The organism is Burkholderia sp. Bp8963, from assembly GCF_003854275.1.
Classification (GTDB): domain Bacteria; phylum Pseudomonadota; class Gammaproteobacteria; order Burkholderiales; family Burkholderiaceae; genus Burkholderia.
The window spans coordinates 55508-113178 of the sequence record NZ_QTQP01000022.1 but is presented as its reverse complement, the minus strand read 5'-3'; the positions used below and the strand labels follow the sequence as shown (position 1 = coordinate 113178).

The 57671-nt window shown below is 67.4% G+C and carries 49 protein-coding genes (1 of these 49 cut by a window edge); 31 read left to right on the top strand and 18 right to left on the bottom strand.

The window, feature by feature from the left end; genetic code table 11:
- The first annotated feature begins 62 nt into the window (after positions 1-62).
- The 5 genes from DID96_RS19890 (at position 63) to DID96_RS19870 (ending at position 5886) form a co-directional block, all read left to right on the top strand.
- Positions 63-1550 carry a sigma-54-dependent Fis family transcriptional regulator gene (locus DID96_RS19890; protein ID WP_124600973.1) on the top strand — a complete coding sequence of 496 codons (1488 nt, stop codon included), beginning with the start codon at positions 63-65 and terminating at the stop codon, positions 1548-1550.
- A 40-nt stretch (positions 1551-1590) separates the two neighbouring features.
- Positions 1591-2118 (top strand): BON domain-containing protein, encoded by a 528-nt coding sequence (locus DID96_RS19885; RefSeq protein WP_124600972.1) that lies wholly within the window; start codon positions 1591-1593, stop codon positions 2116-2118.
- A 61-nt stretch (positions 2119-2179) separates the two neighbouring features.
- Positions 2180-2467 carry a hypothetical protein gene (locus DID96_RS38970; protein WP_260463951.1) on the top strand — a complete coding sequence of 96 codons (288 nt, stop codon included), beginning with the start codon at positions 2180-2182 and terminating at the stop codon, positions 2465-2467.
- Positions 2468-2569: 102 nt separating this feature from the next.
- On the top strand, positions 2570-2860 hold the full coding sequence (locus DID96_RS19875) for an H-NS family nucleoid-associated regulatory protein (RefSeq protein WP_124600971.1): 291 nt from the start codon (positions 2570-2572) through the stop codon (positions 2858-2860).
- Positions 2861-3522: 662 nt separating this feature from the next.
- Positions 3523-5886: a GNAT family N-acetyltransferase gene (locus tag DID96_RS19870; protein WP_124600970.1), complete on the top strand. Its 2364-nt coding sequence runs from the start codon at positions 3523-3525 to the stop codon at positions 5884-5886.
- 603 nt (positions 5887-6489) lie between these two features.
- On the opposite strand, the gene DID96_RS19865 is transcribed toward DID96_RS19870, so the two are convergent.
- Positions 6490-7041 (bottom strand): hypothetical protein, encoded by a 552-nt coding sequence (locus DID96_RS19865; protein WP_124600969.1) that lies wholly within the window; start codon positions 7039-7041, stop codon positions 6490-6492.
- A 74-nt stretch (positions 7042-7115) separates the two neighbouring features.
- The gene (locus DID96_RS19860; RefSeq protein ID WP_124600968.1) at positions 7116-7937 is read right to left on the bottom strand and encodes an IclR family transcriptional regulator; all 822 of its coding nucleotides are present in this window, start codon (positions 7935-7937) and stop codon (positions 7116-7118) included.
- A gap of 574 nt (positions 7938-8511) precedes the next feature.
- On the opposite strand from DID96_RS19860, the gene DID96_RS19855 reads away from it, so the two are divergent.
- Entirely contained in the window at positions 8512-9360 is an 849-nt protein-coding gene (locus tag DID96_RS19855) for an ureidoglycolate lyase (RefSeq protein WP_124600967.1), read from the top strand.
- Between the two features lie 204 nt (positions 9361-9564).
- On the opposite strand, the gene DID96_RS19850 is transcribed toward DID96_RS19855, so the two are convergent.
- Positions 9565-9948: a VOC family protein gene (locus DID96_RS19850; protein ID WP_124600966.1), complete on the bottom strand. Its 384-nt coding sequence runs from the start codon at positions 9946-9948 to the stop codon at positions 9565-9567.
- Positions 9949-10078: 130 nt separating this feature from the next.
- On the opposite strand from DID96_RS19850, the gene DID96_RS19845 reads away from it, so the two are divergent.
- The gene (locus tag DID96_RS19845; protein WP_409333792.1) at positions 10079-10696 is read left to right on the top strand and encodes a CGNR zinc finger domain-containing protein; all 618 of its coding nucleotides are present in this window, start codon (positions 10079-10081) and stop codon (positions 10694-10696) included.
- Between the two features lie 72 nt (positions 10697-10768).
- Here DID96_RS19845 and prpR read toward each other — a convergent pair whose 3' ends face one another.
- The gene (gene prpR, locus DID96_RS19840) at positions 10769-12751 is read right to left on the bottom strand and encodes a propionate catabolism operon regulatory protein PrpR (protein WP_124600964.1); all 1983 of its coding nucleotides are present in this window, start codon (positions 12749-12751) and stop codon (positions 10769-10771) included.
- Positions 12752-12923: 172 nt separating this feature from the next.
- Between prpR and prpB the strand changes: the two genes are divergently transcribed.
- The 5 genes from prpB to DID96_RS19815 all read left to right on the top strand — a co-directional run bounded on the left by prpB (position 12924) and on the right by DID96_RS19815 (position 20151).
- Entirely contained in the window at positions 12924-13817 is an 894-nt protein-coding gene (prpB, locus tag DID96_RS19835; protein ID WP_124600963.1) for a methylisocitrate lyase, read from the top strand.
- A 49-nt stretch (positions 13818-13866) separates the two neighbouring features.
- Positions 13867-15039, top strand: coding sequence for a 2-methylcitrate synthase (prpC, locus tag DID96_RS19830; protein ID WP_124600962.1), 1173 nt, complete (start codon positions 13867-13869; stop codon positions 15037-15039).
- Between the two features lie 80 nt (positions 15040-15119).
- Positions 15120-17714, top strand: coding sequence for a Fe/S-dependent 2-methylisocitrate dehydratase AcnD (gene acnD / locus DID96_RS19825; RefSeq protein WP_124600993.1), 2595 nt, complete (start codon positions 15120-15122; stop codon positions 17712-17714).
- A gap of 62 nt (positions 17715-17776) precedes the next feature.
- Entirely contained in the window at positions 17777-18967 is a 1191-nt protein-coding gene (prpF, locus tag DID96_RS19820) for a 2-methylaconitate cis-trans isomerase PrpF (protein WP_124600961.1), read from the top strand.
- A gap of 131 nt (positions 18968-19098) precedes the next feature.
- Positions 19099-20151, top strand: a complete 1053-nt coding sequence (locus tag DID96_RS19815; RefSeq protein WP_124600960.1) for a CaiB/BaiF CoA-transferase family protein — start codon at positions 19099-19101, stop codon at positions 20149-20151.
- 51 nt (positions 20152-20202) lie between these two features.
- Here the strand turns inward: DID96_RS19815 and DID96_RS19810 are convergent, their stop codons facing one another.
- Positions 20203-20646, bottom strand: coding sequence for a PaaI family thioesterase (locus DID96_RS19810; protein ID WP_124600959.1), 444 nt, complete (start codon positions 20644-20646; stop codon positions 20203-20205).
- Between the two features lie 235 nt (positions 20647-20881).
- On the opposite strand from DID96_RS19810, the gene DID96_RS19805 reads away from it, so the two are divergent.
- Positions 20882-22501, top strand: a complete 1620-nt coding sequence (locus tag DID96_RS19805; RefSeq protein WP_124600958.1) for a methyl-accepting chemotaxis protein — start codon at positions 20882-20884, stop codon at positions 22499-22501.
- Here DID96_RS19805 and DID96_RS19800 read toward each other — a convergent pair.
- Positions 22474-23583, bottom strand: a complete 1110-nt coding sequence (locus DID96_RS19800) for an AGE family epimerase/isomerase (protein ID WP_124600957.1) — start codon at positions 23581-23583, stop codon at positions 22474-22476. The genes DID96_RS19805 and DID96_RS19800 overlap by 28 nt on opposite strands.
- A gap of 110 nt (positions 23584-23693) precedes the next feature.
- Between DID96_RS19800 and DID96_RS19795 the strand changes: the two genes are divergently transcribed.
- The 4 genes from DID96_RS19795 to DID96_RS19785 all read left to right on the top strand — a co-directional run bounded on the left by DID96_RS19795 (position 23694) and on the right by DID96_RS19785 (position 26685).
- Entirely contained in the window at positions 23694-24389 is a 696-nt protein-coding gene (locus tag DID96_RS19795) for an MgtC/SapB family protein (RefSeq protein ID WP_124600956.1), read from the top strand.
- A 75-nt stretch (positions 24390-24464) separates the two neighbouring features.
- Positions 24465-25712, top strand: coding sequence for a flagellar hook-length control protein FliK (locus DID96_RS38370; protein WP_260463950.1), 1248 nt, complete (start codon positions 24465-24467; stop codon positions 25710-25712).
- A 173-nt stretch (positions 25713-25885) separates the two neighbouring features.
- On the top strand, positions 25886-26041 hold the full coding sequence (locus DID96_RS38365) for a hypothetical protein (RefSeq protein WP_167389833.1): 156 nt from the start codon (positions 25886-25888) through the stop codon (positions 26039-26041).
- 164 nt (positions 26042-26205) lie between these two features.
- Positions 26206-26685 carry a GNAT family N-acetyltransferase gene (locus tag DID96_RS19785; RefSeq protein ID WP_124600955.1) on the top strand — a complete coding sequence of 160 codons (480 nt, stop codon included), beginning with the start codon at positions 26206-26208 and terminating at the stop codon, positions 26683-26685.
- Positions 26686-26882: 197 nt separating this feature from the next.
- On the opposite strand, the gene DID96_RS19780 is transcribed toward DID96_RS19785, so the two are convergent.
- Positions 26883-29816 carry a heavy metal translocating P-type ATPase gene (locus tag DID96_RS19780; RefSeq protein ID WP_124600954.1) on the bottom strand — a complete coding sequence of 978 codons (2934 nt, stop codon included), beginning with the start codon at positions 29814-29816 and terminating at the stop codon, positions 26883-26885.
- Positions 29813-30121: a hypothetical protein gene (locus tag DID96_RS19775; RefSeq protein WP_124600953.1), complete on the bottom strand. Its 309-nt coding sequence runs from the start codon at positions 30119-30121 to the stop codon at positions 29813-29815. Before DID96_RS19775 ends, DID96_RS19780 begins: the two co-directional genes overlap by 4 nt.
- 140 nt (positions 30122-30261) lie before the next feature.
- Here DID96_RS19775 and DID96_RS19770 point away from each other — a divergent pair, with 140 nt between their 5' ends.
- The 7 genes from DID96_RS19770 (at position 30262) to DID96_RS19740 (ending at position 38144) form a co-directional block, all read left to right on the top strand.
- Complete coding sequence (locus DID96_RS19770; RefSeq protein WP_124600952.1) at positions 30262-30651, top strand: hypothetical protein; 390 nt, start codon at positions 30262-30264, stop codon at positions 30649-30651.
- 96 nt (positions 30652-30747) lie between these two features.
- Complete coding sequence (locus tag DID96_RS19765) at positions 30748-30945, top strand: hypothetical protein (RefSeq protein WP_124600951.1); 198 nt, start codon at positions 30748-30750, stop codon at positions 30943-30945.
- Between the two features lie 150 nt (positions 30946-31095).
- Positions 31096-31650 (top strand): TIGR01841 family phasin, encoded by a 555-nt coding sequence (phaP, locus tag DID96_RS19760; RefSeq protein WP_124600991.1) that lies wholly within the window; start codon positions 31096-31098, stop codon positions 31648-31650.
- 107 nt (positions 31651-31757) lie between these two features.
- Positions 31758-32054, top strand: coding sequence for a hypothetical protein (locus DID96_RS19755; protein ID WP_185732304.1), 297 nt, complete (start codon positions 31758-31760; stop codon positions 32052-32054).
- Between the two features lie 71 nt (positions 32055-32125).
- Complete coding sequence (locus DID96_RS19750) at positions 32126-32446, top strand: hypothetical protein (RefSeq protein WP_260463949.1); 321 nt, start codon at positions 32126-32128, stop codon at positions 32444-32446.
- 252 nt (positions 32447-32698) lie between these two features.
- Positions 32699-34153, top strand: a complete 1455-nt coding sequence (locus DID96_RS19745) for a DUF1254 domain-containing protein (RefSeq protein WP_124600950.1) — start codon at positions 32699-32701, stop codon at positions 34151-34153.
- A 148-nt stretch (positions 34154-34301) separates the two neighbouring features.
- The gene (locus DID96_RS19740) at positions 34302-38144 is read left to right on the top strand and encodes a DUF748 domain-containing protein (protein ID WP_124600949.1); all 3843 of its coding nucleotides are present in this window, start codon (positions 34302-34304) and stop codon (positions 38142-38144) included.
- Positions 38145-38210: 66 nt separating this feature from the next.
- Here DID96_RS19740 and DID96_RS19735 read toward each other — a convergent pair whose 3' ends face one another.
- Positions 38211-38438 (bottom strand): hypothetical protein, encoded by a 228-nt coding sequence (locus tag DID96_RS19735; RefSeq protein WP_185732303.1) that lies wholly within the window; start codon positions 38436-38438, stop codon positions 38211-38213.
- A gap of 279 nt (positions 38439-38717) precedes the next feature.
- On the opposite strand from DID96_RS19735, the gene DID96_RS19730 reads away from it, so the two are divergent.
- Both DID96_RS19730 and DID96_RS19725 read left to right on the top strand, forming a co-directional pair.
- Complete coding sequence (locus DID96_RS19730; protein ID WP_124600948.1) at positions 38718-40406, top strand: alkaline phosphatase family protein; 1689 nt, start codon at positions 38718-38720, stop codon at positions 40404-40406.
- Positions 40407-40633: 227 nt separating this feature from the next.
- A complete protein-coding gene (locus DID96_RS19725) occupies positions 40634-40828 on the top strand; it encodes a YqaE/Pmp3 family membrane protein (RefSeq protein WP_124600947.1) in 195 nt (64 codons plus the stop codon).
- Positions 40829-41076: 248 nt separating this feature from the next.
- On the opposite strand, the gene DID96_RS19720 is transcribed toward DID96_RS19725, so the two are convergent.
- The 3 genes from DID96_RS19720 to DID96_RS19710 are packed head-to-tail and all read right to left on the bottom strand — an operon-like array spanning position 41077 to position 43668.
- Positions 41077-41244, bottom strand: coding sequence for a hypothetical protein (locus DID96_RS19720; RefSeq protein WP_124600946.1), 168 nt, complete (start codon positions 41242-41244; stop codon positions 41077-41079).
- A complete protein-coding gene (gene cydB / locus DID96_RS19715) occupies positions 41216-42223 on the bottom strand; it encodes a cytochrome d ubiquinol oxidase subunit II (protein WP_124600945.1) in 1008 nt (335 codons plus the stop codon). Before cydB ends, DID96_RS19720 begins: the two co-directional genes overlap by 29 nt.
- A 32-nt stretch (positions 42224-42255) precedes the next feature.
- Positions 42256-43668 (bottom strand): cytochrome ubiquinol oxidase subunit I, encoded by a 1413-nt coding sequence (locus tag DID96_RS19710; RefSeq protein ID WP_124600944.1) that lies wholly within the window; start codon positions 43666-43668, stop codon positions 42256-42258.
- A 389-nt stretch (positions 43669-44057) separates the two neighbouring features.
- On the opposite strand from DID96_RS19710, the gene ltaE reads away from it, so the two are divergent.
- Positions 44058-45071 carry a low-specificity L-threonine aldolase gene (gene ltaE / locus DID96_RS19705; RefSeq protein WP_124600943.1) on the top strand — a complete coding sequence of 338 codons (1014 nt, stop codon included), beginning with the start codon at positions 44058-44060 and terminating at the stop codon, positions 45069-45071.
- A 29-nt stretch (positions 45072-45100) separates the two neighbouring features.
- Here the strand turns inward: ltaE and DID96_RS19700 are convergent, their stop codons facing one another.
- Entirely contained in the window at positions 45101-46009 is a 909-nt protein-coding gene (locus tag DID96_RS19700; RefSeq protein ID WP_124600942.1) for an HTH-type transcriptional regulator ArgP, read from the bottom strand.
- Positions 46010-46253: 244 nt separating this feature from the next.
- Between DID96_RS19700 and DID96_RS19695 the strand changes: the two genes are divergently transcribed.
- Positions 46254-47333: a tartrate dehydrogenase gene (locus DID96_RS19695; RefSeq protein ID WP_124600941.1), complete on the top strand. Its 1080-nt coding sequence runs from the start codon at positions 46254-46256 to the stop codon at positions 47331-47333.
- A 121-nt stretch (positions 47334-47454) separates the two neighbouring features.
- On the opposite strand, the gene DID96_RS19690 is transcribed toward DID96_RS19695, so the two are convergent.
- The 4 genes from DID96_RS19690 to DID96_RS19675 all read right to left on the bottom strand — a co-directional run bounded on the left by DID96_RS19690 (position 47455) and on the right by DID96_RS19675 (position 52432).
- Positions 47455-48525, bottom strand: a complete 1071-nt coding sequence (locus DID96_RS19690) for a PAS domain-containing protein (RefSeq protein ID WP_124600940.1) — start codon at positions 48523-48525, stop codon at positions 47455-47457.
- A 162-nt stretch (positions 48526-48687) separates the two neighbouring features.
- On the bottom strand, positions 48688-49653 hold the full coding sequence (locus tag DID96_RS19685; protein ID WP_124600939.1) for a PDR/VanB family oxidoreductase: 966 nt from the start codon (positions 49651-49653) through the stop codon (positions 48688-48690).
- Positions 49654-49786: 133 nt separating this feature from the next.
- Positions 49787-51247, bottom strand: a complete 1461-nt coding sequence (locus DID96_RS19680) for an NAD-dependent succinate-semialdehyde dehydrogenase (RefSeq protein WP_124600938.1) — start codon at positions 51245-51247, stop codon at positions 49787-49789.
- Between the two features lie 27 nt (positions 51248-51274).
- Entirely contained in the window at positions 51275-52432 is a 1158-nt protein-coding gene (locus DID96_RS19675) for a Rieske 2Fe-2S domain-containing protein (RefSeq protein WP_124600937.1), read from the bottom strand.
- A 367-nt stretch (positions 52433-52799) separates the two neighbouring features.
- On the opposite strand from DID96_RS19675, the gene DID96_RS19670 reads away from it, so the two are divergent.
- The 3 genes from DID96_RS19670 to DID96_RS19660 are packed head-to-tail and all read left to right on the top strand — an operon-like array spanning position 52800 to position 56370.
- The gene (locus DID96_RS19670) at positions 52800-54245 is read left to right on the top strand and encodes a cytosine permease (protein WP_124600936.1); all 1446 of its coding nucleotides are present in this window, start codon (positions 52800-52802) and stop codon (positions 54243-54245) included.
- A gap of 28 nt (positions 54246-54273) precedes the next feature.
- Positions 54274-55416: a porin gene (locus DID96_RS19665; protein WP_311767756.1), complete on the top strand. Its 1143-nt coding sequence runs from the start codon at positions 54274-54276 to the stop codon at positions 55414-55416.
- A 12-nt stretch (positions 55417-55428) separates the two neighbouring features.
- Positions 55429-56370, top strand: coding sequence for a LysR substrate-binding domain-containing protein (locus tag DID96_RS19660; protein ID WP_124600935.1), 942 nt, complete (start codon positions 55429-55431; stop codon positions 56368-56370).
- Between the two features lie 113 nt (positions 56371-56483).
- Here DID96_RS19660 and DID96_RS19655 read toward each other — a convergent pair whose 3' ends face one another.
- Positions 56484-57671, bottom strand: the 3' portion of a protein-coding gene (locus DID96_RS19655) for a hypothetical protein (protein ID WP_260463948.1). Its footprint extends 978 nt past the window's final position; only the last 1188 of its 2166 coding nucleotides appear in the window; its start codon lies beyond the right edge, outside the window; the stop codon is at positions 56484-56486.

Sequence of the window (57671 nt, the reverse complement as noted above, 5' to 3'; positions counted from 1 at the left end):
GAATGAGATAATTCGTCTCGTTCTGGAGACAGCCGATAACGATACATGGAGACGACGACACGATGATGAACGACTGGGCCCGAATGCCCGTCGATTACGGCGACCTGCTGCGGCGCGGCGCCGAATCGCTGTTCCGGACCTTCGAAGGGTCGAGCGCGGGCACGCTGATCGTCGATCGCGACGCGCGGATCGTGTGGATCAACGAGCGCTATGCGGCGCGCTTCGGGTTCGCTGATCCGCAGCAGGCGGTCGGCCTCGATTGCGAGGCGGTGATTCCGCACAGCCTGATGCGCGAAGTCGTGTCGACCGGGCAGCCGATCCTGCTCGACATCATGGAGACGAGCCGCGAGCCGCTCGTCGTGACCCGTCTGCCTCTGAAGAACGACGCCGGCGAGACGGTCGGCGCAATCGGCTTCGCGCTGTTCGACGAACTGAAGACGCTCACGCCGATCTTTTCCCGTTACGTGCAGCTTCAGCAGCAGCTGATCGCGACACAGCGCTCGCTCGCGCAGGCGCGCCGCGCGAAATACACGTTCGCGAGCTTCGTCGGCACGAGTGCGGCGAGCCTCGAGACCAAGCGCCAGGCGCGCCGCGCCGCGCAGGTCGATTCGCCGGTGCTGCTGCTCGGCGAGACCGGTACCGGCAAGGAGCTGCTCGCGCATGCGATCCACGCGGCGTCGGCGCGCGCACTCCAGCCGCTCGTGACCGTCAACGTCGCCGCGATTCCCGACACGCTGCTCGAGACCGAATTCTTCGGTGCGGCCCCCGGCGCCTATACCGGTGCCGATCGCAAGGGGCGGGTCGGCAAGTTCGAGCTGGCCGACCGCGGCACGCTGTTCCTCGACGAGATCGGCGACATGCCGCTACCGCTACAGGGCAAGCTGCTGCGCGTGCTGCAGGACAAGGAATTCGAGCCGGTCGGCTCGAACCGCATCGTGCGTTCCGACGTGCGGATCATCGCAGCGACTTCGGCCGATTTGCCGGCGCTCGTCGCCGCCGGGCGCTTTCGCGCCGATCTCTATTACCGGCTCAATGTGCTGACGATTCACGCGCCGCCGCTGCGCGAGCGCGCGGCCGACATCGCGGCGCTCGTCTACGCAACGCTCGAGGAGCTTGCTGCCCAGCATGGGCGCGCCGCGCACTGCGAGCTGACCGACGATGCGCTGCGGATGTTGTGCGCGCACCCGTGGCCCGGCAACGTCCGCGAACTGCGCAACACGCTCGAACGCGCGTTGATGCTGTCGGACCGATCGGTGATCGACGCCCGGGCGCTTGCACCGTTCCTCGGGCCGTCGCGCGCGGCGCCCGACGCAATGCCGCCGGCACATCCGGCGCACCCTTCGGCGGCGCTGCAGAAGACGCTCGATGCGGGGGCGCCGCCCGCTGCGCATGCGAAGTCGTATGCGGATGCGTTGGCAACATGGGAGCGTCAATTCCTGACCGATGCGCTCGCTGCGTGCAACGGCAAGGTGGTGGACGCGGCTGCGCGCATCGGCATCGGCCGCGCGACGTTTTACAAGAAGCTGGCGGCGTTGGGTATCGAACTGTAGCGTCGTGTGCGCCGGCGCTGCCGAACGCAAGGAGGCGACGATGAAGCGAACCTGGATCGCGTGGTGGCTGGCCGCGATGCTCGCGGCTCCCGCGCTCGCGCAAACCGATGCGGCCGGCGAACCGCAGGCGCGGCGCAATTGGTACAACGATCCGTTCGTTGCGTTGTCGCAGGATTTCGCCGGATGCCCGCTGCCGCTCGGGCCGTGGATGACGAAGGCCGAAATGGAGGACGACGCGCACTATCGCGTCGAGCGTGGCACGACGTGCTGGCTGGCCCACCGTTGCACGAAGCCTAACTCGTACCTGTACGACGCACCGATTGCCGATGCGGCGAAAGCGCATTTCACCGGCAGCGCGCGACTGGAAGGCACGAGTCTCTGGATCACGGTGCAGCGGCGTTTCATCTATGTCGAAGGATGCGCGAACGCGTCGTTCGATCGCGCGGCATTGGCGCGCGCACTGGAGGCACTGCCCGACGTCGAGCAGGTGTTCGTTCGCATCACCGACGATCCGCGCCGGAGCCTGCCGTACAAGACCCGCGCGCGGCCGGACCGCGTGCCGGATTGACGCGAATGCTTGGGCGCATGGCATACTCGCGGCATTCAAAAAAGGGTTGACGGAAAGAACAATGAAACACATGCTTGCGTCGGTCTGTCGGCGGCCTGGATCGTGGTGGAGGCCGGCCGGGGCGATTGCTCTGTTGGCGGCGCTCGGAGGGTGCGGCGGCAGTGCCCCGCTGTTCACGTCGGATGGGCGCCCGACCACGCTCGTGCAATGCACGAGCGGGAGTGGGTGGAGCAATTGCACCGACAACGCGCGTGCCACCTGCAATGGTGAATTCGACGTGCTCAAGCAGTCGGATGATGGTGGCGTGCGGAGTCTGCTCTTCGCATGCAAGAAGAAAAGTCCGTATTGATCCCGTAATCGCAGCCGAGAAAACCCCGAATCGGAACGGGCACTTTTCTATTTGCTTCGTGTCACCTATTTTTATAGATAACATTCTGGGAATCCCAATCATATGGCGACCTACAGGCAGCTGACAGCGCAACTCGAAAAACTCCAGCAGAAGATCGATAAGGAACGCGAAAAGGCGATTGCCGACGCGATCGCATTGATCCGCGCGAAGATCGAGGAATTCGACATCACGCCGGAGGAGCTCGGTTTCCGTCCGGTGGGTGTCGCAGTCAAGACCAAACGTCCGCTGCCGGCGAAGTATCACAATCCGAAGACCGGCGACACCTGGAGCGGCCGCGGCCGTGCGCCGGCATGGCTCGGCAAGAACCGGGCGCGTTTCCTGATCAAGGACTGATTCCCGAAAAATCTCACCTTTCGTGCGCTGACTGACGGTGCGAACGGCCATGCGGCCGTCGCACCGTTTTGTTTTGGCGCGACGGTGGATCGTATCGTGCCGTCGAACCGCCGTGCGACATCGCGTGACCGGCACAGGCCACTCCGCCCAATCGCCGCGATTTATCGGCGTATCCCGTCGATTTCCGGTAAACAGCGGCGCAATTGCGCGCGTGATGTGCATGCCCTTCCGCGATTCGAAGGGTGCGTGCGAATTGGATGCCTTCATCACTCTTTGCCTTTTCGCGCACTCCCGCGCGCAATTCCCGAACGTTCTCACCTTTGCTCCTGTAAATCCTCACCTTTGCCGGTCGCACCGGATCGTTGCGAGCGCCGTTGTTGTTGTCGTCACCTCGTTGTCGTCACCGTCGGGACCGTGACCGAGACCGTGACCGAGACCGTGACTGAGATCGGGACGATCGGATTCATGCGTCGGTGCCGGCACGATGCGGCGCGCTGCGAGCGATTGCATGTTGCGGCGTTTGATTCGTGTCGGGTAGCTATCCGTTCGGCATATAGGCAGCCGCAGGCGCTTCGCCTATGCTTGGAATTCGCGTCGCCCGGCGCGCTGCTTGCCGGGCCCGGTTCGAATTTCGCCACGTTTCGTTACCGTATGGAGCCGATGTGACCGTTCGCCATCTCGATGCACTGTTTCAGCCGAAGTCCGTCGCAGTCGTTGGCGCGTCGCCGCGCGCAGGCAGCATTGGCGCGATGGTGTGGTCGCGCGTGCTCGATGGCGCGTTCCAGGGCCCCGTGTGGCCCGTCAATCCGAAGTACGACTCGCTCGACGGGCACAAGGTCGTGCCGGACGTCGACCGGTTGCCCGCGCCGCCGTCGGTCGCGGTGATCTGCACGCCGCCCGCGACGTGGCCCGGCATCGTGCACAAGCTCGGCAGCCTCGGCGCGCGCGTTGCGGTGATCGTCGGCGGAGCGCGCACGGCCACGGATCGCATGGCGCTCGAGCGCACGCTGAAAGCCGCGAAGCCGTTCGTCCTCCGTATCGTCGGGCCGGGCAGCCTCGGCGTGCTGTCGCCGGCGCGCCACGCGCATTTCGGTGCGCCGGCCTATACGGTCGGCTCGGGCGGCGTCGCATGGGTATCGCAGTCGAATGCGCTGACGAATGCCGCGCTCGGCTGGGCGCACGCTCGCGGGCTCGGCTTCTCGCATGTGGTCGCGCTCGGTGACGAAGCCGACGTCGATGCCGGCGACGTGCTCGATTACCTCGCGAGCGATCCCGGCACCCGCGCGATCCTGCTCGAACTCGATACCGTGAGCGCCGCACGCAAGTTCATGTCGGCGGCGCGCGCGGCCGCGCGCAACAAGCCGGTGCTCGCGCTGCGCACCGGCCGCGCGGATCCGGGCGATGCGTTGTATACGGCCGCGTTCCAGCGTGCGGGGATGGTGCGTGTCGACGCGCTCGACGATCTGCTCGACGAGATCGAGACGCTTGGCGTCGGACGCGTGACGGCGCGCGGTGCCGCGACGCTCGTGACGAGCGACGCGGGTGTCGCGAAACTTGCGGTCGACGCGGTAGCGGAGGTGCGCGACGTGCTGGCCGACTGGTCGCCGGCGGCAACGGCTGCGGTTTCGAACGCGCTGCCACATCTCGATGCACCGGGCAATCCGCTGACGCTCGGCGACGACGCGCGTCCCGAACACTTCGGTGCGGTGATCCGGGCGCTCGCGCCGTTTCCTCAAACCGGCACGCTGTTCGTCGTGCATTCGACGTCGCACAGTGCACCCGCCGACGAGGTGGCGCGTGCGCTGATCGAGTCGCGCCAGCACGCCCATCGCGGCATCCTCGCGTGCTTTTTCGGTGCGGTCGATGCGGCCACACGCGACGCGCTGCATGCGAACGGCATTCCGGTGCACACGACACCGCAGCGGCTCGCGCGCGCGTACGCGCGTCTCGTCGACTACAACCTCGGCCGCGAGCTGCTGATGCAGACGCCCGAAGGCACGCCACAGCAGCCGGCGGCCTGCGTCGCGTCCGCTCAGGCACAGGCGCGGCGGTTGCTGGACGAGGGGCAGCATGAACTGACCGGCTTGCCCGCCACGCAGTGGTTGGCCCATTTCGGTCTTGAAGGGGAAAGAGGTGCCGGCGAACCGGCCGAGACGGCGATCGTCGACGTGACTGTCGACATGCACGACGACCCGAACTTCGGTCCGGTATTCCGTTATGCCGTGCCGCCAGCAGACGGCGTATCGGCGCCGTTCGTCATCTACGGGCTTCCGCCGCTGAACTCCGTGCTTGCGCGTGCGGTGATGGCGCGCTCGCCGTACGCGCGCCGCGCAGCGGTCGAGCCCGCGCTCGATGCGTTCACGGCGCTGTCGCAGGTGGTGTGCGACGTGCGTGAGGTGGTCGCGATGTCGGTCACCTTGCGCATCCTGGCCGACCGGGTGCGGGTGCTCGCGCCGCGGATCACGCTGGCGGCCGGGCGCGGCCGGCTGGCGATCATGCCTTATCCACGCCATCTCGAGCAAACGCTCGCATGGCACGGCGAGACGATGACGCTCAGGCCGATCCGTCCGGAGGACGAAGCGGCCCATAATGCATTGCTCGGGGCGATGACGCCGGAGGATTTGCGGATGCGTTTCTTCGGCGCGGTACGCGGCTTCGATCATTCGCAACTGGCGCGCATGACGCAGATCGACTACGACCGCGAGATGGCGTTCATCGCGTCGGTGGGCGACGGAACCGGCAACGCGCAGACGCTCGCGGCGGTACGCGCGGTCACCGATCCCGACAACGAGACGACCGAGTTCGCGATCGCCGTCCGGCCCGATCAGAAGGGCAAGGGGCTCGGGCACCTGCTGATGGCGCGCATCATCGAATACGCGCGGTCACGCGGCACCAGTTGGATGGTCGGCGAAGCGCTGCGCGAGAATACCGCGATGATTTCGCTGGCAAAAGCATGCGGCTTCGCGATCACGTCGACGGAGGAACCCAGTGTCGTCGGCTTCCGGATGAAGTTGCAGCAGACCTGATGCGCGGACGCGAACGAACATGCCGCGATGCCGCAGTCGCGTCGAAGGTGAGCTTTTTCGGGGCACGAAAGTGAGACTTTCCGGGAATGCAGGGGTGAGCTGTTCCGGGAGCTCGTGGTGAGTGTTCCCGGGAGTAGTGGGTGAGAGTCTTCGGGAGACCTCAGTGAGTCTTTTCGGGAGGCTTTGGTGAGCCTTTGCGGGGAGTGCTGGTGAGCTTTTGCGGGAAGCGCCGGTGAGCCTTTGCGGGGCGTGCTGGTGAGCCTTTGCGGGAGGCTTTGGTGAGCCTTTGCGGGGAGTGCTGGTGAGCTTTTGCGGGAAGCGCCGGTGAGTCTTTGAAGGGGGGCTGGTGAGCCTTTACGGGAAGCGCCAGTGAGCCTTTACGGGAAGCACCAGTGAGACTTTGCGAGAACCACCGGTAAGTCTCTGCGGGAGGCACCGGTGAGCATGTCCGGGGGCCCGAGGTGAGCGTTTGCGGGGCACGCCGATGAGCCGATACGGACGTTGAGGTGAGGGTTTTCGGGAACCCGTGTTCGCGCGGCTCCCGATGGGTACGACGCCGGCCTGCGCGCGCCGCACGCAGGCCGGCCAGGCGAGACGATGCCGTCAGGTGGCCAGTTTGGCCGCTGCGTCGTTCACCAGTTCGCGCGAGATCGAGAGTTCGGCCAGGTGCGCGTCCGCGTAGACGCCACCCGTTTCGCGCTCGAGGCGGGCGATCGTCAGCGCGCAGCGGGCCGCATCCTTCGGCATCGCGATGAAGCGCTTGACGGATTCGCCGGACGTGAACGCGTCGAACAACGCGCCGCGGACGTCGTCCGGAAGCGTCTTGGTCCATTGATGCGGCTTGCCGTTGAAGGTGATCGTCGGCGGGAGCGTGCGTTCCTTCTTCGTCGCGGTGATCAGGCCGTACGTGCGGGCCGCGTCGCCGATCTGGTCGGGCGAGAAGAGCTCGTCGGGCGTGATGCCGAATTGCTCGATGTAGTTTTCGATCGCCTGCATCGCGGCAGCGCGGTCGTCGCGCTTCTTTTGCGCGCGCGCGACGATGTCGCGCAGTTCGTCCGCCTCTTCGGGCGTGATCGTGAAGCTTGCCTGCTTCTGCTGAAGTTCGGAGAAACGCTGGAATTCGAGATCGCTCAGAAGTTTGGCCATGACATCCATCGGGTACGACGGCCGGCCGGCCCGGCCGTCGCAGTGTTTGAAAGGGCCGCTATTTTAGCGTAGCGCCGCGCGTGTCAGTCCGCGTCGACGCGGCACATCGACAGCGTGTCGGCCGTGTGTTGCAGGTGCTCGACCACCGCATCGGCGGACGGCGCCGCATGCGCATCGATGCGGCGCATGAACGGGCAAGTCAGGACTGCGATCGCATGGCCGGACGGGCCGAGAATCGGTGCGCTGAGATCGGTCACGCCATAGGCCTGGCGGCTGTCCTGGCGCAGGAACCCGGTCTGGCGGATCGACTGGCACGCGTGCGCGAGTTCCTGTTCGTTCAGCGGGGCTTCGCCCTTGACCTTGCGATGTTCGGACAGCATGTGTGCGCGCTGGTCAGACGGCTGGAACGAGAGCATCACGCGTCCCGACGCGGTATCGACGAGCCCGACGCGCGAGCCGAGCCGGACCGACACGCCCCACGGGCCGGGCCCGTCGACCTGCGCGATCACGAGCAGATTGCCGCGATCGTAGACGGTCAGGTGGCACGATTGCTCGGCCGCATCGGCGAAACGCTGCATTTGCGGCAACGCCTCGCCGACGAGCCGGTTCATCGGTGGATGGCGGTGTGCGAGTGCGAACAGCTTGAGACTGAGCGTATAGCGGTCGCCGCCCGTCGAGCGCATCACGTAGCGGCGCGCAACCAGCCGTTCGAGCATCCGGTAGATTTCGCTCGCATTGCGGCCGAGTTCCTTCGTGATTTCGGTGCGGGTGAGGCCTTCTTTCTGTTCCGCCAGCAGCTCGAGAATGTCGAGCCCCTTGTCGAGCGCGGGCGCGCGGTAGCGGTCGATTCCGGCTTGGTCTCCCTGGGCGTCGTTGCCGGAGAACCGGGCATGTGTCGTGTGCATTGTGTTGGTATCGTTGGTCGGTGAAATGCAGTCGATCTGTCGACAACGCACGCTTGCCGACTTTGCAACGCCCAACTGTAAAGCCCGTACGTGTCGGTAAATACGACTCGGTCGAGCTTAACAACAAACGATGAGTGCGCAATGCGGCGTCTTCTTACAGATCGTTACCAAACAGGAACGGATGAGACCCCACTTCCGATGACAAACGTTTGCGAAAGATGTGTGATTCATGCCTGATTTGACGGTGTTTCAGGGCCGGTTTGGTGAGCGTGAAGTGAATGTCACGCACCGGTGACGCGTGCCGGATAGCCGGTGTGCCCGACCAGACCCGACCCGACCCGCAGCGCGCGCGTCGTCGGCACTGCTGCACTGCAAGGCCAGCATGCGCTGCAATAGTCGGTATCCGTCGAGCGCCATTTCACGGCGTGCCGCCGATGGTACAAAGACTGGCCGGCAAGCGGCGACGCGGCCGCGCTATCGACGATCGACGATCGACGATTGAGTCCGGCGCGCGGCTGCGGGAAGCAGCATTGCGCCGGTATCCTGTCACATTCGATATGAGAGGTTGAGCTCGATGAAACTGCTTCGCTATGGCCCGTCCGGCCAGGAAAAACCCGGCATTCTCGACGCGGACGGCCGGATTCGCGACCTGTCGGCGCACGTGCCGGATCTCGCCGGCGATGCGCTGTCCGATGCCGGTCTTGCGCGGCTGCGCGCGATCGATCCCGCGACGCTGCCGCTCGTGCCCGGCGAGCCGCGCATCGGCCCGTGCGTCGGCCGCGTCGGCAAGTTCATCGGGATCGGCCTGAACTATGCGGACCACGCGGCCGAGGCCGGCATGCCGGTGCCGACCGAGCCGGTCGTGTTCGGCAAGTGGACGAGTTCGATCTGCGGTCCGAACGACGGCATCGACATTCCGAAGGGTTCGGTGAAGACCGACTGGGAGGTCGAGCTGGGTGTCGTGATCGGCGCGCCGTGCAAGGACGTCGACGACGCGCACGCACTCGATTACGTCGCGGGCTATTGCGTCGTCAACGACGTGTCCGAGCGCGAATGGCAGATCGAACGCGGCGGCCAGTGGGACAAGGGCAAGGGCTTCGACACGTTCGGCCCGATCGGCCCGTGGCTCGTCACGCGCGACGACGTGCCCGATCCGCAGCGGCTCGACCTGTGGCTCGAGGTCGACGGCCACCGCTATCAGAACGGCAACACGCGCACGATGGTGTTCACGGTCGCGCAACTCGTCGCGTATCTGTCGCGCTGCATGACGCTGCAGCCGGGCGACGTGATCACGACCGGCACGCCCCCGGGCGTCGGCATGGGCATCAAGCCGGCGCCGGTGTTCCTGAAGCCGGGGCAGACGGTGCGGCTCGGCATCGAAGGGCTCGGGGAGCAGTTGCAGCGCACGCGCGGCGCGCAATAACGCGGAAAATGCGGCGGAAGATGCGGTTCAAGACCGCCCGGACCCGCCGCACGCCCGATCCGCGAGCGACTGCCTGATCGTCGTTTGCCGGTCGGGCGGTTCGCTCGCGCCGCCTTGCCGACACCGACGCCGACTCCGATTGCAAAGGGCTGCGCAATGCGCGCGGTCCCGAGGGCCGGGTTCTGCCGCGCCCGCCACCCCGCGTCACACGACGTTGTCCATCTCGCAGTGCGCTTCGAGCCGGTACCCGTCCGGATCCGTGACAAATGCCGCGTAGTAGCCGGGGCCGTAATGTTCGCGCCTGCCGGGCCCGCCGTTGTCGGCGCCGCCGTGCTCGAGTGCGGCCCGATAGAACGCATCGACTTCGACCGGTGACGACGCCTTGAATGACACGTGCAGCCCCGACTCCGGATCCGCGATGACAGGGCGTGTCGAGTGCGTGAGCCAGAGGACGGGCTCCGCAGTGCCGTAGGCAAGCGACGACGCATCGCCGACCAGCCGCTTGTAGCCGAGCGCGCCGAGCGTGCTGTCGTAGAACGCGCGGCTGCGGTCGATCTGCGCAACGCCGAAGGAAAGGTGATCGATCATGATGATTGCTCCTTGTGACTGCGTGGGTGTCAGTACGCGTACGGCAAGCAAGTTTTAACCACCATGACGGTTATGCTAGGAAACGCCCCGGTGCTTGTCAACCGGTATGGTGGTTAGATACGATCCGGACATGAGCGACACGCACACCTCCGCCCCGACGGACTTCCTGATTCCGGCGCCGCCGGAAGCATTGAGCATCGATTTTGCGAACACGCGGTACTGGCGCGGGAGCGACACGCCGACGGAACTGCTCGGCACGATCGACGACCTGCTGGCCTGGTGCCAGGAGCAGGCGGGGATTCCGGCCGCGCTGGCCGACGCGTGCCGGGCCGGTCATCCGGACGCCGGGCCCGCATGGCTCGATCGCGCGCTGGCGTTGCGGGAAGCGCTGTACCGGCTTTATCACGCGCAGGCCGAGCAACGCGAGCCGCAGCCGGGCGATCTGGCCACATTGCGCGGCTGTCTCGCGGAAGCGGCGCCGCGTGTAGCGCTCGTGCGCACGCCCGAGCGGTACGCATGGCAGGTCGGGCATGAGGCCGCGACGCTCGGCGGGCTGCTGAGCCCGGTGCTGTGGTCGGCGATCGACCTGCTGGGCGGCGCGCGTCTCGCGAAGGTCAAGCGTTGCGCGAACGACGCGTGCCAGTGGCTGTTCGTCGACGACAGCAAGAACGGCAGCCGCCGCTGGTGCTCGATGTCGTCATGTGGCAATCGCGCGAAAGCCTATCGCCACTATCACAAGGCAGACTGAAGGCGGACTGAGGTCGAACCGCGCGCAATCCGAGCGCAATCCGGGCGCGGACCGACGCCGGCGCCGGCACGGCTACTTCGCCGACAGCTTCCGCCACAGCGTCGTCTTGCTGATGCCGAGCATCGCGCACGCACGGTCGCGATCGCCGCCGCACGCATCGAGCGCCGCGCGGATCTCGTCGGCCTCCGCGCGTCGGCGGCGCGCCTGCAGCGTCAGCGCGTCGTCCGGGTCGGCAGCCGCGTCCGGTGCCGCGAACAGCTCCGGCGCGATCGTCTGCAACGCGTCGGGATCGAGCACGCCGCACGTGTCGGCCTGCCCGTCGCCGCCGGCTTCCTCCGCGAGCTCCACCGCAATCCGCTCGATCACGTTCTGCAGCTCCCGCACGTTGCCGGGCCACCGGTAGCGCGTCAGCACCGGCTGCGCCGCGTCGAGCACGCGCGCCGCGTCGCCCGCATCGCGCAGGCTGTCGGCGAGCCGCGGCTCGCGCCGCGCCGCCTGCACCAGCAGCGCGGCCGCGAGCGCGGGAATGTCGGCCGGGCGCTCGCGCAGCGGCGGCAGCCCGACGTTCAGGATGTTGAGCCGGTAGTAGAGATCCGCGCGAAACGTGCCGTCCTCGACGGCCGCGAGCAGCGGACGATGGGTCGCGGCAATCACGCGCACGTCGATGCGGATCGGCTCGGTCGACCCGAGGCGGATCACCTCGCGCTCCTGCAGCACGCGCAGCAGCCGGCTCTGCAGCGACGGCGGCATCTCGCCGATCTCGTCGAGGAACAGCGTGCCGCGATGCGCGGCTTCGAACAGGCCTGTCTTGCCGCCGCGCCGCGCGCCGGTGAACGCGCCTTCCTCGTAGCCGAACAGCTCGCTTTCGAGCAGCGCTTCCGGAAACGCGCCGCAGTTGACCGCGACGAACGGATAGCTGCGCCGCGCGGATAGCGCATGCAGGCTCTGCGCGATCATCTCCTTGCCGGTGCCGCTTTCGCCGAGCACGAGCACGGTCGCATCGGATTTTGCGTAGCGGCGCACGAGATCGCGCACCCGCGTCATCGGCACCGACGCGCCGACCACGTCGTCGAGCGTGTAGCGCGCCGCGAACTGCTGCGTGTTCGGCTGCGAGCGCAGCGCGCGGTCGAGCCGTTCGACCGCGCGCGATTCCTGGAAGGTCAGCACGCTGCCCGACAGCACGCCGCGATCGACGAGCGGCCCGCGGTGCACGACATAGCGCACGCCGCGCACGGTCGCGAGCGCGTCGCCGTCGTCGCCGCGCAGCGTGCGCAGCTCTGGTGTCAGATCGACGAGTGCGCGCCCGACGGCTGCAACCGGTTCGACCCCGAGCGCTTGCGCGAGCCGTTCGTTGATCGCCTCGACCCGGCCGCGCGCGTCGAGCGCGACCACGCCGTCGCGCAGGTGCTGCAGCAGGTTGTCGAGCCGCTGGCGCCGCAGCGCTTCCGCGTGCGTCGCATACGCAACCTCGAGCGCGGTGTCGACGGCCTTGCGCACCGATGCATGCGAATACAGAAACACGGCGCCCATCCCGGCGCTCGCCGCGAGGTCGGTAACGAGCCCCGGGCCGACGATCGTCTCGATGCCGCGGTCGTGCAGATCGTGCACGCACGCTTCCGCTTCCTGTGCGGACTGATATGAAGCAAACTCCACGTCGAGGCCGTACGCGGCGACGAAGCGGCGCACCTCGGGCGGCGTCTCGCCGACACTGACGAGCGCGATCCGCGACGCGTCGCGCCGGGCGCGCGCGAGCGCCTGCATCACGTCGAAGCCGGTCGGCGTGACGACCACGACCGGCACGGGCGCGCGCGTCTTCAGGAAGCCGCCGTTCGAGCCGGCCGCGACGATCACGTCGGGCCGCGCGGCGCCCGCCTCGGCGATCGCGTTCAGCGCCTCTTCATAAGCGCGCGACACGATGCGCACGTCGGCGCGGTCGTCGAATTCGCCGGCGATCTCGCGAAAGAGGTCGCGCAGACGGCTGATACCCATCGCCCACACGCGCGGCCGCACCGCGCGTTCGGCCGGGCCGACAGGCTTGATCGAGGAGATGTCCATGACGGCCGATTATGCGCGCTGGATTTCATTTTTGGAACATGAAATTTCCAAATTGAAATTTCCGGGGGCGATGCGCAGGCGCCCGGTTGCTTAAGAATCAGTGGGTTAGCAGCGATACGCGAGCTGGCCCGTTCCTTGCTGTTCTAACGTGCATTCCCTCAGGAGGCCGTTCATGAGCAACACGCATCTTCAAAGCGCCGGCGCGAAATTCCGCGCGGCAGTCGCGGCCGAGCAGCCGCTGCAGGTGGTTGGCGCGATCACCGCGTACGCTGCCAAGATGGCCCAGGCCGTCGGCTTCAAGGCCGTCTACCTGTCGGGCGGCGGCGTTGCCGCGAATTCGCTCGGCATCCCCGATCTCGGCATCAGCACGATGGAAGACGTGCTGATCGACGCGAACCGGATCACCAACGCAACCGACCTGCCGCTGCTGGTCGACATCGATACGGGCTGGGGCGGTGCGTTCAACATCGCGCGCACGGTGCGCTCGTTCATCAAGGCCGGCGTCGCGGCCGTACACCTCGAGGACCAGGTCGGCCAGAAGCGCTGTGGCCACCGTCCGGGCAAGGAAGTCGTGCCTACCGAAGAAATGGTCGATCGCGTCAAGGCCGCGGTCGACGCGCGCACCGACGACCAGTTCGTGATCATGGCCCGCACCGACGCGGCTGCCGCCGAAGGGATCGACTCGGCGATCGAGCGCGCGGTGGCCTACGTCGAGGCCGGCGCGGACATGATCTTCCCGGAAGCGATGAAGACGCTCGACGACTACCGCCGCTTCAAGGCGGCCGTGAAGGTGCCGATCCTCGCGAACCTGACCGAATTCGGCTCGACGCCGCTGTTCACGGTCGACGAACTGCGCGAGGCGAACGTCGACATCGCGCTGTACTGCTGCGGCGCATATCGCGCGATGAACAAGGCTGCGCTGAACTTCTACGAGACGCTGCGCCGCGACGGCACGCAGAAGGCAGCGGTGCCGACGATGCAGACGCGCGCCGAACTGTACGACTTCCTCGGCTATCACGAATACGAACGGAAGCTGGACGAACTGTTCGCGCAGGGCAAGAAGTAACGCGGCCCGCACCCCACGAGACACGCATCTGAAATTGGAGAACCGAAACATGAGCGAGACGAAAGACGCAGCAGCACCGGCCGCCGCAGGCGCATTCAAGCCGAAGAAGTCGGTTGCGCTGTCGGGCGTGACGGCCGGCAACACGGCACTGTGCACGGTCGGCAAGACCGGCAACGACCTGCACTATCGCGGCTACGACATCCTCGACGTCGCGGAATCGTGCGAATTCGAGGAAATCGCGCACCTGCTCGTGCACGAGACGCTGCCGAACCTGACCGAACTGGCCGCGTACAAGACCAAGCTGCGTTCGCTGCGCGGCCTGCCGAGCGCGCTGAAGGCCGCGCTCGAGCAGATCCCGGCATCCGCGCACCCGATGGACGTGATGCGCACGGGCGTGTCGGTGCTCGGCACCGTGCTGCCGGAGAAGGACGACCACAACCTGCCGGGCGCGCGCGACATCGCCGACCGCCTGATGGCGTCGCTCGGCTCGATGCTGCTGTACTGGTATCACTTCTCGCACAACGGCAAGCGCATCGAGACGGAAACCGACGACGACTCGATCGGCGGCCACTTCCTGCACCTGCTGCACGGCAAGACGCCGTCGAAGTCGTGGGTCGACGCGATGCACACGTCGCTGATCCTGTACGCGGAGCACGAGTTCAACGCATCGACGTTCACCGGCCGCGTGATCGCGGGCACGGGCTCGGACATCTACTCGGCGATCACCGGCGCGATCGGCGCGCTGCGCGGCCCGAAGCATGGCGGCGCGAACGAAGTCGCGTACGAGATCCAGAGCCGCTACCGCTCGCCGGACGAAGCGGAAGTCGACATCCGCCGCCGCGTCGAGAACAAGGAAGTCGTGATCGGCTTCGGCCACCCCGTCTACACGATCTCCGATCCGCGCAACAAGGTGATCAAGGGCGTTGCGCACAAGCTGTCGAAGGAAGCGGGCGACCTGAAGCTGTACAACATCGCTGAGCGCCTCGAGTCGGTGATGTGGGAAGCGAAGAAGATGTTCCCGAACCTCGACTGGTTCAGCGCCGTGTCGTATCACATGATGGGCGTGCCGACCGCGATGTTCACGCCGCTGTTCGTGATCTCGCGTACGTCCGGCTGGGCCGCGCACATCATCGAGCAGCGCGTCGACAACAAGATCATCCGCCCGAGCGCGAACTACACGGGCCCGGACGATCTGCAGTTCGTGCCGATCGAGAAGCGCTGACACGCCAGCAGCGCGCGCCGGCCGCCGCCACACGGGCGGCCGCCGCGCGCTGAACGTCATACCCAGGTTGCCCCCACATGATGAATACCGCCTACCGCAAACCCCTGCCCGGCACGCCGCTGGATTACTTCGACGCGCGTGCCGCGGTCGAAGCGATCGCGCCCGGCGCCTACGACACGCTGCCGTACACGTCGCGCGTGCTCGCCGAAAACCTCGTGCGCCGCTGCGATCCGGCGATCCTCGCCGATTCGCTGAAACAGATCATCGAGCGCAAGCGCGAACGCGATTTCCCGTGGTTCCCGGCGCGCGTCGTGTGCCATGACATCCTCGGCCAGACGGCGCTCGTCGATCTCGCCGGCCTGCGCGACGCGATTGCCGAGCGCGGCGGCGATCCGGCCAAGGTGAACCCGGTCGTGCCCGTGCAACTGATCGTCGATCACTCGCTCGCCGTCGAGTGCGGCGGCTTCGATCCGGACGCGTTCGCGAAGAACCGCGCGATCGAGGATCGTCGCAACGAGGATCGCTTCCACTTCATCGAGTGGACGAAAAAGTCGTTCGAGAACGTCGACGTGATCCCGCCGGGCAACGGCATCATGCACCAGATCAACCTGGAGAAGATGTCGCCGGTGATCCAGGCGCATGACGGCGTCGCGTATCCGGATACCTGCGTCGGCACCGACAGCCATACGCCGCACGTCGACGCGCTCGGCGTGATCGCGGTTGGCGTCGGCGGGCTGGAAGCCGAGAACGTGATGCTCGGCCGCGCGTCGTGGATGCGGCTGCCGGACATCGTCGGCGTCGAGCTGACGGGCAAGCGCCAGCCGGGCATCACCGCGACCGACGTCGTGCTCGCGCTGACCGAGTTCCTGCGCAAGGAAAAGGTGGTCGGCGCATACCTTGAGTTCCGGGGCGTTGGCGCGGCGAGCCTGACGCTCGGCGATCGCGCGACGATCTCGAACATGGCGCCCGAATATGGCGCGACGGCCGCGATGTTCTTCATCGATGGCCAGACGACCGACTACCTGCGCCTCACGGGCCGCAGCGACGAGCAGGTGAAGCTCGTCGAGACATACGCGAAGGAAGCGGGCCTGTGGGCCGACACGCTGAATGGCGCGCAATACGAGCGCACGCTGACGTTCGACCTGTCGAGCGTCGTGCGCAACATGGCCGGCCCGTCGAACCCGCACAAGCGGCTGCCGACGTCGGACCTCGCCGCGCGCGGGATCGCCGGCCAATGGGAAGAGAAGGCGGGCGAGATGCCCGACGGCGCGGTGATCATCGCCGCGATCACGAGCTGCACGAACACCAGCAACCCGCGCAACGTGATCGCCGCGGCGCTGCTCGCGCGCAACGCGAACGCGCGCGGCCTCGTGCGCAAGCCGTGGGTGAAGAGCTCGCTCGCGCCCGGTTCGAAGGCGGTCGAGCTGTACCTCGAGGAAGCGAACCTGCTGCCCGAACTCGAAAAGCTCGGCTTCGGCATCGTCGCGTTCGCGTGCACGACCTGCAACGGGATGTCCGGCGCGCTCGACCCGAAGATCCAGCAGGAAATCGTCGATCGCGACCTGTACGCGACTGCCGTGCTGTCCGGCAACCGCAACTTCGACGGCCGCATCCATCCGTATGCGAAGCAGGCGTTCCTCGCGTCGCCGCCGCTCGTCGTCGCGTATGCGATCGCGGGCACGATCCGCTTCGACATCGAGAAGGACGTGCTCGGCCACGACCAGGACGGCAAGCCGGTCACGCTGAAGGATATCTGGCCGACCGACGAGGAAATCGACGCGATCGTCGCGTCGAGCGTGAAGCCGGAGCAGTTCCGCAAGGTCTACGAACCGATGTTTGCGCGCGCGGCCGACGCGGGCGAGCGCGCAGCGCCGCTGTACGACTGGCGGCCGCAGAGCACCTACATCCGCCGCCCGCCGTACTGGGAAGGGGCGCTGGCCGGCGAGCGCACGCTGCAAGGGATGCGCCCGCTCGCGGTGCTCGGCGACAACATCACGACCGACCACCTGTCGCCGTCGAACGCGATCCTCTTGAACAGCGCGGCCGGCGAATACCTCGCGAAGATGGGCCTGCCGGAAGAAGACTTCAACTCGTACGCGACGCACCGGGGAGACCACCTCACAGCGCAGCGCGCAACCTTCGCGAACCCGACGCTGATCAACGAGATGGCGGTCGTCGACGGCGCGGTGAAGAAGGGCTCGCTCGCGCGCGTCGAGCCGGACGGCACGGTGATGCGGATGTGGGAAGCGATCGAGACGTACATGAATCGCAAGCAGCCGCTGATCGTCGTCGCGGGCGCCGATTACGGCCAGGGCTCGTCGCGGGACTGGGCCGCGAAGGGCGTGCGGCTCGCGGGGGTCGAGGCGATCGTCGCCGAAGGCTTCGAGCGGATCCACCGCACGAACCTGATCGGGATGGGCGTGCTGCCGCTCGAGTTCAAGGCGGGCACGAACCGCACGACGCTCGGCATCGACGGCACCGAGACGTTCGACGTGATCGGCGAGCGCACGCCGCGCGCCGACCTGACGCTCGTGATTCACCGCAAGAACGGCGAGCGCGTCGAGGTGCCGGTCACGTGCCGGCTCGATACGGCCGAGGAAGTGTCGATCTACGACGCGGGCGGCGTGCTGCAGCGCTTCGCGCAGGACTTCCTCGAATCGTCGCAAGCGGCTTGACGAGGTAGCGGAGGCGATGCGGCGACGCATCGCCTCGCGGTTTCAACACTGAATACACCGACATGGCTCACATTCCTCAAATCAGGGTTCCCGCGACCTACATCCGCGGCGGCACCAGCAAGGGCGTGTTCTTCCGCCTGCAGGACCTGCCCGAGGCCGCGCAAGCGCCGGGCGCCGCACGCGACGCGTTGCTGTTGCGCGTGATCGGCAGCCCCGATCCGTACGGCAAGCAGATCGACGGGATGGGCGGCGCGACGTCGAGCACAAGCAAGACGGTGATCGTGTCGAAGAGCACGCGGCCCGGCCACGACGTCGACTACCTGTTCGGCCAGGTGTCGATCGACAAGGCATTCGTCGACTGGACCGGCAACTGCGGCAACCTGTCGGCGGCAGTCGGCCCGTTCGCGATCGGCGGCGGCCTCGTCGATCCGGCGCGCGTGCCGCGCGACGGCGTCGCGACCGTGCGGATCTGGCAGGCGAACATCGGCAAGACGATCGTCGCCCATGTGCCGGTCACGAACGGCGCGGTGCAGGAGACGGGCGACTTCGAGCTCGACGGCGTCACGTTCCCCGCCGCGGAAGTGCAGCTCGAGTTCATGGATCCGGCCGCCGAGGAAGAGGGCGCGGGCGGCTCGATGTTCCCGACCGGCAACCTCGTCGACGATCTCGCGGTGCCGGGCGTCGGCACGCTGAAGGCGACGATGATCAACGCGGGGATTCCGACGATCTTCGTCGAGGCCGAGGCGATCGGCTACACGGGCACCGAACTGCAGGACGCGATCAACGGCGATGCGAAGGCGCTCGAGAAGTTCGAGACGATCCGCGCGCACGGCGCGCTGCGGATGGGCCTGATCGACACGCTCGACGAGATCGCGACGCGCCAGCACACGCCGAAGATCGCGTTCGTCGCGAAGCCGGCCGACTATGTCGCGTCGAGCGGCAAGCGGGTCGCGGCCGGCGACGTCGACCTGCTGGTGCGCGCGATGTCGATGGGCAAGCTGCATCACGCGATGATGGGCACGGCGGCGGTTGCGATCGGCACCGCTGCGGCGATTCCGGGCACGCTCGTGAACCTCGCGGCGGGCGGTGGCGAGCGCCAGGCCGTGCGCTTCGGGCATCCGTCGGGCACGCTGCGCGTCGGCGCTGAAGCGAAGCTGGAACACGGCGAGTGGACCGTCACCAAGGCGATCATGAGCCGCAGCGCACGCGTGCTGATGGAAGGCTGGGTGCGCGTGCCGGGGGATGCGTTCTGACGCGTTCCGACGCGGGCGCGGCCCGGCCGGCACGAACGGTCCGGGCTGCCGCGCGACGGTCATCCCGATCCCGGTGAGGCGGACCCGCCGAGCCGGGATTTTTTGTTTGAACGAGGCGACAGGAGAACCGCATGCCGCTCGATTCGCCGCTGAAGGGCGTTCATATCGTCGAATTCGAAGGTCTCGGCCCCGGTCCGCTCGCGGGCTGGATGCTCGCCGGGATGGGCGCGCAGGTCACATTGATCGCGCGTCCCGCCGGCCGCACGAGCGCGCCGGACGCGCTGCAGAGCAGCGACGGCGACTTGCTGCGCGAGGGCAAGACGATCGTCCCGCTCGACCTGAAGACGCCGGCGGGGCGTGACGAAGCGCTCGCGCTGATTTCACGCGCCGACGCGCTGATCGAAGGGTTGCGGCCCGGTGTGATGGAGCGTCTCGGGCTCGGGCCGGAGGACTGCACACGGCACAACCCGCGCCTCGTGTACGGCCGGATGACCGGCTGGGGCCAGACGGGGCCGCTCGCGGCCGCGGCCGGCCACGACCTGAACTACGTCGCGCTGACCGGCCTGCTGTCGGTGTCCGCGCCGCGCGGCGACAGACCTGGCTTGCCGCCGACCGTTCTCGGCGATGCCGGTGGCGCGCTCGGGCTCGCGTTCGGGATCGTCTGCGCGCTGTTCGACGTGCGCGCGGGCGGGCCAGGGCGCGTGGTCGACGGCGCGATCGTCGATATCGTCGCGATGCTCGGCACGCTCGCGCTGTGGGCGCGCGCGAACGGCCAGCTCGACGGCGCGCAGCCGAGCCTGTTTCACGACGCGCCGTTCTACGACGTCTATCGCTGCGCGGACGGTGCATGCGTGACGATCGGCGCGCTCGAGCCGCCGTTCTATGCGCTGCTGGTCGAACGGCTCGGGCTTACCGACGTCGATCCGGCGTCGCAGTACGACCGCGCGCGCTGGCCCGCGCTGAAGGCGCGTTTCGCGGAGGTGTTCGCGCGGCAGCCGTCCGCGCACTGGCGCGCGCTGCTGGAAGGCTCCGATGCGTGCTTCGCGCCGGTGCTGAGCATCGCGGATGCGGCGAATCATCCTCACAACGTGGCGCGCGGGATTTATCGCACCGACGCGCAAGGCGACATCCGGGCACGCGTTGCGCCGCGTTACCAGCCGCTGACGGGCGACGACGCGGATTAGGAACTGCGTTCACCGGCTCGTTCGCAAGCCGGCTGTTGGCGAGAACGGGCGTCAGGCCTCTTCCTCCGGCGCCCCGGGAATCTTCCCGTCGCCGACGCGGTTGATCGTCCCCTGCGCGATCGCGACGAGCCGCTCGTGATCGCCGTCGATGACGAACACGTGACACTGGCAGGTCGCCTGCTGCCGCCCCGCATACACGAGCTTCGCGCGCGCAACGAGCGTGCCGTTCACTGCCGGCCGCAGGTAGTTGATCTTGTATTCGGCCGTGATCACGCGCGGCCCGAGCGCGAGCGCGCCCGCGAACGTCAGCGCGTTGTCGGCGAGATAGCTGATGACGCCGCCGTGCACGTAGCCATGCTGCTGCCGCAATTCGTCGCGCACGGGCAGGCACAGCGATACCTCGTGCTCGCCGATATGCATCAGCTCCGTGCCGAGCAGCATGCTGAACGGTTGCGCCCGCAATGCGCCGCGGGCGTGATCCACGATGTCCGTCATCGACTTCCCTCGCAATGAATGGCCGCTTGCGCTGAACTCTAGGAAGGGGGGCGCGGATAAGCAAGGAAATTCGTCCGCGTTTCTTGCGGCTGGCGGCTTTGGGCGACTCGATTATTGCGTCGAACGCACGCATTCATCCTCTTCCGTGCGAGATTCCGTGGCCAACGCTAAAGTCCGCGCGCGAAATGCCGCTAACGCCGGGGCATTGCTTCATCGTCGCTCTCCAGGAATTTCCATGTTCAGCAAAATCAAGCTCGTGTCGGGTCTGCTCGTCGTGTTGACCGTGTTCTGCCTCTTCATGCTCGCGATCGAGGCGCTCGGCTTCTGGTCTTTCACGTCGACGCGCAGCGGCGTCGACGACCTGTCGAGCGTCGCGATCGCGCAGGTCGGCGCCGCGAACCAGGCGACCGAACGCCTGCTCGACGCGCGCATCAACCTGTCGCGCGCCGGCACGCGGATGGTGCGAGGCGGCGCGAAACCGGACGACATCATCCGCCATGCAAGCGATTCGCTCGCCGAGGCGGACAAGGCGTTCGCCGCGCTGTCCGCCGTGCAGCCGATCGACGCCGAGAACCGCGCGCACATCGCTGCGCTCGCCGAGCGCTACAAGGCGATCCACGCGGCGCTCGCGGAACTCGTGCGGTTCCTCGACACCGACAACATCCAGGCGTTTCTCGACCAGCCGACGCAAGGCATCCAGGACGCGTACCTTGCCGAACTGCATCGGTTCGTCGACTACGGCAGTGCATCGAGTCGCGCCGCGCTCGGCACGATCGACGCGGGCATGAGCTGGTTCAAGTGGGTTGGCATCGTGCTGCTGGCGGCGATGCTCGCGAGCAGCGCGGCGATCTACGCGGCCGCACGGCGCGCGGTCGTCGCGCCGCTCGACGAGGCCGGCCGCCATTTCGAGCGGCTCGCGCAGGGCCGGCTCGACGAGGCCGTGCGCGTGGGCGGCGTGTTCGAGATCGACCGGATGCTGCGCGGGCTCGCGACGATGCAGGCGAGCCTCGCCGACACCGTGCGCACCGTGCGCCACGCGTCCGACGCGATCCACCTCGGCGCGGGCGAGATCGCCAGCGGCAATGCCGACCTGTCGGAGCGCACCGGCACGCAGGCCGCGTCGCTTGAGGAAACCGCCGCGAGCATGGAGGAGCTGACCGCGACCGTGCGCCAGAACACCGACAGCGCGCGCGCGGCGAGCGTGCTGGCCGACGAGGCGCTGGAGGCGACGAGCCACGGCGGCGGCGTCGTCGACAGCGTGATCGAGAAAATGCGCGGGATCGCGCAGAGTTCCGGCCGCATCGCGGAAATCATCTCGGTGATCGACGGAATCGCATTCCAGACCAACATCCTCGCGCTGAACGCGGCGGTCGAGGCGGCGCGGGCGGGCGAACAGGGCCGCGGCTTCGCGGTCGTCGCGGGCGAGGTGCGTTCGCTCGCGCAGCGCAGCGCGCAATCGGCGAAGGAGATCAAGACGTTGATCGAGGATTCGGTCGCGCAGATCAACGGTGGCGCGGCGCTCGTGGAGCGCGCGGGCGAAGCGATGCGGACGGTGTCGACGTCGATCTCGCGCGTCGTGCAGACGATGGCCGAGATCACGGCCGCGTCGGTCGAGCAGAGCGTCGGCATCGAGCAGGTCAACCAGGCCGTCACGCAGATGGATCAGCTGACCCAGCAGAATGCGGCGCTGGTGGAGGAAGTCGCGGCGGCGGCCGCGTCGCTGAACGATCAGACCGCGCACCTGATGCAGGCCGTGTCGGTGTTCGAGCTCGGCGATGCGCGCGCGATGCGCGGCGAACGGACGGCGCCGTCGTTCGCCGGCGCGGATTACGTGCCGGCGGGCAGCGCCGCGTAAGCGGTCGCGAGATGGTAGGGCGTCGTTGACGGCAGGTCGGCGCGCGACACCTGCCCGTCGGCCGTCTTGCACTCGTACCAGCCGCGCGGATGCAGGAAGCGTGCGGCGAAGCGCTCGATCTGCGTCGCGAGCGGCGCGGACGCCGGCGTGCCGCCGTGCGTCGCGAGCGCGCGCAAGTACTCCGTCTGCGCCCAGATCCGCTGCGTGCCGTCGATGCACGCGCCCTGCGCGTCGAGCGCGGCGCTGACGCCACCCGTCTGCGGATCGACGCCGTGCCGCTCGGCGAATTCGAAGGCCCGCGCGAGCGCGGCGCGCAATCCCGTCTGCGCGATCCGTGCGCCGGCCGCGTCGACCAGATAGAACCATTCGAACTGATGCCCCGGCTCGAAGCGATTGCCAGCCGAGCCGAGCGGCAACTCGGCGACGCAGCCGGTCGCCGGATCGACGAACGCGCGCTCGACCGCCTGCGCGGTGCGGGCGAGCGCGTCGTCGAACGCGGTGTCGCCGAACGCGTCGGCCGCGGCGAGCCACGCTTCCGTCAGATGCATCAGCGGATTCTGCAGCGGACCGCTGCCCGACGACGAGAAATCGGCGTGGCGCGCGGCATCGAGCAGCGCATCGCCGCGCTGCGGCGCGAAGCGGTCGTGGATCAGCGCGGCCGTTTCTTCGGCGACCGTGCGCGCGTCGCGCTCGCCCGACGCCGCGTGCCACGCGGCGCACGCGAATACGATGAACGCATGCGTATACAGATCCTTCGTCGTATCGAGCGGCGCGCCGGCCGCGTCGGCGCTGTAGTGCCAGCCGCCGTGGCGCGTATCGCGAAAGCGGCGGCACAATGCATCGAACAGCGTCGCTGCGTGTTCGGCCTCGCCCGCCTGAGCGAACACGAACAGCTGGCGCGCGCACGCCATCGCGCGGTAGCGCGCGACCGGCAGCGGCGCGTGGGTCGCCGGATCGACGGCTTCGAACGGCAGTTGCATCGCGCGGTCGAACCCTGAACCCCGCCAGATCGGCAAGACGACGTGCGCGAAATGGTGGCGCAATTGGGCGGCCTGGGCGGAAGCGGAGTCGGAAACGGGCATGACGGGGTTGAGCGCGTGGATCGAATCGTGTTGGCGCGGCACGGATGCGCGCGGCCGGGGCCAAGGATAAAACATTCCGCGCGGCCGACACCACAAAAAGGAGAAAACCGATGCTCAGCAACGTGGAACTTGTCGCGCGGCTCTTGCTGGCGGCCGCGCTCGGCAGCGTGATCGGTTTCGAGCGCGAACGCCTCGCGTGGGCGGCCGGCCTGCGCACGCACATGCTCGTGTGCGTCGGCTCGGCGCTGTTCATGATCGTGTCGGCGTTCGGCTTTTTCGACGTGCTCGGCCCGAGCAACATCGTGCTCGATCCGTCGCGGGTCGCCGCGCAGGTCGTGTCCGGCATCGGCTTCCTCGGCGCGGGCTCGATCCTGCTGCGCGGCGAGATCGTGCGCGGGCTGACGACGGCCGCGAGCCTGTGGTCGGTCGCCGCGATCGGCCTCGCGGTGGGCGGCGGGCTGTACGTCGGGGCGATTTCCGCGACGGTCATCATCCTGATCATCCTCGCGGGCGTAAAGCCGCTCGAACGGCGCTACTTCACGATGCGGCAGCGGCGCCAGCTCGCGCTGACGGTCGTGCGCGGCGCGCTGACGTTAGATTCGCTGCACGCGGCGCTCGGCCCGGATAGCGCACGCGTGAAGCAGTTCATCGTCCAGCAGGCCGACGACGATGACGAGCACGACGACGTGAGGATCGCGCTCGGGCGCGTGTCCGACGTCGAATACCAGGCGATCTGCGACAAGCTGCGCGCGCTGCCCGGCGTGACGCGCTTTGACGAGGGAGACGGCCTGTCCGGTGACGAATAGGCGACGGGTCATGCGACAATGCGCAGTCACTGATTCCGTTCGACTTTCCGGTCCCGCGGTTGCGGGGCCTGCCGCATGCCGATCTCCATGACCGAATCCGTCGCCACGCCTCGTTCCCGTTCCAGCCGTCCGTCCTCCCAGTCCCGTCGTCACGCCACCGCGGCGGCCGAGCATGCGTCCGCCCGCGCGGCGACGCCGCCGGGCAGTGATGAGCAGGTGGCCGATGCGCCGCGCGACGAGCCCATGCTCGATCTGTTCGGCGATCCGGTGATCGAGGCCGGCGACGCGAAGCCGGCTGCGGCGCGTGCCGTGACGGCCGATGTGGTGGCCGATGTGACTGCTGCTGTCGACGCGGCAACGATCGTGCCGGCTCACGAGCAGGCGACACTCGACGGGTTCGGCGCGCCGCAGGCGCCGGCGGAGGGTGAGGATGCGACCGAGGGTGGAAGTGAAGGCGAAGGCGAGGGCGAACGGGGCGCGGCTGATACCGAGCCCGTGACGACAGAGGCCGGCAGTTTGACGCCGCCGCCCGCCTCTGTCTCCGCCGTTTCCGGGCAGGAGAACATGGCGGAGACTGCCGCAGATGCGGAAACGAGGGCGGCGACCGTGCGCGAGGCAAGCGCTCGCTCGTCGGCAGGGACGAAGCGCCGCGCATCGGCTGTCGTGACCGCGGGCGAAGCCGTGGCGCTGCCGGTGCCGACCGAGGCCGGAACTGCGTCCGAACCAGGCATGCAGGACACGGCGGTTACGGCGCAATCCGTCGGGCATGCCGAGCCGGAGATTGCGGCGAGCCCATGCGATCCGGTCGCGCCGGTCGCCCCGGTCTCATCCGCCGCGCCTTCGGCGACCCGAACGGACGCATCTGCGGCAGCGTTCGTCGCGAAACCATCGTCGAGCCGCATCGAACTGACTGCGGCGGCGCAACCTGCGGGCGCGTCTGCCGCCCCGTCCTTCAATCCCGAGATTCACGTGCGTCCGTTGACGGACCGCCTCGCCGCGTTGCAATCGGAAGCGGACGGGCTGCAACGCGCGGCCGATCGTGAAATGCGCCGGGTGAACCGGCTCCTGCTGGCGCTGGCGCTCGTCGTACTGGCTGCGCTTGTGACGCTGGCCACGCAGGCGGCGCAGATGTCGCGGCTGAAGGACGACGCCACGGCCCGGCAATTGAGGATCGATCGCCTCGCGGCCGATCTGGCGACGCAGCAGGCGACTGTCGTGACGCTGGAACAGCACAACGAGGTGCTGCTGTCGCAGGTCGATCGGCTGGAGCGCAACGTTGCCCGACAGACGGCGGCCGTGAAGCGTGCCCGTCACGGCCGGTGAATGTTTCGACCCTGTCTTCCGGGCCTTGCGGCGCAACGCTCGGCGATTCCGGCACGCGGCCGGTCGCCGGCCGGTTGCGGCAAATTGCTGCGGCGCACTAGCGGGGTCTAGGGAAAACCCTTAGAATGGCGTTCATATAGGGAAAACCCTAGTTAATCCTTCGGGAGCCACAAATGAGCTTCATCCTCGCCCTGCTGCAAAAGATCGACGACCTGTTCGTTTCGCCGCACCTGCCGCTCGATGCGGAATACTCGTATGCCGCACGTCGCGCCGAAGCCGAGCGCGTGCGTCAGTCGCACTTGGTGCCGCTGTGCCTGTACCGTCGCTGATTCGCTGATTCGCTGATTCGCTGATTCGCTGATTCGCTGATTCGCTGATTCGCTGATTCGCCCGCGCGGCGCACGCCGCGCATCGGCTTTCCGCCGCCTCGCCGCGCGCTCGCGCGGTCATCCCGCTACACTGGAAATCCGTTCCCTCACACGGCGACCGGGCCATGTTGCAGATGCGGCCGATGACGGCTGGCGAATTTCACGCATACCGCGCGCGAGCCATCGACGGCTACGCGCGCGACCTCGTCTCCTCCGGGCAGAACGCCGCCGACGAAGCGGCAGTGCGCGCCCGGGCCTGCTTCGATACGCTGCTGCCGGACGGCCTGCTGACGGCCGGCCAGACGCTGGTGTCGCTCGTCGATTCCGCCAGCGGCGACCCGATCGGCGACCTCTGGTATGCGATCGTGACCGAAGGGCCCAATCGCACGCTGTTCATCTACGACCTCGAAATCGCACCGCCCCGGCGCCGCCAGGGCTGGGCCACGCGCGTGCTCGATGCGCTCGAGGCCGACGCGCGCCGTCACGGCGTCACTGAAATCGGGCTGTCGGTGTTCAATCACAACGCGGCCGCACGGGCGCTCTATCGCGCGTGCGGCTTCGTGCCGATCACGACGACGCTGATCAAGCCGGTTGTTTCGGGCTAGCGCCCGTTCACGTGCGCGTGGCGCACCGGCGAACGCCGTGCAGCGCCGGCCGGTGCGCCGGCGCAGGACCGCCATCAATCAAGCCCGCCATCGACGCGAACGGGCCCGGTGAGCCCGGGTCCGCCCTTTCATTCACGCGCATTCGTGCGCCGTCAGGCGCTTCATGATCCGGCGTGCCGCCCGCGCGGCCCGCCGCGTCATCGCGCGCGCCCCTTCCAGCGCCGCAGCAGCAGCGCGTTCGTGACGACGCTCACGCTGGAAAACGCCATCGCCGCGCCCGCGATCACCGGGTCCAGCCAGCCGAGCGCCGCGAGCGGCACGCCGATCAGGTTGTAGACGAACGCCCAGAACAGGTTCTGCTGGATCTTGCGGTACGTGCGTTTCGAAATGTCGATCGCGTCCGCGACGAGCGCCGGATCGCCGCGCATCAGCGTGATGCCGGCGGTGTGCATCGCGACGTCGGTGCCGGTCGCCATCGCGATGCCAACGTCGGCCGCGGCGAGCGCGGGCGCGTCGTTGATCCCGTCGCCGACCATCGCGACGATCCCGCCATGCGTGCGCTTCAGGTCCGCGACGACGCGTGCCTTGTCGTCCGGCAGCACCTGCGCGTGGACCTCGCCGATGCCGAGTAACGCCGCGACCGCCGCCGCGCTGCCGCGGTTGTCGCCCGTCACCAGCACGCTTGCGACGCCGCGCGCGGCCAGTGCCGCGATCGCGTCACGGGCGCCCGGCTTCACGGTGTCGCCGAACGCGATCAGCGCGATCGGCGTGCGCGGCGCGTCGGCGCGCATCAGCCACGAGATCGTGTTGCCCGCGCGCTCGAGTTCGACCGCATGCGCGTCGACCTCGGGCGGCACTGCGATACCAAGCTCGTCGCGCCAGCGCGTGCTGCCGAGCGCGAGCAGGCGGCCGTCGACGCGCGCCTCGACGCCGCGTCCGGCGACCGCGCGTGCGTCGGTCGCGACAGGCGCCGAGGTCGCGCCGCCGCGCGCGGCGACATCCGCGTGATGGGCGGCGACGACCGCGCGTGCGAGCGGGTGGTCGCTATGACGCTGCACGGCCGCGGCGAGCGCGAGCGCTTCGTCGCGCGGGACGCCGATCGCATCGAACGCAGTCACTGATGGCTTGCCCTCGGTCAGCGTGCCGGTCTTGTCGAACGCGATCACCGTCGTGCGCTGCGCGAGTTCCAGTGCTTGCGCATCCTTGATCAGCACGCCGTGGCGCGCGGCGACGCCGGTGCCGGCCATGATTGCGGCGGGCGTCGCGAGGCCGAGCGCGCACGGGCATGCGATGACGAGCACCGCGACCGCGTTGAGGATCGCGGTCTCCGCGCCCGAGCCGGCAATCAGCCAGCCGATCAGCGTCAGCATCGCAATGCCGAGGATCGCCGGCACGAACACCGCGCTGACGCGGTCGACGAGGCGCTGGATCGGCGCCTTCTCCGCCTGCGCGGATTCGACGAGGCGGATGATGCGCGCGAGCGTCGTCTCGGCGCCGATCGCGGTGGTTTCGACGACGAGCGCGCCTTCGCCGTTGATCGATCCGGCCGTCACCGGATCGCCGTCGTCTTTCGCGACGGGCAGGCTTTCGCCGGTGATCAGCGATTCGTCGACGTGCGAGCGGCCCGCGACGATCCGGCCATCCACCGGCACGCGTTCGCCGGGCCGGATGCTGACGGTCGTGCCGACGCGCACCTGCGCGAGCGGCACGTCGCGCTCGACGCCGTGCTCGACGATCCGCGCGCGGTCGGGCCGCAACGCGTTCAGCGCACGGATCGCTTCGGTGGTCTGGCGCTTCGCGCGCGCTTCGAGCCACTTGCCGAAGCGCACCAGCGTGACGATCACGGCCGACGCCTCGAAGTACAGATGGCCCGGCTGCGCCGGGTCGCGCAGCAGCATCCACAGGCTCAGGCCGTACGCGGCGGACGTGCCGAGCGCGACGAGCAGGTCCATGTTGCCGGCGCGTGCCCGGATCGCGTGCCAGGCCGCGCGATAGAAGCGGGCGCCGAAGCCGAACTGGACGATCGACGCCAGCACGAGCTGGAGCCAGCCGTTCGGCATCGCGTCGACGCCGAACGGTGCGGCGAGCATCGGCGCGATGAGCGGCGCGCTCAGCAGTGCGGCAGCGATCACGAGGTTGCGCTCGCGGATCGCTTCGCGGCGCTTGCGGTCGTCGGCCGACGGCACGGTGTGCGCGGGTGCGCCGGCGGTGGAGGCGGCGTCGGTTGCGCTAGCCTGCGGCGCGGCGGCCAGCGACGCCTGATAACCGGCGGTCGTGACGGCGGCGATCAGCGTGGCGGGATCGAGCGAGGCGGCGCTCTGCACCGATGCGCGTTCCGTCGCTAGATTGACCGATGCGCGCGCGACGCCGGGAACGGCGGCCAGCGCTTTTTCGACGCGGCCGGCGCAGGACGCGCAGGTCATTCCGCCGATCTCGAGTTCAATATTGGTGGCTGCGGTGGCTGCGGTGGCTGCGGTGGCTGCGGTGGCTGCGGTGGCTGCGGTGGCTGCGGTAGTTGCGGTAGCTGCGGTAGCTGCCGCCGGCGCGGTGGACATTCCGGCGGCCAGGTCCGCGTCGGCAACCGGCGTTGCGCCATAGCCTGCCTGCTTCACGGCGTCCACGAGCCGGGACGCCGTCACATCCGCGCTGGCATCGACCGTCGCCCGCTCAGTCGCCAGACTGACCGACGCGCGTGTCACGCCGGGCACCTTCGCCAGCGCCTTTTCGACGCGCGCGACGCACGACGCGCAAGTCATCCCATCGATGTCGAGCTCGAGCGTCGCCGAGGGGGAAGCGGCCGGCGCGACGGTCCGGGCCACGGACGCCTGCACGGACGCCGGAGCAAGCGGCACATCGGTGCAAAGGCCGTCCTCGTTGACGCCCCCGCCACGCACGTCGCGCAACGCCGCGCGATAGCCGGCCCGGACGACCGCGTCGACGAGCTGTGCAGGATCGACCGGGTCGTGCGCGATCACGGTCGCCGAATGGCTGTCGAGGTCGACCGTCGCGTCGGTCACGCCCGGCACGCCGGCCAGCGCGCGCTGCACGCGTCCGGTGCAGCCGCCGCAATGCATGCCGTCGACGCTCAACGAGATTGTGATCAGCGCCGCCGAGGCGAGAGGTTCTGTCATGTCGGGTTTCCAAAAAGCGCGGCCTGAACCGCAGACATGGTCAGTATCAACATTCCCATGATGGTAAGGTCAAGCGGCAGCGACGATGCGCCGCACGGAATCATCACGGCGGCCCCTGGCGCGCTCCCAACGGCGCCCGCGTAGCCACTCGATTGTTTCCGATCGACGAGCATGGTTTTTGCCGGGTCGGGACGGCTAGCATACCGCGCGGCCCGAACATCGGCTCGAGCCGGCTGGCGCACTCGCCACGAATCGGCGGGCGACGTCGATTTTTTCCTCGCGGCGCCATCGAGGAGGCTGGACATCGCTCCAGCCCATAACTGGTAGGGATGTCCGTAGACGTGAATATACGGACACATGCCCGCCGTGTACTTTCCAGCACCCGCTGGCATATGCTTGGTACGGCCTTCCCCGTGCCAGGGGAGTCCTTCATCGTTGATCAAACATGATCGTCCAGAGACTCTCGTTCCGTGCTGCCACGGGCAAGCTGCACGTCATTGCGGTGTGGCGATGCCTCGTGAAACGCGGCGCAAAGATTTGCCGTTGGAATGTCCATGTCGATCGCAAGACGGGCGTCGAGTCGATGACGATCGACGTCGTCGGCTCCGATCCGTTGCACACGGATGAGCTCGCCGCGATGCTGGGTGAAACGCCGATGGAATTGACGATAAAGGTGTTCCATATGGCCGTGGTCGCGAATCCCGATGTCGCACAGGTACGCGAGAAGCAACGCGTCGTTGAAGCAACGGGTTCGCAGGCGATCACGCGTCCGCGTCCGAAGCTGACGTCAGTCACGGATATCACGCACCACGTCGCGCGTTCCAGGCAGGATTGAGCGCACGCGACACGCGACACAGGTGCGTCGATGTCGTTACGGCTGACGCTTGGTGAAGCGGTAAAACGTGCCTATTCCAAATCTCGGGAGACAACAATGCTGAGCCCTCACGAATTCGCGGTGCTCATGCTGGTCAAGTCATCGCCTGACCAGATCGACATGGACCGCGAGGAACTCGATACGCTGATCGAGCACCAGCTCGTGGTACTCGAGAGACTCGGTTCCGGCGCATGCCGTCCGCGAGTGACGAACGACGGTGAATCGCTGCTTCAGGCCGTGATGCGAAAACATTGACCGGCACCCGGTCGAACGCGTGGACCGGCCCGGCGATCGTGCGCTGCGGAACGGGCTGCGGAACGGGCTGCGATGCAGCCCGATGACGACACGCCGAACACGCACCGGTTCGCGGCAAGTCATTCAATTCAATTCAGGAGAGCGTCGATCATGCAAGCCCATGAGCAGGTTTCAAGCGCACTGCGCACCAATCTCGACATGTTTTTCGGTCTGGCCGGCGCGATGGCTGCCGGAGCCGGGAAACTGGCCGAACTCAATGCGCGATTCGCGCGCTCGGCGCTGAAGGACGCGTTCGAGAACGCGCAGAACTCGGTGGCAAGACCGCATGACTGGCTGTCGATCCAGAGTTCGATCGTTGCGGCGACGGCAGAAAAGGTTCAGTCGTACAGCAGCGAACTCTTCGAAATCGTGTCGTCTGCGCAGGGGGACGTGCTCAAAGCCGCCAGGACCGGAAGCGATGCGTATGTACAGCGGGTCCAGACGCTCGTCGAAGACGTGACGAAAAACGCGCCGGCCGGCTCCGAGGCGGCTGTCGCTGCATGGAACTCGGCAATCATCGCCGCCAATACGCTCTATCAGACGCTGGGAAACACCGGGCAGCAGGCTGTCGAAGTCGCGCGAAGCAACTTCGACGTGATCGCTGCGGCGGCCTCGAAGAACGCCAGGCGCGCGACCGAGTCGGAACAGCAGGCGGCAAAGCGGTAATTTGCATGACGGGCGTGTGGCATGTCATCGCATGACGTTCAAGCAGGCCGGCATCATTCATGGATGGCGCGCCGCCGCCTGTCAGCACGATGGCGCGGAGCATTCCGATGAAAACCATGTATTACCGAAGCTACGTTGCCGAGGAATTGGCGTACATCGACGCGATGGTTTCGCAACTCGAGCAGACCGTCGAAAGCAGGAATATCGGCCGGAAGACCGCGGTTGCCGTCACGTTGCCGGACTATTGGCGGATACGCGTCAAGGCCATCGCCGGTCTTCCGCAGGACCTGCAGCCGCAGGCCGACGCACTGCTGATGCGGCTCGATGCGATCGACACGGCAACGGAGCGCCTTTCGGCAAACAAGCGAGTGCTGGTCACCCAGCGGACCTCGCGCATGAAGTAGAGCGGTACATGCCGTGAGCCAACCTGCACGAAGCGCACGCGACGACGGTACAACAAGGACCAGCGAAGCACATGATGATGCGGACCTACGAACATCTCGGGTTCACGCTCGAGGTGACTGTCGAGTCGGACTTCAGCTTGCGTCCGGTCCAACCAACGGGTTTGCGTCCAGGCTACGTTGCGGTGGTCCGCGTGTTTCAGGCGGGGCACGCGATCGCGACCTTCTCGCCGCTGAGGTATGGCGATGCGGGTGGCCGGCCGTTCGATACCGAAGTCGATGCCATGATGGGCGGATATAGCGCGGCGCGCAGAATCGTCGACGATCTGTTCAGCCGGCAATCTCATTCCGGGGTCGGAATATCGGACCAGACGGCAGCGTCCGGGCGGACGTGACGCCCGTTGCCCCAAGCGCCTCCCGGCATTTCTCCGAACCTCGTTCCTCTGTTGGCCCAATGACAGCCATTCGCCTTATTGGGGATTGCCCTGAGGCGCTATGATACGGCCCTGATGTCAGCGCCCACTGCAGTGAAATTGCAGTTCGGGCAGGCTGGGGCAGCCTTGCTTGACCTCGATTTGCCTAGCTTTTGCGGCGTGCGAATTGCGCAAGGCATTGATTTATAAAGAATTACATACGGCCAGAAATCAATGATAAAAACCCGACGAGAATCCGTTTCTCAGCGGCGCGCCTGCGCGTCGCTTGCCATTGCGGCGCTCCTGGCCGGATGCGCTTCCCAACCGGACGCGATCCAGCGCAAGACCGGCTGGATGCGCGCCGAAGTGGCCGACTCCTATATATATGCGTATCCGCTCGTGCTGATGGATGTCGCGAAAGAAGCCGCGACCGGCGGCGACGGCGCGCAGCCCGGCCAAGCGCCACTCAACACGCTGCGCGTCGCGCAGGCGCTGCCGCCAGTCGGCGCGATCAATCCGCCGCTGCCGGGCGTCGATACGCTCGATTCGACCGGCTGGCTCGACGTCGGCGCCGAACCGGTGCTCGTGACGCTGCCGGATACCCGCGGCCGCTACTGGGATGCCCGCGCGCTCGACATGTGGACCAACGTGCTGTGGTCGTCGAGCATGGTCGCGCAAGGCCCGCGCGGCAAGTCGCGATCGCAAACGATTGCGTTTGCCGCGAAGGACTGGCAGGGCACGCTGCCGAAGGGCGTGACGCGGGTCGATGTGCCGTCGCGCAACGCGTGGCTCGAGGTGCGCCTGCAGACGAGCGGCGGCCGCGACCTCACGACCGTCAAGAAACTGCAGCGCGGGATCCGCGTGGTGCCGCTGTCGGTCTATACGGGCGACGCGCGCGGCGTGTCGGTCGCGGTGCAGGCCGGCAGCGCGACCGCCGAGGCCGCGAGCGGCGGCACGCCGGCCGAGCAGGTCGCCGCGCTCGCGCCGAAGACGTACTTCACGCGTTTCGCGCAGGCACTGCAGGACAACCCGGCGCCCGCCGACGACGCGCACGCGCAGCAATTGCTCGACGACATCGGCGTGTCCGCCGGCTACCCCGTGCTGTGGACGGGCGATCGCCTCGCCGCCGCGACGGCCGGCGTCGCCGAAGCGCGGGCGCGCCTCGCGGCGCCGCCGCCGAACCTGCTGAGCGCGAACGGCTGGAGCTGGCTCGGCGATACGGCCGGCAAGTACGGCCAGGACTACGCGTTGCGCGCCTACGCGGCCTATACGCAGTTCGGCACCGCGACCCGCGACGACGAGACGGTCGCGGTGGTGCGCGTCGACAGCGACGGCCATCCGCTGAACGGCGCGAACCGCTACACGCTGCATTTCGCGCCGGGCGCGCTGCCGCCGGTGCGCGCGTTCTGGACCCTTACGCCGTACACGACGGACGGCGCGCTGCCGGACGTCGGCACCGCGCGCCGTTCGCTCGGCGACCGCGACCGGTTGCGGCGCAATCACGATGGCTCGATCGACGTCGTCGTGTCGGCTGTGTCGGCTGTGTCGGCCGTGTCGCCGGGCGGCGCGCATGCATCGAACTGGCTGCCGGCGCCGCGCGCGGATTTTGCGCTCGCACTGCGGCTGTACGCGCCGAAGCCGCAGGCGAGCGACGGCTCGTGGCTGCCGCCGGTCGTCGTGCGCAAGTGAACGCGGAGCCGCCGCGGCTGTCCGAACGGCGAACGCGGCGGCGCCTGATCGGCGTTCCGTCACTCCCTGAGCCTATACTTTCGGGATAGTCGGCCCGGGCGCCCCGGCTTTCCGGATCGCCCGGCCGTCGTTTCCCTGGCATTCGAGCATGGCAAGTCAAGACAAAGTAACCGCAAACTCGACTCTTCGCGCCCTCGGCGGCGTCGTGCGCTCACGCCGGACCCGGCGTATCGGCCTCGGCGTGCTGATCTTCCTCGTTTTGTTTGGACTGCTCGGGTTCTTCGCCGCGCCGCCGCTGATTCGCCATGTCGCGGAGCAGCAACTGAGCCAGCAGCTCGACCGTCCCGCGACGATCCGGCGGATTGCGCTGAACCCGTACACGCTGAACCTCGAAGCCGACGGCATCCATCTCGGCGAGCGCGGCGGGCAGGGCGACTTCATCGACATCGGCAAGCTTGTCGTGCGGCCGTCGTGGACGTCGCTGTTTCGTGGCGCGCCGATCGTCAACGAGGTCCGACTCGACGCGCCGCGCTTCCGGATCGTCCGCTACGACGCGCAGCGCTTCAACTTCACCGACCTGATCGAGAAGTTCTCGAAGCCGTCGAAGCCGGCAGGCAAGCCGACCTATTTCTCCGTGTCGAACATCCAGATCAACGACGGCCGGATCGATTTCGACGACCGCCTGCTGAACGAGAAGCACGTCGTCGACAACTGGACGCTCGGCATCCCGTTCATTGCGACGCTGCCGTCGAAGACCGACATCTTCGTGCAGCCGAAGCTGCGCGCGCGGTTCGACGGCAGCCCGATCGCGCTCGACGGCAGGACGAAGCCGTTCGCGCGGTCGCGCGAATCGGAGATCGAACTGAAATTCGACCGGATCGACGTGCCGAAGCTGATCTCGTACGTGCCGACGAAACTGCCGGTCGCCGTGCAGAGCGGCCTGCTCAGCAGCAACCTGACGGTCAACTTCGTGATGAGCGGCGCGGAACCGGCGCTGCGCGTGTCCGGCACCGTCGACCTGAACGACGCGAAGGTGACGAGCGTGGCGTCCGAGCCGCTGTTCGCCGCGCGCGGCGTGCACGTCGCGGCGGCCGGCCTCGAGCCGCTGCGCAACGTCATGCACTTCGACGAGATTCGCGTCGACCAGCCGGTCGTCGATCTCGCGCGCGACCGGCAGGGTGTGCTGAACGTCGAGAAGCTCGCCGCGCGCCCCGCGGCCGAGCCGAAGGCGAAGGCGCCGTCGGCCGCGCCGGCGGCGTCGGGCGTGGCCATGCCGGCAGCGGCGAGCGCGGCGCAGCCCGCATCGGGCGGCGAAGCGCAGGCCGCAACGAACGCAACGACTGCAACAACCGCAACGAAAGCGCAGCCGCTCGACCTGACGATCCGCCACTTTGCGATCGACGGCGGCACGATCAATCTCGACGACCGCGTGCCCGCGACGCCGACCATGCTGTCGCTCACGCGCCTCGCGGCGACGCTTGACAGCTTCACGCTGCAGGGCAACACGCCGGCGAAGTACACGCTGTCGACATCGCTGTCGCGCGGCGGCGACGTGAAGGCCGAAGGCGCATTCAGCGTCGCGGCGAAGCAGGCGCACACGAAGCTGACGGTCGATGCGCTCGCGCTGCCCGCGCTGCAGCCTTACCTCGGCGAGGCGACGCGCGCGCGCGTGCTCGACGGCACGCTGGGCGCGACGGTCAACGCGAAGGCCGACTGGGGCAAGACCCCGCTCGACGCGCAGGTTGCCGACAGCGAAGTGAGCGTGAAGGCGCTGAAGGTCGCGACGCCGGACGCGAAGGCGCCCGCGATCGTGCTGCCCGACGCACAGGCGAAGATCGCGAAGGTCGATCTTGCCGCGCGCACCGCGCAGATCGCGAGCGTCGATGCGAGCGGGCTCGCACTCGACGTGACGCGGCTGAAGGACGGCCAGATCGATCTCGCGGCGCTCGCGAGCCCCGCGCAGAAGGCGCTGCCCGCGCGCACGGTCGCGCGCAAGGCGGAGGCCGCCGCGCCGTCGTGGCATTACCGGATCGACGCGCTGAACGTGAAGGACGCGACCGCGAACTACACGGACCTGTCGACGCCGCGTCCGGTGAAGCTCGCGATCAAGCCGCTGCAGCTGTCGGTGGAGAAGCTCAGCGACGACCTGACGAAGCCGCTGCCGGTGAAGCTGCAGGCGACGCTGAACCGCAAGGGCTCGCTGAACGTGTCGGGCGATGTCACTGCGCAGCCGCTGAAGCTCGGCCTGAAGATCAATGGCGACCGTCTCGACGCGGCGGCGTTCGAGCCGTATTTCGGCAGCGCGCTGAACGTGACCGTCGCGAGCGCGCTGCTCAATGCGAACGGCAACCTGACGTTCGCGCAGGCGAACGACGCGATGCGCGCGTCGTATCGCGGCGACGCAGCGCTCGTCGACGTGCGGATGCTCGACAAGGCGACGTCCGACCCGTTCGGGGGTTGGCGCTCGCTCGCGCTGTCGAACCTGAAGGCGACCTACGACGAGAAGGGCACCGACGTCGACGCGTCGCGCGTGACGTTCGCGAACTTCTACGGCCGTGTGCTGCTCGACGCGCAAGGGCGGCTGAACCTGAAGGACATCGTCGCGAAGGAAAGCGGCCCCGCGCAGTCACTGACGCGCGACGCCAGCAAGGGCAAGGGCGAGGCGGTGCCGCTGTCGCCACCGCGGGCATCGGCTCCGGCCGCCACGCAGGCGGCGTCAGCTGCCGTTGCGCAGCAGGCGTCGGCACCGGCTGCCGCGTCGGCGCCGGCGCTCGTCAAGGCCGCGACGCCGCCGCAGAACCCGGTGCGGATGCATTTCGGCGAGCTCGTGCTGCAGAACGGTCGCGTGAATTACACGGACAACTTCATCAAGCCGAACTACACGGCGAACCTCGTCGCGATCAAGGGCACGGTCGGCGCGTTCGGCACGGATTCGACGACACCCGCGCCGGTCGACGTCGACGCGAACCTCGCCGGCAACGGGCCGATCTCGATCAAGGGCACGGTCAATCCGCTGATCGAGAAGCCGGCGCTCGACCTGACCGCGACCGCGCACGACATCGAGCTGACCAACCTGACGCCGTATTCGGCGAAGTACGCGGGCTACCCGATCACGAAGGGCAAGCTCAACGTCGACCTGCACTATCAGCTCGCGAACGACCAGCTATCGGCGAACAACCATATCTTCATCGACCAGCTGACGTTCGGCGACCACGTCGAGAACGACACGGCGACGAAGCTGCCGGTGAAGCTCGCGATCGCGCTGCTGAAGAACTCGCGCGGCGAGATCGACGTGAACCTGCCGGTGTCGGGTTCGCTGTCGAATCCGGAATTCAGCGTCGGCGGGCTGATCTGGCGCGCGGTGCTGAACCTGATCGCGAAGGCCGTCACGTCGCCGTTCACGCTGCTCGCGCACGCGTTCGGCAGCGGCGGCGAAGAGCTTGGCTACGTCGAGTTCGCGCCGGGCAGGTCCGATCTGAGCGACGCGCAGCAGCAGAAGCTCGATACGGTCGTGAAGATGCTGAACGAGAAGCCGTCGATCCGCCTCGACCTGATTGGCCGCGTCGATCCGGACAAGGACACGCCGGGGCTGCGCGACGCATACGTCGACCGGCTCGTGCGGCAGCAGAAGCTGAAGGACGTCGTCGGGCAGGGCGAGAGCGTCGATCCGCGCACGGTGAAGGTCGAGCCGGCCGAGTACCGCACCTACCTGACGCGCGCGTACAAGGCCGCCGACTTCAAGAAGCCGCGCAACCTGGTCGGCCTGCAGAAGACCCTGCCGGACGACGACATGAAGCGGGCGCTCGCCGAGCACGCGCCGGTCGACGAGGGCAGCCTGCGCATGCTCGCGCAGGACCGCGCGCAGTCGGTGCGTCAGTACCTCGAAGGGAAGATCGATTCGAGCCGGATGTTCATCGTCGCGCCGAAGCTCGATGCGAAGGGCATCGACGACAAGGGCGCGACGACACGCGTCGACTTCGGCTTGAAGTAATCCCCGTCGCACTTCCGCTGCTGCGTCCCGGCGCCCCGGCGTCGTTTTGGGCGCGGCAGCGGAACGTCATTCAGTGCAGCGCGCGGCAACGGGCTCGCGCTTGTCCAGCTCCTTCCTCGCCGCCAGCGGCAGACGCGGATCGTCCCATTGCGTCAACCACTGGATTTCCTTCGCCGTGAAGACCTGTCCGTAATTGCGCAGCGCGTACTGCAGCGCATCGACGACGTGATGTCGGATGATTTCGGGGGTGCGTGCGTCGTCCAGCACGAACCGGAAGGCTTCCAGGGTCGACATTCTCGTGCTCCGGGTCAGGGAAAACCCTTTATTACACGCCAATAGTCGGGTGCCAAGCCGACAAAAATCCATGGATCAGCCCGATCCCGGTGCGGCTCCGCTCGCGTGATCGCCAACGCATCGCAGCCCTCGCATTGCGACTGATTCGTGTCACTTGCGATTGGTTACGTTTGACAGACAACAGAAAGCCTCGCTTCACGGGAGCGCCCCACAGCTCGGCGATATTGACGCGCCTGTTCGCAGGCGAAGCGGTCCAACGTCAATCGATGAGGTGGGGTGATGATTTCGTTCTTCGGTAAGCAGCGGAAGCTGGCTATGGTGGTGGCGGGCGCGCTGGCGCTCGCGAGCGCATGTGCGTATGCGCAGCAGGGCGAAGGGAATCAGGGCAACCAGGACAATCAAGGGAACCGCGGCGACCACGGCCGCCGTGTCGTGAAGCACGTGCTGCTGCTCAGCATCGACGGCCTGCACGAGCAGGATCTCGCACGCTGCATCGGCGCGAACACGTGCCCGAACGTGGCGGCGCTCGCGCAAAGCGGCGTGACGTACACGAACGCGCATACGCCGGGCCTGTCGGATTCGTTTCCGGGCCTCGCGGCGCTGCTGACGGGCGGCTCGCCGAAGACGGCCGGCCTGTTCTACGACGTGTCGTATGACCGCACGCTGTATGCGCCGACCGACACGACCTGTTCGGGCCAGCAGGGCTGGAACGTCGTGTTCGACGAAACGACCGGCATCGACGCGATGAACGGCGGCGCGCTCGTGAACCTCAACGGCGGCGGTGCATTCAACCCGCAGGCGATCCCGAACGCGCTCGTGAACGGCAAGTGCGTGCCGGTGTATCCGCACAACTACGTGAAGACGAACACCGTGTTCGAGGCCGTGAAGGCCGCGATCCCGAATGCCCGCACCGCGTGGGCTGACAAGCACGCATGGGGCTACGACTGGGTGAACGGCCCGTCGGGCAAGGGGGTCGACGATCTGATGCGCACCGAGATCAACTCGATCGACCCGGTGACGAAGACCGATTACTCCGACGTCTATTCGCACACCGCGCAGTTCGACAACCTGCACGTGCAGGCGCTGATCGACCAGATCGACGGCAAGGATTCGACCGGCAAGGCCGCATCGGTGCCGACGGTGTTCGGTGCGGACTTCCAGACGCTGAGCGTCGCGCAGAAGGCGCTGGTGACGAAGGGCGGCGGCTACATGGACGCGAACTTCACGCCGAACGGGCAAGTCGCGAACGCGATCACGTATATCGACAACTCGATCGGCCGGATCGTCGCCGAGCTGAAGCAGCAAAACCTGTACAGCTCGACGGCCGTGATCGTGACGGCGAAGCACGGCCAGTCGCCGACCGATCACACGAAGCTCGTGAAGAACGGCGACACGCTGACGGCGCTGCTCGAACAGAACAACTACCTCGACAAGAACGGCAACTTTGGCCAGAACAATACCAAGTCGGGCAACCTGAACGACGGTACGGGCCTCGTCAACACGGGCTTCGTGCAGACCGACGACGTCGGCCTGATCTGGCTGCGCGATCGCAACCAGCGCACCGCCGTCGTCAAGACGCTGAAGGCGAACCTCGGCTGCAACGCGCCGGGGATCTGTGCGGACGGTCCGCAGGCGTACATCCTGTACGGCGCGGCGCTCGCCGACCGCTTCGGCGATCCGGCCAACGGCCGCACGCCGGACATCATCGTGCAGCCGAATCCGGGCGTGATCTACACGTCGAGCACGAAGAAGGACGAGGAGCACGGCGGCAACGCGCCGGATGACAATCACCTCGGCCTGCTCGTGTCGTACCCGGGCCTCCATCGCGCGCGCACGGTCAACGACTATGTCGGCACCAAGCAGGTCGCGCCGACGATCCTCGGGCTGCTCGGCGCCGATCCGGACCTGCTGCACGCGGTCGTCGTCGAGCATACGCGCGTGCTGCCGGGGCTCGGCATCGAGCACTGACAGACAATCAGGTAGGGCCGCTTGCCGCCCGGGGGCGGCAGGCGGCAGGCGCGGCGCCGGGCAGTCGACGGCGCCGCGTTCGCATTTGCGCGAGGCTGGATGCATCGCGTGATGCGTGGATCATCGGCGACCATGCCGCGCCGGACGAACGATGCTTGAATTTGCCGGCGCGAAACGCCATATTGACCGCGCATTACCCGTTCAACGACGTACCAAGAGGACCACTCATGCGTCTGCTTCTCGCCCTGCTGGTGCCGTGGCTGCAGTTCTTCACGATCGGCCGCCCGATTGCCGGCCTGATCTGCCTGATCCTGCAACTGACGCTGATCGGCTGGATCCCGGCCGCGATCTGGTCGGTCTATGCGCTGAGCCAGTACAAGACCGATCGCAAGATCGAAGCGGCGCTGGGCCAGCGCCGCTGAGCGTGACTGGTTCGGGCGGTCTTGTCGTCCGGCTCACGACACAGCCGGCCCGTCCAGTTCCAACGCGCGCGCCAACAGCCAGTCGATAGAACGGGCCGCGTAGCGTGTCGGAGACGTCCGTGCCGGCCTGATCAAGGCGATGTGCGCGACGCCGTGCAGGCGGTGACGGGCGATGACGGGCGGGATGCGATGCGGGCCGCGTGCCGCGCGCGGCGAACCGGTCGCACGGCGAGACCGGCCCGACACGCTTACTTCACGGCAAACAGCGTCAGGTTCATGAAGATCTTGAACACATAGCCGAGCGTCACGGCGCCTGCGACGCCGCCGGCCCACAGCAGCACGAACCACATCCAGCCGCGCAGTTTCGAGCGCGGCGCGGCGTCGTGCTCAGTGGTGGTAGTAGTGCTGGTCTTCATGACGCACCTTCCCTCGGAATACCCAGTAACCCATCGTCGTGTAGGCGATGATGATCGGCAGGATAACCGCTGCGCCGACCAGTGTGAAGGTCTGGCTCGAACGCGGCGCCGCTGCTTCCCAGATCGTCATGGTCTGCGGAATCGCATACGGGAACAGGCTGACGAGCAGGCCGACGTAGCCGAGCAGCACAAGCGCCAGTGCGAGCACGAACGGCGTCATGTCGTGCCGGCTGCGCACCGCGCGATACATCCACACCGCACAGCCCGCGACCAGGAACGGCACCGGCAGCAGGCGCCAGAACAGCCCCGAATCGAACCAGCGTTCGGCGATCGCCGGATCCTGCAGCGGCGTCCACAGGCTGACGATCGCGATGAAGCCGAGCAACACGACGGTCAGCGGCCACACGACGCGATGCAGGCGCCGCTGCAGGTCGCCTTCGGTCTTCGCGACGAGCCAGCAGCAGCCGAGCAGCGCGTAGGTGACGATCAGGCCGAGGCCGGTCAGCAGGCTGAACGGCGTGAGCCAGTCGAACGCATCGCCGGCGAACACGCCGTCCTTGACCTGGATGCCCTGCAGGAATGCGCCGAGCGCCACGCCCTGGAAGAACGTCGCGCCGGCCGAGCCGCCGATGAACGCGAGATTCCACAGCTGCTTGGTGCGGCGCGCCTTCGCGCGGATCTCGAACGACACGCCGCGGAAGATCAGGCAGACCAGCATGAACACGAGCGGCAGGTACAGCGCGGACAGCACGGTCGAGTACACGACCGGGAACACCGCGAACAGGCCGGCGCCGCCGAGCACGAGCCAGGTCTCGTTGCCGTCCCACACGGGCGCGACCGTGTTCATCATCAGGTCGCGTTCCTTCTCGTCCGGGAAGAACGGGAAGACGATGCCGATGCCGAGGTCGAAGCCGTCGAGCACGACGTACATGAAGAGCCCCAATGCGATGATCGCGGCCCAGATTACGGTGACGTCCATGAAATTCCTCGTATGCGTGTTGGGTGGGCCGTTCAGACGGTCTCGATCAGTTCGTCGACGGCCGACATCGGGCGGCGCGCGGTGTGGTCGGGGCGCGTGTCCGGTGTGTCGTCATGCCTGACGTCGGGCAGCGCGGGGCCGGCCTTCATCAGCTTGAGCATGTAGTAGACGCCGGTGCCGAACACGAGGAAGTACACGATCACGAACGTCATCATCGAGATGCTGACCTGCTGCGCGGTGAGCGGCGACACGGCATGCGCGGTGCGCATCACGCCGTAGACGACCCACGGCTGGCGGCCCGCTTCGGTCGTCACCCAGCCGGCGAGCAGCGACACGAAGCCGGTCGGGCCCATTGCGAGCGCGAAGCGCTGGAACCCTTTCGATTCATACAGGCGGCCGCGGCGGCGCAGGAACCATGCGAGCGCGGCGAGACCGATCATCGCGAAGCCGAGGCCGACCATGATCCGGAAGCTCCAGAACACGACCGTCGAGTTCGGCCGGTCTTCCGGCGCGAATTCCTTCAGGCCGCGGATCTCGCCGTCCCAGCTGTGCGTGAGGATCAGGCTGCCGAGATGCGGCACCTTCACCGCGTAACGCGTCGTTTCGGCCTGCATGTCGGGAATGCCGAACAGGTTCAGCGGCGTGCCGCCCTTCTCGGTTTCCCACAGGCCCTCGATCGCGGCGATCTTCGCGGGCTGGTGCTTCAGCGTGTTGATGCCGTGCTGGTCGCCGATCAGCGCCTGCACCGGCGCGAGCACCAGCAGCAGCCACAGCGCCATCGAGAACATCTTCTTCACGCCGGGGTCGCGGCGGCCCTTCAGCAGGTGCCATGCGCCGGTCGCGGCGACCACCAGCGCGGCCACGATGAACGCGGCGATCGCCATGTGGAACAGGCGGTACGGGAACGACGGGTTGAAGATGATCGCGAACCAGTCGGTCGGCACGACGCGGCCGTCGACGATCTCGAAGCCCTGCGGCGTCTGCATCCAGCTGTTCGACGCGAGGATCCAGAACGTCGAGATGATCGTGCCGATCGCGACCATCAGCGTCGCGCCGAAGTGCGCGCGCGGGCCGACGCGGTTCCAGCCGAACAGCATGATGCCGAGGAAGCCGGCTTCGAGGAAGAACGCGGTCATCACTTCGTACATCAGCAGCGGGCCGGTGACCGAGCCGGCGAAGCTCGAGAAGCCGGACCAGTTGGTGCCGAACTGATAGCTCATCACGACCCCGGAGACGACGCCCATCCCGAACGCGACCGCGAAGATCTTCGACCAGAACAGGCACAGGGTCTTGTAGTACTGCTTGCCGGTTTTCAGCCAGCGGTATTCGAGCACCGCGATGAAACTCGCGAGGCCGATGCTCAGTGCCGGAAAGACGATGTGAAAGGAGACGGTGAATGCGAACTGCAGGCGGGCCAGATCGAGGGCCGAGAAAGCGGTATCCATACCAGTTGACCGATGCTGTCGATACCCGCCGGCGGGGCTGCCGGCGGACCCTGGCCAATGGCGGCTGCAGGGTTGGCTGGAGTATGGGACGCGATGTTGCGGCGCGAAATGTGCCAACTCGTCGCAGATGTCCAGCCCGCGCGCGGCCTTTGCGGGGTAAATCGTTGATTCGTATCAAGAACGCGGTGCGTGGCGCCCGCGCGTGCGATGCGGCGGCCTGCCGCACCTGCGTCAATATGGCGCGTTGCGGCATTCCGGCCGCGGCGTGCTGCGCGGCCGGCCCGCCGCCGTCCGGCAAGCGCACGGCGAATTGCGTACACTCTGAGTCTCGTTTCTGCACCGCCGGTATCGGAGGTCCGTATCGGCATGCGTTCACTCAGGGACCACTGATGATCGATTTACGCAGCGATACCGTGACGCGTCCGAGCCCGGCGATGCTGGCCGCGATGACTGCCGCCGAAGTCGGCGACGACGTGTGGGGCGACGACCCGACCGTATTGCGCCTGCAGGCCGCGACGGCCGAGCGCGCGGGCAAGGAGGCCGGCCTGTTCTTTCCGAGCGGCACGCAGAGCAACCTCGCCGCGCTGATGGCGCATTGCGAGCGTGGCGACGAATACATCGTCGGCCAGCTCGCGCATACCTACAAGTACGAAGGCGGCGGTGCGGCGGTGCTCGGCAGCATCCAGCCGCAGCCGATCGAGAATGCGCTCGACGGCACGCTGCCGATCGACAAGATCGTCGCCGCGATCAAGCCGATCGACAACCATTTCGCACGCACGCGCCTGCTCGCGCTCGAAAACACGATCGGCGGCCGCGTGCTGCCGACCGGCTACGCGGAAGAGGCCGTCGCGGTCGCGCGCAGCCGCGGGTTGTCCGCGCATCTCGACGGCGCGCGCGTCTGCAATGCGGCGGTCGCATCGGGCCGCTCGATCGCCGAGCTGGGCGCGCCGTTCGACACGATGTCGATCTGCTTCTCGAAGGGCCTCGGCGCGCCGGTCGGCTCGGTGCTGGTCGGCAGCCGGCCGCTGATCGAGCGCGCGCATCGCTGGCGCAAGGTGCTCGGTGGCGGGATGCGGCAGTCGGGCATTCTCGCGGCGGCGTGCCTGTATGCGCTCGAGCACAACGTCGAGCGGCTCGCGGACGACCACGCGAATGCCGCGCATCTCGCCGAGGGGCTCGCGCGCATCGACGAGGTGAAGGTGCTGTCGCATGCGACGAACATGGTGTTCGCGCAGTTTCCCGAAGCCGACTGCGCGCCGCTCGAGGCATGGCTCAGCGCGCGCGGGATCCTCACGCAGATGCTCTACGCGTCGCGCTTCGTCACGCATTGCGACGTGTCGCGCGATGACATCGACACGTTCGTCGACGCGGTCGGCGCGTACTTCGCGCAGCGGCGCGGGTAACGGGAGAGCGTCGAACGACGGCGCAACGTTCAGCGCGCGAGCGGCGCGAGCAGCCGCCGCGCCGCTTCGACGACGCGCGTGGACAGCGACGCCATCGCCGGTGACTGCACGGTCCATGCATGCCAGTACAGCGTGACGTCGGTCGGATGCCGCGGCGCGAGATCGACGAGCCCTTGCGCGTCGAGCGGCGTGTCGCCGAGCAGCGGCGCCGGCACCATCGCATAGCCGAGCCCGTGCTGCACGGCCGCGAAATGCGCATGCGTACCCGGCACGTAGTGGCACGGGTACGCGCCGACGGGCAGCCCGAATTTTTCCTCGAGAAACGACGACTGCAGCGTGTCGCGCCGCGAATACGCGACGACGGGCGCGCGGCGTGCGCTCGTGCGGGTCAGGCCGCGCGGAAACCAGTGCGCGGCGAACGCGGTCGCGGCGAGCAGCCGGTAGCGCATCGTGCCGAGCGGCGTCGCGACGCAGCCGCGCATCGGCTTCGGCTCGGTCGTCACGCAGCCGACCGCCATCCCGCTTTCGAGCAGCGCGAACGTGTGGTCCTGATCCTCGACGATCAGCTCGAACAGGATGCGTTCGCCGGCCAGCACCGATGTCAGCGCGGGCAGGAACCAGGTGCCGAGGCTATCCGAGTTCAGCGCGATCGTGACCGAGATCGGTGATTCGCGCTCGGCCGCGAGTGCGCTTTGCAGATCGGCCTGCAGAATGGCGACGCGGCGCAGGTGCTGCAGCACGCGCTGGCCCGCGACGGTCGGCCGGCACGGCCGCGTGCGCAGCACGAGCGGCGTGCCGAGGCTCGCCTCCAGCGCGCGCACGCGCTGCGTGACGGCGGACGCGGTCACGTGCAGGCGGCCGGCCGCCTGCTCGAAGCTGCCGGTGTCGGCGACGGCCAGCAGCGCGGCGGCCTGCTTCGGATCGAGCGTCATCGACATGGGGGTGACGAGGTCCTTTGAAGGTGAACAAACAGTGAGGGGCCGGAGACGCACGCGCGTCGCCGGCGCAACGCGCGATTGTCCACGAAACGTGCGAAATGCGTCCACAGTCCGGCCGATTATCCGCGGCGCGCTTTCCGGCATCCTAGCGTGCATGCGGTGCGTGCATTCCGCGCAGGCAGCCGCGACACGCAGAAACACACCGAAACACACCGAGACACAAAGACGCAACGGAGAACGAACGATGAGCAAGGTATTCAGGATCGCCGCGATCGCGGGTGACGGGATCGGCCAGGAAGTGATGCCGGAAGGCGTGCGCGTGCTGCAGGCCGCGTGCGCGAAATTCGGCCTGAACCTCGAATTCACGCATTTCGAATGGGCGAGCTGCGACTACTACCTGCAGCACGGCAAGATGATGCCGGACGACTGGCACGAAACCCTGCGCGGCTATGATGCGATCTACTTCGGCGCGGTCGGCTGGCCCGACAAGGTGCCCGATCACATCTCGCTGTGGGGTTCGCTGCTGAAGTTCCGCCGCGAATTCGACCAGTACGTGAACCTGCGTCCGGTGCGCCTGCTGCCCGGCGTGCCGTGCCCGCTCGCGAACCGCAAGCCCGGCGACATCGATTTTTACGTGGTGCGCGAGAACACCGAAGGCGAATACACGTCGGTCGGCGGCAAGATGTTCGAGGGCACCGACCGTGAATTCGTGCTGCAGGAAGCGGTGTTCACGCGCCACGGCGTCGACCGTATCCTCAAGTACGCGTTCGAGCTCGCGAACACGCGCCCGCGCAAGAAGCTGACGGCGGCGACCAAGTCGAACGGCATCGCGGTCAGCATGCCGTACTGGGACGAGCGCGTCGCGGCGGTCGCGGCCGGCTATCCGGACATCGCGTGGGACAAGCAGCACATCGACATCCTGTCCGCGCGCTTCGTGCTGCAGCCGGACCGCTTCGACGTCGTGGTCGCGTCGAACCTGTTCGGCGACATCCTGTCCGACCTCGGCCCCGCATGTACTGGCACGATCGGCCTCGCGGCGTCGGCGAACCTGAATCCGGAGCGCACGTTCCCGTCGCTGTTCGAGCCCGTGCACGGCTCGGCGCCCGACATCTTCGGCAAGAACATCGCGAACCCGATCGCGATGATCTGGTCCGGCGCGATGATGCTGGATTTTCTCGGCGACGGCGACGCCCGCTTCAAGGACGCGCACGACGCGATCATGCGCGCGATCGAGACGGTGCTGGTGGACGGGCCGCGCACGCCGGACATGGGCGGCACGGCGGATACGACGGCCGTCGGCAAGGCGGTCGCGGCGGCGATCTGACGCCGCAAGCGTGATGCGCGAGGCCGGATTCGGGATGCCGAACACCGGCCCGCCGCCGCACATGCGGCTGATCAGACGCCGAACGCCGAACGCCAAACGCGCATCGGCGCGCGCCCCCGGCTCAGTGCGGCGTGACCGCCGCTTTCGGCTGCGTCGCGAACGCGATCGCGTCGGCCGGTTCCGCCGCGCGGCACACGGCCGTGAGCTGCAGCCCTTCACCGTCATCGGCGGGCTGCACGTGCCCCTGTTCGAGCAGCAGCCGGAACGTGCCGTCCGGCAACAGCGCGCGGTACAGCGCGCGATAGTCGCCCTGACGGGCGAGCGCATCCTGCACCGCGGCTTCGCGCGCCGCGCGGTCGTCCGCGTGCACGCGCGCCTGCAGCTCCGCATGGCGGCGCGGCGCGGCGGCCGTCTCGACGCCGAACAGCCGGCACCATTCATCCGACACGTTTACTTCGTCCTGCACCGGCCGCCACTGCCATGCGCCGCGCCCGGCCAGGCGCTCGCCGTCGGCGAGCAGCGCGATCTGCGCGCGCAGCTGCTGTTCGACCGCCTTGCGCGCGCTGATGTCGATCGTCGTGCCGACCATCCGGGTCGGCCGGCCCGCATCGTCGACGAGCGTCGCGGTGCGCGATTCGATCCAGCGCACCGTGCCGTCGGGCAGCACGATCCGGAATTCCCACACGTACGGCTCGCGCGCGGCGACCGCCTGCTGCAGCGCCTGGCTGTTGAGCCAGCTGCGTTCCTCGGGATGCAGGATCTCCCAGAATTCCTCGTTGCTGTGGATTTCGCGGCCGTACAGCTTCGCGCAGTTGGCCGAATAGATCAGCTCGTCGCTGACGAGATTCCATTCCCATGTGACGATGCCGGCTGCTTCCTGCGCCTGCTTCATCCGCGCTTCGCTCGACACGATCTCGGCCGTGTAGCGGCGGCGCAGGTCGGTCATCGGCAGCTCGGTCTGCGCGCCGAGGCCGAGGTCCTTCACCGCGTCGTCGCCGTAGCGCAGCCAGACCCAGTTGACGTCGAGGAACGCGGCCAGCTTGCGCAGGTTCGAATAGTCGATTTCGCCGCCGCGCGTCCACTTGTGCACGGCCGGCCGCGAGATGCCGACCACGTCGGCCACCTGCTGCAGGCTCAGCTTCTTGTGCTCGAGGAGCACCTTGAGACGGAACGCGAACGTATCCTCGGACATCCATTCCTCTTTGTGACGGCGGCGCGCGGCCAAACGACAAGGGCGGCATGGCCCGCGGCCGCATCGTGCGGGCCGCGGGCCATGCCGCCGCGTCGGGAGGGGATGGCGCGCCGGGTTTCCCTGTATCCGCCGTAGTTTAACGGATACGGCGCGAGGAAAAATTTACAGGTCGATCACGAGCCGAGGCGTGCGCGCACGCGACACGCACAGCAGGATCGTCTTCTGCGCGGCCTTCTCGTCGTCGTCGAGATACTGGTCGCGGTGATCGGCCTCGCCTTCGAGGATCGCGACCTCGCAGGTGCCGCACACGCCTTCGCGGCACAGCGATTCGATCTTCACGCCCGCGCGCTCGATCGCCTGCAGGATCGTCGTGTCCTCGGGCACCTCGAGCTCCAGCCCCGAGCGCGCGAGCACGACCGTGAACGCCTGGCCGGCCGTGTCGGTCGCGGCGAACTGCTCGGAATGGAGCTGCGCCTTCGGCCAGCCGAGCAGCGCCGCGTTCGCATACACGGCGTCGTTCAGGCCTTGCGGGCCGCACACGTACACGTGCGCGTCGGCCGGCAGCGACTTGAACAGGCGCAGCAGGTCGAGGCGCTGGCCGAGGCTGTCGACATACGTGTGCACGTTCGCCGCGTGCGGGCCGGCCTTCAGTTCGTCGACGAACGCGCCGTGCTCGGGGCTGCGATACGCGTAATGCAGTTCGAGCTCGAGCTCGCCGCCCGGCCGATGCTCGGCGAGCTGCGCGAGGAACGGCGTGATGCCGATGCCGCCCGCGATGAACACGTGACGGCGCGCGCGGCGGTCGAGCTCGAACAGGTTCGCGGGCGAGCCGATCGCGAGCCGCGTGCCGGCCGTCACGCGCTCGTGCATGAACGCCGAGCCGCCGCGCGACGCTTCCTCGCGGCGCACGGCGATCTGGTAGTGCCGCGTGTCGTGCGGCGAGCTGAGCAGCGAATACGCGTTGTGATGCCACGCGTCGCCATCCTGCAGCGACACGAGCACATGCGCGCCGCCGCTGAACGGCGGCAGGGTCGCGCCGTCGGGCAGCCCGAGCGTGAAGCGTTTGATCAGCGGGGTCAGGGTCTCGACGGCGACGACGTCAACGGAGATCGATTCACGGGCGTTCATCATGCGTTCCTTTGCCGGCGGGCGGATCGGACGGGCGCCGCGCGGCGGGTATTGCTGGGGTCGTTCGGTCCGGGATACGACGCGCAGCGGCCGAAGCCGCCGCGCGCACAACGGGGATCAGGGGATCAGGGGATCAGGCGCTCACGCCGCCCATGCACAGGTATTTGATCGACAGGAAGTCTTCGATCCCGTACTTGGAGCCTTCGCGTCCGATGCCGGACTGCTTGACGCCGCCGAACGGCGCCACTTCGTTCGAGATCAGTCCGCTGTTGATGCCGACGATCCCGTACTCGAGCTGCTCGGCGACGCGCCATACGCGGCCGATGTCGCGGCTGTAGAAATACGCGGCGAGGCCGTAGATCGAATCGTTCGCGAGCCGCACGACTTCGTCGTCGGTCGTGAAGCGCACGATCGGCGCGACCGGCCCGAAGATCTCCTCGGTCAGCACGGCCATCCCGGGCTTCGCGTCGGCGAGCACGGTCGGCGCATAGAAGTTGCCGCCGCGCGGATGCGGCGCGCCGCCCACCAGCACGCGCGCGCCTTGCGCGAGTGCATCGCGCACGAGGCCGTCGACCTTGTCGCGCGCGGCTTCGTTGATCAGCGGGCCGATGTTGACGTCCGCGTCGAAGCCGTCGCCGACATTGAACGCCGCGACGCGCGCGGCGAACCGGCGGCAGAACTCGTCGTACACCGAATCGTGCACGAAGAAGCGGTTCGCGCACACGCAGGTCTGGCCTGCATTGCGGTACTTCGACAGCAGCGCGCCTTCGACAGCCTTGTCGAGATCGGCGTCGTCGAACACGATGAACGGTGCGTTGCCGCCGAGTTCGAGCGACATCTTCTTGACCGTGTCCGAGCACTGGCGCATCAGCAGCCGGCCGACTTCGGTCGAGCCCGTGAAGGTCAGCTTCTTCACGAGCGGGCTCGACGTCATTTCCGCGCCGATCTCGCGCGACTTGCCGGTCACGACGTTGACGACACCGGCCGGAATGCCGGCCTGCTCGGCGAGCGCCGCGAGCGCGAACGCGGACAGCGGCGTCTCGTTGGCCGGCTTGATCACGATCGTGCAGCCCGCGGCGAGCGCCGGCGCGGCCTTGCGGGTGATCATCGCCGCCGGGAAATTCCACGGCGTGATCGCCGCGCACACGCCCACCGGCTCCTTCGTCACGACGAGGCGCTGGTCCGGGTTCGGGCTCGGGATCACGTCGCCGTCGATACGCTTCGCCTGCTCGGCGAACCATTCGACGAACGATGCCGCATACGCGATCTCGCCGCGCGCTTCGGCGAGCGGCTTGCCCTGTTCGCGCGTCATCAGCGCCGCGAGGTCTTCCTGGCGGGCCATGATCAGCTCGAACCACGCGCGCAACAGGCGTGCGCGCTCCTTCGCGGTGGTCTTGCGCCAGCTCGCAAACGCCGCGTGCGCGGCATCGATCGCGGCACGCGTCTCGGCCGCGCCCATGTTCGGCACGCGCGCGATCAGCTCGCCCGTCGACGGGTTGGTGACGTCGAGCGTCGCGCCGTCGTCGGCGCCGCGCCACACGCCGGCGATGTATGCCTGCTCACGCAGCAGGCCCGGTTGTTCAAGGGAGGTCATGTCGGTGTCGTCCTGGTGCGGGTTGGGTCAGTCCTGGCAGTCCTGGTACTGCTGCGCGAGCAGGTTGTGAAAGTGCGCGATGCCGTGTTCGCTGACGCCGCTGCGGCGCGGGTCGACCATGATCCGGCCCTGGCCGCGATAGCCGCGCGACTTCAGGCCCTTCTGCACGCTTTCGACGAGGCGCAGGTCTTCCGGGCGGAACACGTTGCGGTACCACTCGATCAGGTTCTTCTGGTAGTCGGTCAACTCTTCGTTGAGGAAGTAGATGTCGTAGTGCTGCAGCGTGACTTCCGCGCTGACCGGGAATTCATAGATCACGGTCATGAAGTCGGCACCCGGCGGCACGTTGAACATCGTGCACGGCCACGCCCAGAAGCCCTGGAAGCTCGCGTCGGTGATCGACGGGTCGAGCTTGAACGAGCGCTCCGACGACTCCGCGTAACCGTACTGCAGCGTCCAGTTGCCGTGCAGCGTGTGCGTGTACTTGTCGATCTTCACCGAGTCGGAGAAGCCGGGGTGCGCGGGGCCGCAGTGATAGCACTCGAGATAGTTGTCGACGATCGACTTCCAGTTCGCGGGCGTCTCGGTGACGAAGCGCGCGGCCAGCTTCAGATCGTCGATCACCGGGCACGCGGCGCGCAGGCGGTCCTGCATGCCCGGCAGCTGGTCTTCGACCGTGCCCGCGTCCGGATTCAGGTTGATGAACACGAAGCCCGCGTATTCCTCGACCTTGACCGGCACGAGGCTCGAGTTCTCCTTGTCGAATTCCAGCACGTGATCGCAGTTGTTCGCATGCGCGAGCGCGCCGTCGAGCTTGAAGGTCCACGCGTGGTACGGGCAGGTGATCACGTTCTTCGCCTTGCCGCTGCCTTCGAGGAGCTGGTGGCCGCGGTGCGGGCACACGTTGTAGAACGCGCGCAGCACCTTGTCCTTGCCGCGAACGATCAGGATGTTCTCGCCGATCACTTCGCGCGTCACGTACTGGTTCGCTTCGGCCAGCTCGCTGCGGTGCGCGACGCAGATCCACGTGTCGGCGAAGATCTTCTCTTCCTCCGCCTTGAACACCTCCTGCGACGTGTAATAGGTCTTCGGGATCGTCCACGCGAGTTCCGGGTTCGCGCAGAAATCGGCCGGGAGTTGCGGCAGCTTGGCTTTCTGGTGGAATTCGATCGGCAGGTAGGTCATGATGGCGTCGGGCTCTGAAAATTAACTATCGGTTACGATGAAACTAACGGTTAACGAAATATAGGGGATGTGCGCCTTGATTTGGATCAGGGTTATCCCGAGATGGACGGATCGCAATCGCCGAAGATGGCGGAATTTGTCTGATATTTGCGTTTGGTCACAAGCCGCGACTATTTTTAGAAACGTCAATAGGCGAATGCGCCAGTAGGGTCGCCTAATTGAACTGCGTACCATTGTTAACCAGTAGTTCATTGTTAACTGAAAGTAACGACGGCGGCATGCGATCGACCGCCGTGCCGCCGGCCGGGCTCGCGCCCGGCCGGCGGCCGGTGCGCGACCGGCGCCGTCGGACGCACATGGAGGAGACATGAGACAGGACGCAGTGGCCCATGGACTGGCGGTGGACGCCAGCCGGGGCAAATCGCGCATCGAGGCGCGCTCGATCGATTACGTGCCGCTCGCGGAGCGGCGCGGCAAGGCGTGGCATCTGTGGCCGGTGTGGTTTACCGGCGACGCGAATCTCGCGACGATCGCGTGCGGCGCGATCGGGGTCAGCATGGGCGGCAACCTGCTGTGGAGCGCGATCGCGGTGCTGATCGGCAACCTGCTCGGCACGTTCTTCATGGCGTTCCACTCGAGCCAGGGGCCGCAGCTCGGCCTGCCGCAGATGATCCAGTCGCGGCCGCAGTTCGGCTACATGGGCGCGCTGCTCGTGTGGGTCGTCGCGCTCGTCACGTATGTCGGCTACAACTCGTTCAACCAGCTGATGGCGGGGCAGACCGCGCATCACCTGCTCGGCACCGAGCCGCACGTCAGCTATATCGTGTTCACCGCGATCGCGGTGGCGCTCGCGGTGTTCGGCTACGACCTGATCCACAAGGCGCAGCGCTGGCTCGCGATCGCGCTGCTGATCGCGCTGACGGTGTTCAGCGTCGGCATCTGCGTGAAGGTGCCGTTCCCGGCCGACCAGCTGTCGTTCGCAGGCTTCAAGGCGACGCCGTTCCTCGTGCAGCTGTTCGCGGCCGCCGCTTATCAGCTGTCGTGGTCGATCTACGTGTCGGACTATTCGCGCTACCTGCCGCCGACGACCGGCGTGCGCGCGACGTTCTGGTGGACCTTCACGGGCGCGCTGATCGGCGGCGTGTGGATGATGCTGGTCGGCACGGCTGCCGCCGCGCTGAACTCGAAGATCGAGATCGCCGACGCGGTGCAGCGCGCGGGCGACGCGATCCATCCGGGTTTCGGTTCGATCACGCTGCTGCTGTCGCTGCTCGGGTTGCTCGCGATCACGGGCCTGAACTTCTACGGCGCGTCGCTGACGCTGCTCAGCATCACCGACTCGTTCAAGCCGCTGAAATCGAGCGCCGGCAAGCGCATCGTGAGCCTCCTGATCGTCGCGTTCGTCGCGACCTCGCTCGCGTTCGCCGCGTCCGACGACTTCATGGGCAAGTTCGGCGACTTCCTCGGCATCCTCGGCTACCTGTTCACGCCGTGGACCGCGATCAACCTCGTCGACTTCTTCCTCGTCCGTCATACGCACTACTCGGTGCGCGAGATCTTCAACCCGCGCGGCATCTACGGCCGCTGGAACTGGCGTGGCCTGACCGCGTACGCGATCGGCTTCGTCGCGATGATCCCGTTCTTCAAGACCGAGCTGTACAGCGGCCCCGTCGCGCGCGCGCTCGGCGGCACCGACATCGCGATGCTGGTCGGCCTGCCGGTTGCCGCACTCGTCTATCTGTGGGCCTGCCGTTCGCTCGATATCGAAGCCGAACGCGAACTCGTCCAGGAGGCCGATCGCGGCCTGAACTGATCCGTCACAACCGAACTCCCCCCACTCGATGAAAAGCATTGTTTCGAAGGCGCTGCCGCTGGCAGCGCTGGCTTTGGCGTGCGCGGCGACGGACAGCCGCGCGCAGAGCAGCGTCACGCTGTACGGCGTGCTCGATGCCGGCATCACCTACGTGTCCAATACGGGCGGCGCGCACGTCGTGAAATTCGACGACGGCGTCGCGTACGGCAACCGCTTCGGGCTCAAGGGCACCGAGGATCTCGGCGGCGGACTGAAGGCGGTGTTCGTGCTCGAGAGCGGCTTCCATCTCGGCAACGGCAAGCTCGGCTTCGGCGGCGCCGAATTCGGGCGGCAGGCATATGTCGGATTGCAGGACGACTGGGGCACGCTGTCGTTCGGCAACCAGCTCGACATCACCAACGAACTCGTGTCGATCTACAACATCTCGGCGTGGGGCAGCGGCTATGCGATCCACCAGGGCGACTTCGACCGCTTCAACGGCGACCGCCTGCCGAACTCGGTGAAGTTCCTGTCGAGCGACCTGAGCGGCCTCAAGTTCGGCGCGATGTATTCGTTCGGCAACGTCGCCGGCAACTTCCACCGCAACAGCGCGTGGAGCGCGGGCGCGAGCTTCACGAAGGGCGACTTCTCGATCGGCGCCGCGTACACGCGGCTGAACAATCCGAACGGCATCTACGCGTTCGATCCGTACGCGATGATCGGCACGCACACGTTCCTCGGGCAGCAGACCGTGACCGTCGATCCGGCGACCGGCGCGCGCACCGACCTGTTCGCCGACACGCCGATGAACGTCGACAGCCAGGGCACGTTCGGCGTCGGGTCGAGCTACACGATCGGCAAGCTGACGCTGGACGCCAACTACTCGTACACGACGATCAAGGGCTTCGGCCAGTCGTCGCACATGCAGTCGTACGAAGGCGGCGGCTCGTACCAGTTCACGCCGGCGCTGAGCCTGATCGCGGGTTATCAGCACACGCGCTTCGAAGGCCACCACTGGAACATGGGCAGCGCGGGCCTTCACTATCTGCTGTCGAAGCGCACCGACGTCTACCTCTCCGGCGATTACCTGCGCGCGTCGCAGGGCGTCGATGCAGTGATCGGCTACAGCTTCACGCCGTCGACGACGCAGACGCAGGCCGACGTGCGGATCGGCATGCGGCATTCGTTCTGACCGGAGCATGCGATGAACGATGCGGCCGTCACGCCCGAACTCGGCGACCTGCGCGTGTTCTGCATGGTCGCGCGCAAGGCCAGCTTCAGCGCGGCGGCCGACGCGCTCACGATGTCGTCGTCGTACGTGAGCAAGCGGGTCGGGATGCTCGAGGCGAGCCTCGGCATCCGCCTGCTGCACCGGTCGACGCGCCGCGTCGCGGTGACGGATGCCGGCGAGCGCGTGTACGCATGGGCCGAGAAGATCCTCGACGACGTCGAGCATCTGGTCGAGGATGTGTCGACGACGCGCCGCGTGCCGCGCGGCACGTTGCGCGTGTCGAGCAGCTTCGGGTTCGGCCGCAACGTCGTCGCGCCGGCGCTTGCCGAACTGTCGGACCGCTATCCGCAGCTCAACGTGCGGCTCGAGCTGTTCGACCGGATCGTCGACGTCGCGGCCGAAGGCTTCGATGTCGACGTGCGGATCGGCGACGAGATCGCCGGCCGCCTGATCGCGAAGCAACTCGCGTCGAACTACCGCGTGCTGTGCGCGTCGCCCGACTATCTCGCGCGGCACGGCGTGCCGAAGCAGGTTGGCGATCTCGCGTCGCACGCGTGCGTCGCGATCAAGGAGCGCGACCATCCGTTCGGCGTATGGCGGCTCGACGAGCGCGGCGAGACGGTGTCCGTGCAGGTGACGGGGCCGCTGTCGAGCAATCACGGCGAGGTTGCCGTGCAATGGGCGCTCGCCGGGCGCGGCATCGTGCTGCGCTCGATCTGGGACGTGCAGCCGCTGATCGACGCGGGCCGGCTGCGGCGCGTGCTGCCGGGCGTCTCGCAGCCCGCGAACGTGTGGGCCGTCTATCCGGCGCGGCTCGCGCAATCCGCGAAGGTGCGCGCGTGCGTCGAGTTCCTGAAGGAGGCGATTGGGGAATCCGGCGTTCCGGCGCGGCGCGAACCGGCGATGTGGGACTGACCTCGCCGCGCGCCACTCGCCACTCGCCACTCGCCACTCGCCCGCAAAAGAACGCCCGCCTTGCGGCGGGCGTCTTCAGTTCGCGCCTCCGTCGCGCGATGCCTGTCGGCAAGCTATTGCCAGGCGGGTGCCGGCGTGATCTGCGTCGTGTACGCGGTCGCGGGCAGCAGCGTAATCGTCGAGTTGCTCTGCCCGCCGTACGTTTCATGCACGGTGCCGAACGTCACGCCGGTGACCGGCACCACCACCGATTGCCCGTCGCTGCGCGATGCGCTGACCGTGATCGACTTGCCCGGCACGAGCGTGGCGGCCACGCTCGACGTGTCGAACACGAGCCGCTGCTTCGCGAGCACGCCGGCGTCGGATAGGTATGGGCTGCGGAGCGGCAGGCCCTTGTAGTACTTGTTGTACTTTTTCAGCACCGCGCTCAGCAGGTCGCCGAGCAGGAAGCTCGTGCCGCTGTACGCGCGCAGGTTCGACTGGTGGAACATCAGCGGCCGCATGTCGAACGTGAGCAGGTAGCTCACGAGCGTATCCGACACCTTGTCCAGCACCTGCGGATAGGTCAGGTCATAGCCCCACTTCGTCGGATCGATGCCGTTCGCGCCGTAGAAGTAGTTGTACTCGTTGACCCATTCCTGCGGCTGCGACACGTTGTAGAACAGCGCGGTCGCATAGCGCGGGATCTCGAAGATGTTCGGGTTCACGCAGTTGTACTTGCCCGCGTTGAACGGCGGCAGCGGCCAGTTGACGCCATTGTTGTTCGTCGGGCAGTTCGCCGTGCCGACGGGCGGCGTAGGCTTCGACGAATCCGAAACCAGCACCGTGATGCCGAAACCGTTCAGCGCGCCGAGCGTCGTCGCGTTATAGAGCCCGGAGATCTCCGGCGTGACGATCACGGTCGTGTTGTAGTTCTCGAAGCCGAACGTCTGCGCGACGTTGTCGTTGTTCTGCAGCTCGGACGTGACCTGCGCGGCCGTCGTCGTGAACGGCGGGTCGAGCAGGATGTGGTCGTACGTGTGCGTGATCCACTTGAAGTCGTATTCGTTCGCGTTGGTCTCGGTCGACAGCGTATCGGTGCCTGTCGTCGGGTAGTTGCCGAGGCCGCCGTAAGCGGTGCCGTAGCCCGACCCGTTGAACGCCAGCGTGAACTTCAGCGCACCCGCATTGGCCGTGTTGGAGTTGGTGGTGTCCTGCCAGTTCATCGTGTTGTCGAAGTCGGTGCCGACGGTCCGGTACTCGCAGGCGGTCGTGCCGGTGTTCGGGTTCGTCGAGCCGACGGGGCTGCCGAGCGGACACTG

Coding starts and splice junctions, on each gene's coding strand:
- DID96_RS19875 (WP_124600971.1), top strand. CDS start 2,570: ATGGCGACCTACAGGCAGCTGACAGCGCAACTCGAAAAACTCCAGCAG.
- DID96_RS38970 (WP_260463951.1), top strand. CDS start 2,180: ATGAAACACATGCTTGCGTCGGTCTGTCGGCGGCCTGGATCGTGGTGG.
- acnD (WP_124600993.1), top strand. CDS start 15,120: ATGAATACCGCCTACCGCAAACCCCTGCCCGGCACGCCGCTGGATTAC.
- DID96_RS19670 (WP_124600936.1), top strand. CDS start 52,800: ATGAGACAGGACGCAGTGGCCCATGGACTGGCGGTGGACGCCAGCCGG.
- cydB (WP_124600945.1), bottom strand. CDS start 42,223: ATGGACGTCACCGTAATCTGGGCCGCGATCATCGCATTGGGGCTCTTC.
- DID96_RS19770 (WP_124600952.1), top strand. CDS start 30,262: ATGATCGTCCAGAGACTCTCGTTCCGTGCTGCCACGGGCAAGCTGCAC.
- DID96_RS19695 (WP_124600941.1), top strand. CDS start 46,254: ATGAGCAAGGTATTCAGGATCGCCGCGATCGCGGGTGACGGGATCGGC.
- DID96_RS19675 (WP_124600937.1), bottom strand. CDS start 52,432: ATGACCTACCTGCCGATCGAATTCCACCAGAAAGCCAAGCTGCCGCAA.
- DID96_RS19885 (WP_124600972.1), top strand. CDS start 1,591: ATGAAGCGAACCTGGATCGCGTGGTGGCTGGCCGCGATGCTCGCGGCT.
- DID96_RS19750 (WP_260463949.1), top strand. CDS start 32,126: ATGATGATGCGGACCTACGAACATCTCGGGTTCACGCTCGAGGTGACT.
- DID96_RS19690 (WP_124600940.1), bottom strand. CDS start 48,525: ATGTCCGAGGATACGTTCGCGTTCCGTCTCAAGGTGCTCCTCGAGCAC.
- DID96_RS19730 (WP_124600948.1), top strand. CDS start 38,718: ATGATTTCGTTCTTCGGTAAGCAGCGGAAGCTGGCTATGGTGGTGGCG.
- DID96_RS19735 (WP_185732303.1), bottom strand. CDS start 38,438: ATGTCGACCCTGGAAGCCTTCCGGTTCGTGCTGGACGACGCACGCACC.
- phaP (WP_124600991.1), top strand. CDS start 31,096: ATGCAAGCCCATGAGCAGGTTTCAAGCGCACTGCGCACCAATCTCGAC.
- prpC (WP_124600962.1), top strand. CDS start 13,867: ATGAGCGAGACGAAAGACGCAGCAGCACCGGCCGCCGCAGGCGCATTC.
- DID96_RS19810 (WP_124600959.1), bottom strand. CDS start 20,646: ATGACGGACATCGTGGATCACGCCCGCGGCGCATTGCGGGCGCAACCG.
- prpF (WP_124600961.1), top strand. CDS start 17,777: ATGGCTCACATTCCTCAAATCAGGGTTCCCGCGACCTACATCCGCGGC.
- DID96_RS19660 (WP_124600935.1), top strand. CDS start 55,429: ATGAACGATGCGGCCGTCACGCCCGAACTCGGCGACCTGCGCGTGTTC.
- DID96_RS19860 (WP_124600968.1), bottom strand. CDS start 7,937: ATGCACACGACACATGCCCGGTTCTCCGGCAACGACGCCCAGGGAGAC.
- DID96_RS38365 (WP_167389833.1), top strand. CDS start 25,886: ATGAGCTTCATCCTCGCCCTGCTGCAAAAGATCGACGACCTGTTCGTT.
- DID96_RS19805 (WP_124600958.1), top strand. CDS start 20,882: ATGTTCAGCAAAATCAAGCTCGTGTCGGGTCTGCTCGTCGTGTTGACC.
- DID96_RS19815 (WP_124600960.1), top strand. CDS start 19,099: ATGCCGCTCGATTCGCCGCTGAAGGGCGTTCATATCGTCGAATTCGAA.
- DID96_RS19785 (WP_124600955.1), top strand. CDS start 26,206: ATGTTGCAGATGCGGCCGATGACGGCTGGCGAATTTCACGCATACCGC.
- DID96_RS19800 (WP_124600957.1), bottom strand. CDS start 23,583: ATGCCCGTTTCCGACTCCGCTTCCGCCCAGGCCGCCCAATTGCGCCAC.
- DID96_RS19855 (WP_124600967.1), top strand. CDS start 8,512: ATGAAACTGCTTCGCTATGGCCCGTCCGGCCAGGAAAAACCCGGCATT.
- DID96_RS19685 (WP_124600939.1), bottom strand. CDS start 49,653: ATGAACGCCCGTGAATCGATCTCCGTTGACGTCGTCGCCGTCGAGACC.
- DID96_RS19740 (WP_124600949.1), top strand. CDS start 34,302: ATGGCAAGTCAAGACAAAGTAACCGCAAACTCGACTCTTCGCGCCCTC.
- DID96_RS19700 (WP_124600942.1), bottom strand. CDS start 46,009: ATGTCGATGACGCTCGATCCGAAGCAGGCCGCCGCGCTGCTGGCCGTC.
- DID96_RS19795 (WP_124600956.1), top strand. CDS start 23,694: ATGCTCAGCAACGTGGAACTTGTCGCGCGGCTCTTGCTGGCGGCCGCG.
- ltaE (WP_124600943.1), top strand. CDS start 44,058: ATGATCGATTTACGCAGCGATACCGTGACGCGTCCGAGCCCGGCGATG.
- prpB (WP_124600963.1), top strand. CDS start 12,924: ATGAGCAACACGCATCTTCAAAGCGCCGGCGCGAAATTCCGCGCGGCA.
- DID96_RS19845 (WP_409333792.1), top strand. CDS start 10,079: ATGAGCGACACGCACACCTCCGCCCCGACGGACTTCCTGATTCCGGCG.
- DID96_RS19890 (WP_124600973.1), top strand. CDS start 63: ATGATGAACGACTGGGCCCGAATGCCCGTCGATTACGGCGACCTGCTG.
- DID96_RS19665 (WP_311767756.1), top strand. CDS start 54,274: ATGAAAAGCATTGTTTCGAAGGCGCTGCCGCTGGCAGCGCTGGCTTTG.
- DID96_RS19755 (WP_185732304.1), top strand. CDS start 31,758: ATGAAAACCATGTATTACCGAAGCTACGTTGCCGAGGAATTGGCGTAC.
- prpR (WP_124600964.1), bottom strand. CDS start 12,751: ATGGACATCTCCTCGATCAAGCCTGTCGGCCCGGCCGAACGCGCGGTG.
- DID96_RS19720 (WP_124600946.1), bottom strand. CDS start 41,244: ATGAAGACCAGCACTACTACCACCACTGAGCACGACGCCGCGCCGCGC.
- DID96_RS19765 (WP_124600951.1), top strand. CDS start 30,748: ATGCTGAGCCCTCACGAATTCGCGGTGCTCATGCTGGTCAAGTCATCG.
- DID96_RS19680 (WP_124600938.1), bottom strand. CDS start 51,247: ATGACCTCCCTTGAACAACCGGGCCTGCTGCGTGAGCAGGCATACATC.
- DID96_RS19865 (WP_124600969.1), bottom strand. CDS start 7,041: ATGGATGTCATGGCCAAACTTCTGAGCGATCTCGAATTCCAGCGTTTC.
- DID96_RS19745 (WP_124600950.1), top strand. CDS start 32,699: ATGATAAAAACCCGACGAGAATCCGTTTCTCAGCGGCGCGCCTGCGCG.
- DID96_RS19710 (WP_124600944.1), bottom strand. CDS start 43,668: ATGGATACCGCTTTCTCGGCCCTCGATCTGGCCCGCCTGCAGTTCGCA.
- DID96_RS19850 (WP_124600966.1), bottom strand. CDS start 9,948: ATGATCGATCACCTTTCCTTCGGCGTTGCGCAGATCGACCGCAGCCGC.
- DID96_RS19725 (WP_124600947.1), top strand. CDS start 40,634: ATGCGTCTGCTTCTCGCCCTGCTGGTGCCGTGGCTGCAGTTCTTCACG.
- DID96_RS19780 (WP_124600954.1), bottom strand. CDS start 29,816: ATGACAGAACCTCTCGCCTCGGCGGCGCTGATCACAATCTCGTTGAGC.
- DID96_RS19775 (WP_124600953.1), bottom strand. CDS start 30,121: ATGTCCAGCCTCCTCGATGGCGCCGCGAGGAAAAAATCGACGTCGCCC.
- DID96_RS38370 (WP_260463950.1), top strand. CDS start 24,465: ATGCCGATCTCCATGACCGAATCCGTCGCCACGCCTCGTTCCCGTTCC.